The organism is Microbispora sp. NPDC049633 (genome assembly GCF_040675265.1).
GTDB lineage: Bacteria > Actinomycetota > Actinomycetes > Streptosporangiales > Streptosporangiaceae > Microbispora > Microbispora maris.
Genome location: NZ_JBFAOO010000023.1, coordinates 1 through 54,267 on the forward strand (window position 1 = coordinate 1; position 54,267 = coordinate 54,267).

Sequence of the window (54,267 nt, forward strand, 5' to 3'; positions counted from 1 at the left end):
CCGCGACCGCCGCGACCGGAGACGCCGCGGAGCCCGGCGGCCAGAACACCGCAGGGGGCGGCACGACCGGAGGTGCCGCGCAGCCCGGCGGCCAGAACACCGCGGGGAGCGCCGCGACAGGGGATGCAGCGCGGCCCGGCGGACAGGGCGCCCCCGTCACCCCGGGTGTCTTCCTGATGGGGGCCTGGGGCGTTCAGACGCCGTCCGTCATCACCCTCGACGCGTTCGGGAGAGGCACCCTCACTCTCTCGACAACCTCCGGAAAGCCCGTGAAATGGCGGATATCAGCTCCCGGCCTGGTGGTCGAGCCGTCCAGCGGAACGCTCAAGCCCGGGGATACCGACGTGCTCACCGTGCGCGCGCTGCGCGTCCGCTACTGGTGCGGGGCCCCCTCGCCCGTGACGGCGCCGCTCGAACTGCACGGCCCGAAGGGCAAGAAAGGCACCGCCACCGTGCGATGGAGCACCTGTTGATCGCCGCCCCCGTTTCCTTCCGTCCTCGGTGAAAGGACCCGACATGACAGAGATCCACACTTCGGTGCCTACTCCCGCCGAGCAGTTCCCGGAGAGCGTGCCTCTCACGGCCGAACACCTGTTGACCAACCGCCGTGTGGAGCCCACCGGCGGCTGGCGGCGGCTCGTCTACCAGCTCTCCGGCGGCCGGATCATTCCCTCGGAGTCGGCGGCGGAGATGGAGCGCCGCACGCTCATCGCGCAGGCCCAGACGCCCGTCGCCAGCGGTCACCACCGGATCGCGGTCATGAGCCTCAAGGGCGGGGTGGGGAAGACCACGACGACGGCGGCGCTGGGCAACACGCTCGCCTCGCTGCGCGGCGACCGGGTGATCGCCATCGACGCCAACCCCGACCGGGGAACGCTCGGCATCAAGGTCAAGTCGGAGACCGCGGCGACCATCCGGACCCTCCTGGCCGAGGCGCCGCACATCGTGCGGTACGCCGACGCCCGCGCGTTCACCTCGCAGTCGTCCGCGCGGCTGGAGGTGCTCGCCTCCGACACCGACCCGGCCGTCAGCGAGGCGTTCAACGCGGAGGACTACCGTACGGTCGCCAATCTGATCGAGCGCTACTACTCCATCTGCATCACCGACTGCGGCACCGGGCTCCTGCACGGCGCCATGGGCGCCACGCTGGAGCTCGCCGACCAGATCGTGCTGGTCACCATGGTCGCGGTGGACGGTGCGAGCTCGGCCGCCGCGACCCTCGACTGGCTCACCGCCCACGGGCACGGCCACCTCGTCAAGAACGCCATCGTCGTGCTGAACGCGGTCGAGCCCAAGTCGCACGTCGACGTCGACCTGCTCGAACGACACTTCTCCGGGCGTTGCCGCACGGTGGTGCGGGTGCCGTTCGACCCGCACCTGAAAGAGGGCGCGGAGGTCGACCTCGCCCGGCTGCGGCCCACGACCCGCGGGGCGTACCTGCGCCTCGCCGCGGCGGCCGGGCAGGCGTTCGGGCAGCGGCCGGACCGGAGCAAGTAATGGGACCGGTCATCCCCGATCCGGCGCTCGACTGGGACCTGGGACCACCGCGTCGGTGGGATCCCCGGCACCTGGTCGTCGCCATCGCGGGGGTCGTCACCGTGATCGCCGTGGCGGTGATCGTGCTGCAGACGCGGCAGACGGAGGCGCCGCCGTCCACGCCGATGCGTGTCGCGGCGCCGACCGTCGCGCTGGCGGCGCCCGCCGGGCACGAGGGCGACGGAGGCTATCCAGTCGGTTTCCCCCACAGCGAGATCGGGGCGGCGTCCGCGGCGGCCGCCGCGTTGGAGGCCGCCTGGACGCTCGACGTCGGCCAGGCCGAACAGGCGGCCGCGCTGTACGCCCCGCCGGACCAGCGCAAGGAGGCACGCGAGGGTGCGCGCGATGCCGTACGCGGCTGGCGGGAGACCCTCGGCCTGCCCGCCGAAGGCGACCTTCCCGCCGGGGCGGCGCTGCGGACGCAGACGATCGGCGTCCAATGGAAGGTCCGCTCCGAGGACCAGGTGCAGGTCTCCGTCCTGGTCCAGGTGACGGCGACCACGGGCGCCGGCGCCACCGGCCCCGTCTACTCCAGCCCCTACGCCATGAGCCTGCTCATGGCGTGGAGACCCGCTATGCGCGGGGCGGACAAGGGCGACTGGGTCAACATCCCCGACCCGACGCCTCCGTCCGTGCCCGCAGCCGCTCTCCCAGGGACGCCCGAGTTCGCCGCGGCGGGCTGGAAGTCCCTCATCGGTCCCCGGCCCACTCCCTAGATCGAGGAAGAGCCTCTCAATGACCCCCCGAATGTCCACCCGGCGCGCCACCCTGGTCTCCGGCCTGCTCCTGGCCGCGGTCTCCGCCACCGGCGGCGCCGTGGCCGCGCAGCCCTGGGCCGCCGTGGCCGAGCCCGGCTGGGACGCCCCTCCACCGGTAGAGGGCGCGGGTCCCATGGCCGCGCCCACCTCAAACGACTCCGCGGACGACTCCGCGGAGTCCTCGTCGTCCTCCTCGTCGTCCTCCTCGGATTCCGCGTCGGACTCCGGGTCGGACTCCGCGTCGGATTCCTCCCCGGGCGGCTCCGGGAACGCGCCGCACCAGGCCGCGCCCGACACGCAGACGGCGAACAAGGCAGGCCCCGGTTCGTCAGGTACGGTCCATCACTCGTCGGGCGACTCCGCTGGTGCGCCGGGTACGCCGCAGGACTCGTCCGGTGGTCCGGATGGTCCGTCCGGTCCGGCCCACGACCACTCCTCGGACGGCGCCGCCGACACACCCGACAGCGCTCCCGGCGGTGCTCCCGACAGCGCCGGAGACGCACCGGACGACGGCGCGAAGGCCTCGAACGACGAGGGGAACGGACCCGGCCCCGGTGCGAACGTGCCGAACGGCGCCGGGCCGGACTCCCAAGCGGCGAACAAGTCCGGCCCCGATTCCTCCGCCGGCTCGTCCGGCACCGTCCACGACTCCGCCGGTGGTCCCGGCGGCCCGTCGGGGAAGTCGCACGACTCCGGCGGATCCGCCGGAGTCCCCCTGAGCGCCGGTTCCGACGGCACCTCCACCCGGGACCGGACGGCCCACGCGTCGCACGATCGGGACGCCGGCGGCCGCAACCGCGACAGGAATGATCGGACGGCCCGCGACTCCCGTGATCGCACGCGTGACCATCACCGCACCAGAGGAGACCGGCCGGGCGGCGGTCCCCTGACGAAGGCCCAGCCGACGCCGAGCGGACAGGGAAAGCCGGGGCCGAACGGCGGGCCGGGCACCGCCACGACTCCGCAGCCGACGGCCGGCGGCGCGGCCACGGCGACTCCCGGCCAGAGCGGTCAGGGGGCGCCGCCGCCGACCGCGAGCAGCGGGCCCACCGCGACCGCGACCCCCGCATCGGCCGGGAGCGGCGCTCCCACGCCTGCGCCCAGCGGGGCCACCGCTGCGGCGACATCGCAGGCCACCCCGGCGGCGACCGTCGCGGTGAGCGTCTCGCCCGCGCCGGGCACCACGGCGAGCACTCAGCCGAGCCCCGCGGCCACCGACAAGCCGACCGACAAGCCGACCGACAAACCCACTGACAAACCCACGGGGAAGCCGACCGGCAAACCGACCGACAAACCGACGCAGAAGCCCACCGGGAAGCCGACCGACAAACCGACGGGGAAGCCCGGCGAGAAGCCGACGCAGAAGCCGACGGCCAAGTCCGCGCCGCAGCCGAAGACCACGGCCACAGCCAAGCCGACGCACAGGCCGGTGCAGCAGCCACCGCAGAAGCCGCCGCAGCCCAGGGCGAGCGCGGCCGTCACCTCGACCGCGCTCCCCACCGCCGCTCCGCCCACCAACCGGCCCACCACTCCGCCCGCCGTTCCCACGGCGTCGGGTGCGGCGCCCGGCACCGCGACATCGGCGCGGACGGCCTTCCCGGCCGTTACGCCGACGACGGATGTCACGGCCGCGCCGGCGCCTCCGGACGATTCGACGTGGGTGATCCCCGTGCCGTCGCTCACCGGCCGTGCCGTGGCGGCGCCTCCGGCGGCCGCACAGCCGCCGGCCGCACCCCTCGTGATCCCGGGATATGTGCCGTTGCCGCCGCTGGTCGCTCATGCGCAGCACCGCTGCGGGGACGACGGCACCGCCGACTGCTGGAGCCTGGCGCCCTGGCGGAGCCGTACGGCGGGGCACTCGCACGCCCTCCCCGGCGGCGAGCAGGCGGGCGGGACGGTGACGCCGCGATGGGCCTTCGCCCCGCCGAGCGTCAAGGCGGACGTGCCCGGCGGCCCGTCGGGCACGTCCGGCGCGACCAGGGCACCGTTCGCCGGATCGGTGTTCGCGGCGCAGGAACCGGCCGCGGACCGGGCCGGATGCTGGGCCTTCAGCCCTTCCGCGCACTGCGCGCGATGGGACTGACCGTTCGTAGCCGACCAGGTGTTACGCCGTCACCGTCCCGGGCACGCTGCTCCGCATGGAGCACATGGCGGAGGACCCGGCCACGGTGACGGCGGTCACCGTGACGCCCTGCGAGGACGGCCCGCTGCTGGTGCGCGGGCCGTTCACGCTGACGACGCAGGACGGGCGGCACATCGACCCGGGCAGGGCCACGGTCGCGCTGTGCCGCTGCGGCCGGTCCTCGACCAAGCCGTTCTGCGACGGCTCCCACAAGGTGGTCGGCTTCCGGGCGACGAGCGAACCCGACCCGCCCAGCTGACGGAAGCCGGAATCGAGGGAGCGGAGCGGACTTCGCGAGGACCGGAGCTTCCTTCCGGCGCAGTGACCGGGGCCCACCCAAGACTCGTAGTCGTCAGGCAGTGATGAGGATTGGCCCGTGGTGCTGAGTGATTGGGGCGGAGTGCCAAAGGCGTTGGTGGACCCGCCCAGTGCTTGTGGTCCTGGTTGATCTGCCCAAGGAATTTGAAGCCGATCAGGCCGACGTTGGTGGACCTTGCCAGGAAGGCGCGGCGGTCGGGGGTTCGGCGGTGAGTGCGCGGCGGCGGAGGCGGCGGGTCGAGTGGGCGGCGGTGCGCAGGCGGCGTCCGGCGTACGGCACGCCGCCGAGCAGGAACCTGGCGGTCAGGGCCGCCCAGCTGCAGGTGGCGCGTTCGAGGACCCAGACCGGGGCGAACAGGCTGGAGGTGGCGGGGAAGATCCGGCGGCCCCCGGCACGGCGGCGTCCGATCTCGGCCAGGCCGACCATCGCCGCGGCACCCGCTGCGATCAGCTCGGGCCGGCGCCGCCACAGAGCCACGCCCACGCAGGGAAGGACGGCGAGGAAGGCCGTCATCCGGGCGGGTTGTGCGAGGTCGTCGTACGCCTGCCGGATCCGCTGGGACCAGAACCGGCGGGCGTCGGGCGGCAGGCGCCGCACGTAGAGGTCGAGCGGGCGGACCTCGCGGCCGCCGTAAGCGCGGACGGTGCGGATGAGCTCCAGGTTCTCGAACAGCACGTCGCCGTCGTAGCCGCCCATCTTCTCGAACGTCGAACGGCGCACGCCGAAGGTCCCCGGGTAGTCCGCGCCGACGCCACGGTTGAGCAGGGTGCGGGCGCTGTCCCAGCGGGCGTGCCAGGGGAGCGGGTAAAAGTGGTTCTGCGGGCGGACGAGATCGGCGCGGCCGAGCAGGGCATGGACCCGGGCGAGCGCGTCCGCGTCGTAGCGCACGTCGTCGTCGGCGATGACGACGTGCTCGTTCCGGACGCGGCGCATGCCGCTCAGCACCCCCGCGACCTTGCCGTTCGCGACCGTCAGGTCGTCGTCGGGCCGCACGTGCTCGGCGATGCCGCGCCACTCACGCGCGTGCCGTTCGAACAGCGGAGACGGTGAACCATCGATCACCACGATCCGAGCATGCCGGGCAAGGCCGCGCAGATAACCGGTCAGCTCCGCGAGCCCCGCGTCGTCGTTCCAGCGCAGGGGCAGTACGTAGTCGATCTCCGGCGTGACCTGGCTCGGTTCTGCGGTGGCGGAGACGGACGGCGGCACGAGGCTGCCCGGTGCGGGCACGCGGGCGGGCGCGCCGGCCGGGTCGTCGCTTCGGCGGCCGAGTGTGCTCATGGGGTCGTCGCTCCGGCGGGCGGGCGCGTCGGCCGGGTCGTCGCTTCGGCGGCCGAGCGTGGTCATCGGGTCGTCACCTCGGCGTCCGCGTGCCACAGGGAGGTGCGCCCCTCCCTCCAGCGGCCCAGCAGGTGCTCCGCGAAGAGCCGGTCGAGGGTGAGCGCGCAGGCGGCGCCGTACAGGATGTCCCCGGCCAGGCCGGCATGCTCGGCGGCGAACGCGCCGCACATGTCGTGTGTGGCGATCTGCTCGTGTACGGCGTCGGCCTGCACGTGCTCGTCGTAGTAGCGGCGTACGCCGGCGTCCCCGCCCAGCCGCCGCAGGCCCTGGCTGTAGCGGCGGTTGGGGATCGACGAGGTCATCTCGAACGCCGCGAGGTGCCCGAGGAGCGCGGCCCGGTGGCGGCGGTGCAGCCCGAACAGCGACATGACGTTGCTGATCGCCAGCGTCACGCCGGGGACGCTGCCCAGGTAGGCGCCGTAGGCGTCGTCGAGGCCGAGCCCCCGCATGGTCGCGCGGAACAGTTCGGCGTGCATGCGTTCCGGCCTGCCCCCGCCGTACTCGTCGGACTGGATCTCCACGAGCGCGGCCTTCGGCCGGCCGAGCAGGCGCGGGATGCCCCAGGTGTGCGGGTCGGCCTCCTTGAGCTGGTAGATCGAGCGGTGGATCACGAACTCGCGGAACTGCTCCGCGTCGGCTCCGGCCCGCATGAACGCCGACAGCGAGGGGCCGTCGTCGGCCGCCACCAGCGCCGCCAGGGCGCGGGGCACCTCCCGCGGCGGCGGAGCGGGCGGGCGGGGCACGCGCCGGGCGAGCCAGCGCTCGAACCAGCGTTCCAGGCGCTCCCGCAGGGCCAGCACCGACGAATTCCACTCCCAACGGTCGTCGACGCCGTCGAAGCCCTGGTAGTGCAGCTCGTAAGAGGCGAACAGCGCGAGCTGGGCGTCCTCCTCGTCGAACGGGCCGCCGTACGGGACGGTGGGCGGTGGGGCGAAAGCGTGCGGCGGCCGGGCCAGCTCCGTGAAGAGCCGCTCGGTCAGCGGGCCTCGGGGCGCGGGCAACTGCATCAGCTCTCCAGCAGGCGGTAGACGGACACGTGGGCGCGGCTGTCGTCGGTGAACGGAGCGCAGGACCAGTCGGCCCAGCGGTGCTCCCGCTCCATCCCGGCGAGGCGGGCCATGAGATCCAGCTCGCACGGCCAGGCGTAGCGGTGGTCGGCCGGCAGCAGCCGCAGGCCGTCCGTGGTCATCCGCAGTTTCGTGGTGTGCATGAACTGCTCGGCCGGGCTCAGCCGGGCGGCCTCGACGACGACCTCGTCCTCGCCGAGCGACAGCAGCCGAAGCGCCGTCCGGTCCCGGAAGGCCGCCGGGTCCGGCACCCAGGTCTCGATCACGAAGCGTCCACCGGGCCGCAGGTGGGCGGCCGCGTTGCGGAAGCACCGCACCTGGGCGTCCTGGGAGGGCAGCGCGAAGACGGTGTTGAAGGCCAGCAGGACGAGCGCGAACCTTCCCTCGACGTTCACCTCGGAGAAGTCGCCCACGGTCACCGGGATGCGGTCTCCGCCGGTCTTGCCCCGCAGGACCGCCACCATGTCGGGGGACCCGTCGACACCTGCCACCGTCAGGCCGCGGGCGGCGAGGGGGAGCGCCAGCCTGCCGGTGCCGATCCCGAACTCCAGGACGGGCCCTCCCTGGGCCAGCCGGAAGACCCGCTCGACCGCCGGTCCGGTGGGCAGGTGCCCCATCATCTCGTCGTAGATGTCCGCGATGGTCCGCCCGTAAGCGGCCGCATCGAACTCCCCCATATGTTCCCCCCTGTGTCACGGGGGCCGCCCGGGCCTCCTGTCACGCCCCCAGGTCGCGGGCCACCGTGTCGAGCCGGTCCGCCAGCTCGCCGAGCCGCAGGTCGTCCACCGGTCCGTCCCCCACCAGGCTCTTCAGGTCGCGCCGGCTGGTGATCACCAGGCCCTCGGCCCGGTCCTCCGGCACGACCTCACACCGTCCGTCCACCAGCACCAGCGTCGCGTCGGGCGACGGCGACTCCAGCAGCGCACGGACCTCGTCCCGGCCGACGACACTCATGACGACTCCTCCGCTCCGATCGACTTCCTCCGCCTACCCCTGCCACCTGGCCGTACACGCCGCCGGTCACGGCGTGTCGGTGGGCAGCAGCGTGCCGAGGGGTCCCAGGTCGAGGTTGAGCTCGGACGGCGAGACGTCGAACCGCTCGCACAGCTCGGTCATGGCCTCCTCCAGGCGCATCAGCGTCACGCCCAGCGTCTCGACCTGCTCGTCCGACAGGTCGCCCTGGTCCATTCGCCGGATGGCCTGCCGTTCCACGAGCTGGCGCACCAGCTCGACGAGCGTCAGCACCAGGCGGCTCAGATCGCGCCGCACCGCGTCCGGGTCGGTGTTCAGCCGCCAGGGGCCCGCCCTCGCGGTCCCCGCGCTGTCCGTCCCGCTCGCGCTGTCCGCGCTGTCCGTCTCGGTCGGCGCGCCCACCCGCCACGGCCCCCGCGTGGTGTCCCACGCTCCGTTCCCGGTCTCACCACCGGCGCCGGTCATGCTCGCTCTCCCTCCTGGCGGGGCCGATATCGCCCGCTCTCCGGGTCCGGCTCGCCGAGCGGGTCGAACGGCTCGGTGCCGCGTACGGAGCCGAGCAGCGCCCGCAGGGAGATGCGGACGAGGTCGATGTCGGCGATCGACAGCACGATGTCACCAGTGATCACCACGCCGCCCGCGAGCAGCCGGTCGAGCAGGTCGACGAGCGCCACGCGCTCGGGCGGCAGGCGGCCTCCGGCGGTGAGGGAGGGCTCCCTCTGCCGCTCCGGCAGGTACGCCGGGGTGCCGCCGGGCGTCATCGCAGACCTCCGGCCCGGCCGGCCCCGAGGTCGATCGAGGTGAAGGAGTAGGGCGCCCACGGGCCGGTGAGTTCGACGTCCAGGAACCGGTCGCGGAAGCCGTCGAGCACGGCGGCGAACTCCTCCTCGCGGGCAGGGTCCACCAGATAGGCGCCGTTGAGCACCATCGCCTCGCTTCGCCCGGACAACTGGGGGTCCTGCGGGCGGTGGCGGAGGCTCGCCACCGCGAACCGGCCCAGCTCGGCGTGCAGGTGCTCGGCCCGCTCGGCCGCCGCGCGCCACAGGTCCTCCCGGCCACGCAGGTTCTCCTTCTTCCGGCGCAGGTACGCCATGCCGGGGCTGTCGCCGCCGGCCGTGGCGGTGGCCGTGGTCGTGGCCGTGGCTGTGGTCGTGGCGGGAGGCACCGGTGCGGGCTGCGGCGTCTGCCTGCGCAGGTACGCCTTGACGCCCCACTCCCGCCGCCCCGCGACCCGCGACAGGATCGCGGCGAAGTCGTCGTGCCGCCGGTCGAGCAGGTCGCGGACCTGCTCCTCGCCGGTGTAGACGGTCACGAGGCGCACGGGGGCCGTCGGCCCGGCCGCCGCCAGCGCCTCGACGACCCGGTGGTGGGCGCGGGCGACTCCCTCCACCCAGTCGAGGTCCTCCAGCGAGCGGCGCAGCGGTTCCTCCCCGAACCGGTCGAGGGGCACGTCGCTGACATGGGCCACGAGCCCGCCGTGGGAGACGGGCCGGACCACCCCGTCCAGCACGCCACGCAGGTCACGAGGGGGCTCCCTGCCGGGCGTCACCGCGTACAGGTAGACCCCCTGTCCGCGAGCGTCCATGTGGATCTCACTCATAACCCGGCTCCGATCCGGGGGGACGGCCGAGCCGCCTGTCGCGGGCCTCGGCCTGGCGGTCGCCCCGCCGCTCACCCGCACCACGTTCACCCGCCCGTTCACCCGCCCGTTCACCCGCACGCTCGCCCGCAGGCCCGCCCGCTTCGAGCTCCGTCCGCTCCTCCCAGGCGAGCAGGCGCTCCTCGACCGCGTTCAGGCGCTCGCGCAGCCGCCGGTTCTCCTCGACCAGTTCGCGGTCCTTGCCGCTGAGCCACGGGTCGCGCTCCCACCAGTCGATGCCGATCTCCCGCGCGGTGTCCACCGAGGCGATGACCAGCCGCAGCTTGATGGTCAGCAGTTCGATCTCCAGCAGGTTCACCCGGATGTCGCCGGCGATCACGATGCCCCGGTCGAGCACGCGCTCCAGGATGTCGCCCAGGTTGGTCGACTCCCGGCCCATCACGGGCGTCGGTGCGTACGACTCACGCAGGACGGGACGCGAGCGGGGATCGGTCATAGCCCACCGCCGTAGGCGCCCGAGCCGCGCCGGTAGGTCCGGGTGCGCCGGTAGGACGTGAGGTTGCCCTCGTCGTCCACCTGGCACTCGTAGATCGACAGCATGTCGCTGGTGGACGGGATCCTGCGGTCCTCGACGACCTCGACGTCCACCAGCCAGCCGTTCTCCACGGGTTCCACCGACGTGACACCCTCGGTTTCCTTGGAAGTCAGGTCCGCGATGTAACGCAGGCCGAGCCGGCCGGCGGACACCGCGTTCAGCGCGGCCCTGCGCCGGCGCGGCTCGGCCCCGCGCTCGTCCTCGTCGCCCGCGGACTCGTCGTACGGCCCGTCCTCCCCGGCGGGCACGCCGGAGGAGGCCCGCCGCCGGTACGGCGCGGCGTCCTCGTCATAGCGGGCTCTCCGCCGGGGAGGCATGGACGATCACCCCCTCCGCGGGCCGCTCATGAGTCTGAGGATCTCCTCCACGGCCTGGGCCTCCTCCTCTTCGGAGATCTGGCCCGAGCGCCGGGCCTCCTCAATGGCCTCCAGCCGCCGCCGGACCGCGGCGGGGTCCCTCAGCTCATGCTCGACCTGCTTCTGGATCAGCTCACCCAGCCGGATCACGCCGTGGACCGGGGCGAGCGGCCAGGTGAACAGCGCACTGATCAGTCCCACGGCGGCCTCCCCTCATGAGTCAGGTGGTGACGAAGTCGTACGGCGCCATCGGCCCGAGCAGGCGGACCTCGACCCGGTCGCCCCACTCGGAGCGCAACTCCCCGACGGCGCGTTCGAAGTCGGTCTGGCGGTCGTTCTCGACGAGGAACGCGACGTGCGCGGCGTCCCGCTCGTGACTGGGGTCGCGGACGACCACGCCGGCGGTGAAGGGCTCGAAGCGTTCGACGACGGCCTGCGTGTCGGCCTCCCGCTTCGCGGCGATGATCTGCGTGATCAGCTCGCCGAGCCGGATCCGTTCGTTGCGGGTCACCTCTTCCGGCAACTGCCTGATCCGATCGCGCAACTGTCTGGCCTCGGCGTTCTCCGTCAGCACCTCGACCAGCACCGGCTGCTCGGCGTACCGCGCCTTGAGGACGAACTGGGCGCGCCCCTCGATCTGCTTGAGGGCGGCCGCGAACGAGTCGTGGTGCGGGGCGAGCAGTTCCTCCACGACCGCCTCGGGCGTGGTCATCACCGCGCCGAACCGCAGGGGGAGCACGGGGACCTCGGCCGCGGCCTCGTCGAGCAGCTGCTCATGGGCCACCAGGTCCTGTGCGCGGCCGAGGGGACGGTCCACGTCCACGTCGCTCACCAGGGCGGCGATCTCGCCGTGGCGGATGATCGTGACCCGGCCGGGGGGCTCGCCCACGCCGACGGCGTCCTCGCTGATCTCCACGTCCTCGGGAAGGATGCCGTAGACGTAGCACGCGGTGTCGGGCCGGGCGGCTTCGGCCCGGTCGCCCGCCCCGGACTGCTTGATGGAGCCCGACATCTCAGTCATCCTCCCGTCGACGACGGCGGGTACGCGGGGCGGGTTCCTCCTCCGCGTAGCTCGCCAACATGTCCTGCAGCTTCTCCCCGGCCGCCTCCAGCACGCCCTGGGCCACGCCCTTGGACTTGCCGCGAGCGATGCTCTGGGGCGCGCTCGACAGGAGGTCGGGCAGCCCCTGCTGCTGGGATGCCAGGTCCAGCCGGTTCACCGCCTCGGCGAAACGGAGGTAGGTGTCGACGCTCGCGACGACGACGCGTACGTCGATGGTGAGAATCTCGATGCCGACCAGTGAAACCCGTACGTAGGCGTCGATCACGAGGCCCTTGTCCAGGATCGTGTCAATGACGTCGGCCAGGCCCGATCCCGATGACCGGCCCGGCAGTCCGCCGCCACCCGCTGGTGGAACGGCTACCGTCATGCGTTTCCCCTCCTCGGTTGTGTGATGTCTGCGATCATCGGCCGTCGCCGCCGCTCGTATCCGCTACTGCGAGGGCCGGCGGCGCCGGATCAGCGGACGGCGCGCCGGCTTCCGCCGCTCGCCCGTCTCCCCGGTTTCCTCGGTTTCCTCGTCCCCGCGCGTCTGCCCGCCCGGCTCCTCGGCTTCCTCGTTCCCGCGCGTCTGCTCGCCCCTGCGGGGCTCGTCGCCGCGGCCCTGCCCGGCCTCCGCTTCGCGCCGCCGGTCCGGTGCCCGCGTGCCGCGCTGCTCGCGCTCGGCCTCGCGGCTGCGGGTGGCCGACCCGCCTTGTCCGCCGGTCGCGGCGCCCGCGTAGGCGGGCCTGCGTGCCCGCCCGGGCTCCTCTTCCTCTTGCTCTTCCTCCTCCTCTTCCTCGTACGGCTCCTCCTCGTACGGCTCCTCTTCTTCGGCCTGCTCCTCGAACTCCTCGGGCTCCTCGGGCTCCTCGGGCTCCTCGTACTCCTCGGCCTCCTCGGGGCCCTCCTCGCGCTCGCGCTCCTCGCGCAGCGCCGTCTCGTGGTCCTTGACGACCTGGCTGTCGCGGATCTCGCCCCGCCAGCCCTCGATGCCGTCGGGGTTCAGCAAGGCGTTGGTCATGACGTGCCGTCTGAAGTGCTTGAACTCGAGCCGGACCCGGCGGCCCTGGGCGCGCCAGAGGTTGCCGATGCGCTCGAAGAGACCCTGCGGGTGATACTCGACGACGAGGAGCACCCGGGTCATTTCGGGGGTGACCTCGTGGAAGGTCACCGCGCCGTCCGGGAAGCCCTTCGGCCCCTGCGAGCGCCAGACGATCCTGCTGTCGGGGACCTGCTCGATGATGGTCGACTCCCACGTGCGGTGGGACCAGAAGACCTGGGCCTTCCACCCGAGCTTCTCGTCGGACTTCTGCTCGACGGTCCCGACCTTCTTCATAAAGCTCGGCCAGTCCTCGAACTGCGTCCACTGGTTGTAGACCAGGCGGATGGGCGCGCCGACGTCGAGCGACTCGACGATGTTGGTGACCTTGAGCTTCTTGCCCTTACGGCCCTTGCCCCCGCCGCCGCCGCCGAACAGGCCCTTGATCTTCTCTTTTCCGTACGCCATGAGGGCCGCGCGTACGGGGTGACCGCCCCCGCCGTCCTCGGTGAGCGCGCTGAGCAGGCCGCCCCCGCCCGTCGCGCCGAGCCGGTCGGCGACCGTCTTGAGCAGCGTGCGGGCGTCCCGGCCGCCGGTGAGGCCGCCGAGCACCCCGCCGAGCACGTTCCGTCCGCCGCCCTCCTTGCCGGTGAGCGCGCTGAACAGCCCCGAGCCGCCGTGTTCCACATAGTCGGTGAGACGGCCGGCCAGGCCGTCGATCTTGTCGGCGACCCGGGACAGGGCGCGTTCCGCGACAGCCGTGGCGAGGTTCTGGAACTCCTGCCCGAGCCGCTGGGTGGGCAGCGTCCCCTCGTCGGGCGCCCGCGTGCCCTGGTCGCGTTCCCGCGTCTGTTCGGTCATCGGTCTCACCTCCTCCGCAGCACGGGACGGGTGGGACGGATCCGGGGCCGGCGCCGCTCCTCGGGTTCGGGCTCCTCGGCCTCCTCCTCGTGGGGCTCCTCCTCGTACTCGTCTTCCTCGTCGTAGGCCTCTTCGGGTTCGGATTCGCGCTGCGGCGGGCGGCGGCGGGGTGCGCGGCGGCGGCTCTCCTCCGGCCGCTCCTGCTCTTCCTCTTCCTCCTCCGCGGCCCGGCCCTTGCCCTTGGGCTGCCGCAGCGCCTCGGCGCGCTCGTGCAGCTTGTCGCTCAGGTTGTCGATCTGCTTGCTGGTGGCGCGCATGGCCGCCGCCTTGCCGATGTCCAGCAGATCGCCGCGCACGCGCTCGGTGATCTTGCCGACGTCGGGGGCGGCTCCACCAAGGATCTTGGGAACCTGCTCCAGCAGGGCGCCCGCCGCTCCCTCACCCTTCAGGCGGGCGGCGAGGATGGCCAGCGCCAGCATCAGCGCGAAACGGAGCTTCTGGTGCCGGCCGAGGTAGTAGCCCGCGATGACCGCCAGAGCCACTTTCAGTCCGTCTTTCATGATCGCGCCTCCTACTGGCCCGCCCCCGAAGCGCCGGCCCCCGGACGATCTCCCGGCTCGCCGCGCGGCGCTGCGACCCGACTGAACGGTATGAATGCCCTAGACAGACACAGAAAAACTCGATCTCGGACATACCGGGCAGTTTTGGTTGGGCTTGATCTCCGCGTTAGGGCCGTCGGCCTCTGTCGTGCCGAGGCTCAGCCCTCTTGGGAGGTTCGAGGGTTTCCGCTGACCCAACCTCGCCCTGCCTGGTCTGGTTACTGTGCGCGAATTGGGTATCACGGGCATGTATCGGCGGGAAGCGGCACGAACCGCGCGTACGAAGCGGGGGAGTCACATGACCGAAACCAAAACGTCGACCGCGACCGTCGAGCAGGCGTCCGGACGGTCTTTCGGGGTGCAGGGCGGCTCCGGCCTGGTGACCGAGCGGGGCCGCACCACGATCGCCGACGGCGTGGTCGCCAAGATCGCAGGCATGGCGGCCCGCGAGATCGACGGGGTCCACGATTTCGGCACCGGCACGGCCCGCGCGTTCGGCGCGATCAGGGGCGCGTTCGGTGGCGAGGACGGTGTCACCCGGGGCATGGCGGTGGAGGTCGGCGAGCGGCAGGCCGCCGTGGACATCCACCTCATCGTCGAGTACGGCGTCGCGATCCCCGACCTCGCGCAGGCGGTGCGGGGCCACGTGATCCGCGCGGTGGAGCGCATGTGCGGGCTGGAGGTCACCGAGGTGAACATCGCGGTCGACGACGTCCACCTGCCGAGGCAGGAGGGGGCGCAGCAGCCCGCCGAAGGGGAGCCGCGAGTCCAGTGAACACCGTTCCCGAGAGGGCGGACGTGGAGCCGGAGGGCGAGGAACGCGAGGTGTCCGCCCGGCGGCTCGCCGACCGCGTGTTGTCGTGCCCCGACGTCGCCGGCCTGTCCCGGGGGCCGTTCGGGGTGGTCGCGACCTACCTGCCCGGTGGTCAGGTCCCGGGCGTGGCCATACGGGACGACGCGATCGAGGTCGACGTCGTCGCCCGGTACGGCAGGCCGTTGCCGGAGGTGGCCGACCTGGTCCGCGACGCGATCGGCGGCCTCGCGGGCGGCCGCAGGGTGGACGTGACGATCGCCGACGTGGTCACTGACGACAGTGGAAGGGATGGTTGATCATGCAAGGGTATCCGGTCTGGGCCCTCGTCGGACTGCTGTTCGGCGTCGTGCTGGGGGTCGTCGGGGCCTTCGGCGGCCTCAGCGCGTTCCTCATCGTCCTGGTCCTCGGGATCGTCGGGTTCTTCGTCGGCATGGTGCTCGAAGGCGGCGTACACATGCCGCAGATGCACCCGAGGCGGCAGTGAGCGAGCCGGCGGCGCGCGGGACGACGACGATTTCGGATCGCGCCTTCACGAAGATCGCTGAGAGGCTGGCGAGCGAGGACGACCACGTGACCGGCCGGCCCCACGTGTCGGCGTCGGTGAGCGGGGCGGTCGCGGCGGTCCACTGCGACCTGGCCGTGCGCTACCCGGCGCCGGTGCCGCGGCTGGCCGCCGAGATTCGCGAACACGTGCGGCGGCGGCTGCGGGAGCTCACCGGCATCGCCGTGGAGAACGTGGACATCGAGGTCGTGGAGCTGGTGCCCGAGCAGGGGCCCGGGCCGAGGAGGGGGCATGACCGAAGGACGAGGCCCGTCTGAGAGGCTTCCGCTCTTCGTCCCGACACGGGGATTCGAGGGTGCGAGAGCCACCCGGGCCTTCCGGCCCAGCCGGGGGCTGCCCGCCGCGGTCGCCGCGCTCGCGCTGCTGGCGATCGGCGGGCTGACCGCCGCCCATGTGGTCGCCGCGCTGCTGGGGCGTCCCATCGGGATCGTGCCGTACGAGCAGTGGGCGCGCTGGGCGAGCACCACGGCCTGGAACGACGACCGGGCTCTCGCGGTGGCGGCCGCGCTGGTCCTGATCGGCCTGGTGCTGATCTTGATCGCGGCGGTTCCCGGACGGGGGCGGATGGTCGCGCTGCGCACCGGGGACCCCGACCTGATGGTCGGCCTGCCGCGCCGCACGCTGGCACGGGCACTGAGAGCCAGGGCGAACGCGGTGGACGGGGTGCGCGCTGCCGGGGCGCGGATGCGCGGCTGGCACGCGGACGTGTCGGTCCGGACCGACCTGCGCGACACGGCGGCGATCGGGGAGCGCGTACGGGCGGCCGTCGGCGACGAACTGGCCCGGCTCGCCCCCGCCCACCCCGTCGCGCTGCACGTCCGGGTCCACGGTCCGTCCTGACCCGCGAGGCCGTGTGGCATATAGGCCCGCTGCGCACGCCGGCGGACAAGCGCTGGAGGAGATCGGCTGTGAGGACGAGATCGGGCAAGGGCAACCGCATCGGGCTCGCCCTGTGCGGGCTGGTGCCGCTGGTCGCGGGCGGCCTCGCACTCGCGCGGGCGCTCGGCGCCTTCGGCGGCGCCGCCGCGCGGCGCCCCGTGCTGGACGCCGGGACCAGGAGCTTCGCCGCGACGACGCCGTGGTTCTGGCCGGTCCTGGCCGCCGTGGGCGTCGTGCTCGCGCTCATCGGACTGGCCTGGCTGCTGGCGCTGCTGCGGGTCGACCGGCTGCACAGACTGCGCCTCGAGTCGGGCACCGCGGGGGTCACCGAGGTCGACGCGCATCCCGCGAGCGAGGCCCTCGCCGAGCAGGTCAGTGCCTATCCGGACGTGCGCAGGGCGCACGCCGTGCTGCGCGGCCCGTCCGAGCACCCGCGCCTCGACCTGGGTGTGTCCGCCGCGGAACCGGCCGACCTCGGGGCGCTGGTCACGCGCTTGCACGACGAGGCCGTCCCGAACCTGCGCACCACGCTCGGCCTGCACCGCCTTCCCGCGATGGTCCGGCTCCACCTCACCGGCGGCCACCGGACCCGCGCGACCCACTGAGCGAGCCCGCGGGTGGAGGGCGGCCCCCGGCTCGGGTGCCGCCCTCCGGAGCCGTCACAGGTCGTCGTTCTTGGTGCTACAGGTCACGAGGTAGGCGATCTGACTGGAACCCTGATAGGGCGACAAGATCTCCACTCTGAAGTAACCACCGCTCTCCGACACGTTCGTCCTGTACCGGGCGGTGATGGTCTGCTGCTGCGCCCCGGTCGAGCTGAAGGTGGCGCTCCCGTCACCGAAGGACACCCACTGGTTGCGGGTCTGGTTGCTCCTGCGCCACCAGCGGTAGCCGATGGTGGCAGGGCCGTCGGCCACCCTGAGCCTCGCGGTCAGCTGGAACTCGGCGGGCTGGCCGGGTCGGTGCACGGGCCAGTGTAGGAGGACGGGGTGACCTGCATATCCCAGGCGATCACCTCTGAATTCGCCGTCGCGGCGGTGTTCCGCGCCGCGGTCGCCTACTGCGCGGGCACGGCGAGCAGCAGCCCCGCCAGCAGCACACCGGCCGTTCCGAGCCTGCGGAGAAACCCTGAACGTCTCACATGACACCCCTTCTGTGATCGGAGAGCGCTCATGATCTCCGGCCGGAATGGGAGTCAACTTGCGGATCACTGCAAGGGGCGGGTCAGCCGGACAGGACCTCGGCGAGGACGGCGGCCTGGCTGTGCTCGGCGTCCCTGGTCGCGGTGAGCAGGGTCAGCGGCCCGTTCTCCATGAGCCGGCGCAGCCGGTCGAGGGCGGCGCGCCGCTCGGGGTCGCCGAGCTCGGCCAGGTAGCGGCTGCGGAACTCGGCGAACCTCTCCGGGACGTGGCCGTACCAGGAGCGCAGCTCGCCGGACGGCGCCACGTCCTTGACCCATTCGTCCAGATGAGCGGCCTCCTTGGTGAGGCCGCGCGGCCACACCCGGTCGACCAGCACCCGCGTCCCGTCCCCGGGCGCGGGGTCCTCGTACACACGACGCACCGTGACGGCCATCGCCTCACCTCCTGCGGCCATCCTCCCCAGCGGGTGACGGCGTACGCCGGGCGTCCGGCAGCCGGACAGGACGTGTAAGTGAAAGTTTCACTCACGGTAAGGGCGTTGTCGCTGGTCGGGATTTCGTCCACGATGTCGATCAAAACGTCCCATGTCGCCCGTCTTGGCCCGATGTCTATGGTCCGGAACATGAGGATGCGAATGATCACGGCGGGCCTCGCCATGCTCGGCTCCGTCGCCGCGTCGCTCGTCGTCGGTCAGGCGGCGCACGCGGACACCACGATCTGCGAGAAGTACGGATCGACCACGATCCAGGGCGGCAAGTACGTCGTCATCAACAACGTCTGGGGCAGCGACGCCCAGCAGTGCATCAACGTCACCAACACCGGCTTCACGGTGACGCAGGCGGGGCACAACAAGGCGCAGAACGGCGCGCCCGCGTCCTATCCCGCGGTCTACGCCGGCTGCCACTACAACAACTGCTCCAGCGGCAGCGGCCTGCCCCTCGCGGTCGGCAACAGCCAGTTCAACACGGTCCAGACCAGCGTCAGCATGAGCTACCCGGGCTCGGGGGTCTACGACGCCGCGTACGACATCTGGTTCGACCCCACGCCGCGCCGCGACGGCCAGAACACCGGCGCCGAGCTCATGGTCTGGCTGAACCACACCGGCTCGGTCCAGCCCGTCGGCTCGAAGGTCGGCACCGTCAACCTCGCCGGCGGGACATGGGACGTCTGGTACGGCAACACCGGCTGGAACGTCGTCTCCTACGTCCGCACCTCCCCGACGAACTCCATCAACTTCGCCGTGCGGACCTTCTACGACGACATGGTGAACAGGGGTTACGGCCAGCGGTCGTGGTACCTCACCAGCGTCCAGGCCGGATTCGAGCCCTGGGTGGGCGGCGCCGGTCTCGCGGTGAACAACTTCTCCTACAGCATCGGCGGCGTGGTCCAGAACCCCTCGCCGTCCCCCGCCGTCTCGCCGACCGGAGGCAACGGCAGCGGCGCCTGCCGGGTGAGCTACAGCAAGAACGAGTGGCAGGGCGGGTTCACCGGCAACGTGACCGTCACCAACACCTCCTCCAGCGCGGTGAACGGCTGGAATGTCGGCTTCTCCTTCCCGAACGGGCAGAGGATCACCGGCTACTGGGGCGCCGACGTCACCCAGAACGGGTCGTCGGTGACCGCGAGGAACCTGTCGTACAACGGCTCGATCCCGGCGGGCGGCAACGTCTCGTTCGGCTTCCAGGGCACCTGGAGCGGCTCGAACGGCAACCCGACCGGCTTCACCCTGAACGGCACCCGCTGTTCGTGACACGTCCCTGAGAAGCGTTCCCGGCAAGCATGCGCCGCCGGAGAGGAGCCTCTCCGGCGGCGTTTCTCATGTGATCAGGGGGTGATGTCGATGGTGAAGGTGGACGTCGTGTTCCTGACGTCCTGGTAGTTGTCGCTGAGCCTCAGGTTCTTGAATGTCACCGACCCGACCGCCGGGCCCTGGCCCGGCTCCGGCATCTCGTTCGCCCACAGGCCGAAGCCCGACTTCGCGTCGAACGCGTCGCCGCTCTTGCGCGCTCCGGAGATCGAGACGTTGGTGAAGACGGTGTCCTTGATCGGGTTGACCGGCTGGCCGCCGAGGTACTGCGTCTGGAACATGATCCCCGAGTACGTCGGGTCGACGATGTCCACGTTGCTGACCCGGATGCCCTGGAACACCTTCGAGGCGGAGAACAGCCAGATCGCCGGGAAGGTCTGCTGGCCCCAGAAGTGGCCGCCCGCGCGGACGATCGAGATGTTGTCGAACACGGTGGGCGGGCTCGCGCCGAAGCCGTTCATCGGGTAGCCGAAGTCGAGCGAGCTGATCGTGATGCCGGAGTAGGTCAGCGTGTCCGCGATGTAGATGTTCCTGAACGTGTTCGCGTACCCGCCGTAGACGGCGATCCCGGCCGCGCGCCACGGCAGGATCGCGGTCAGGTTCTCGTAGACGTTGTTCTTCTCGTCGGCGCCTCCCGCGTCGATCGCCGAGAACAGCGCGAAGCTGTCGTCGCCGGTCGTCCTCGCCTCGATGTTCGAGACCAGGTTGTCCGTGCTGCCGTTGGTCATGTTGACGCCGTCGGCGAAGGTGTCGCGGATCCGCGAGTTCTTGATCGTGATGTTGTCGGTGTTCGCGCCCCAGTACATGCAGACCTGGTGCTCGACCCAGATGTTGTCGATCGTCATGTTCGCGACGTTCTGCCAGTCGAACACCTTGCCCGGCCCGTCGATTCGGGTGGTGTAGTTGCCGAAGTAGGCGAACCCGGAGAACACCGAGCCGTTGGCCGACGACTCCGCCCGGAAGCCGACGTCGGTGTTCTCCTGCGTCGACGGGGCGTGGAACCGGGTGAACCACGGCCCGGCGCCGGCCACCTTGACCGCCTTGCCGTACACCTGGAACTTGCTCGACGTCTGGTAGTCGCCCGGCGGCAGGTAGACGCCCACGAGCTTGCCCGTGGTGTCCATCCGCACCTTGTCGAGCGCGCTCTGCACGTCCTGGTGGGTGAACCCGGCGGGCACGGCGTACGCCGCGGGGTCGGGGTTCGGGATCGCCGACACCTGCTCCAGGTTGACGAAGTCGATCGCGTACGCCGAGGTGTTGGCCGCGTCCTTCTGCAGCCGGATCTTGCTGCCCGCCGGGACGGTCGTCCCGAGCATGACGTTGGCCTCGTCGTAGATGTGCCGCGGGCCGCCCGCGCCCGGCGAGTTGCCGGGGCTCGCCTCGGCGCCGTACAACCAGGCGTACTTCGAGGTCAGGTTGACGGCCTTGAGGAAGCTGCCGTTGACGTAGACGTTCAGCGTGGCGTCGGTGCCGCCACCGCCCGGCGCGTCCGGGATCGAGAAGCGGGTGACCAGGGTGTTGGTGCTTGCCCTGGTCGTCCACTCGACGTAGCTGCCCGTCGTGGTGAGCCGCACGGCCCTGCGGCCGGACGCCTCGCCGGCCAGGTCGCCGATGGTCCGGTTGGGACCGACGACCGTCGCCCCGCCGCCGGTCACGCCGTCCTCGGCCTCGTACATGTCGTACGGCATGTTCGCGCCGCGGCCGGCGAAGAACGGCAGGCTGGAGGTGTTGTTGGCCTGCTTGACCGGCAACTCGTTCGCGTCGGCGGCGAGCACCGTCTTCACCGTGTATCTGCCGTTGACCGCCGTCCACGTGCCCAGGTTCACCGGGCTCGTCGTGGCGCCGGCCGCGATCGCGCCGCTGTAGGAGCCGGTCAGCGTCTTCACCACGGTCCCGGCGTCGTTGACGATCGTCAGCGTGATCCCGTGGGCGCCGCCCGCCGACGCGACCGTGCCCTGGTTCTTGATCGCCACGGTGAACGTCACCGTGCTGCCTCCTCCCGGGTTGCCGGGTGACCAGGTGGTGCCGGGAACCAGGTCGGAGGTGTCCACCGGGCGAATGGTGAGTGGGGACGCGGTGGTGAAGCTGTTGTTGTCCTCGTTCTGCTCGATGACCGACTTGCCCTCGTCCACCTTGGCGGTGAGCTGGAAGGTGCCCGCGTCGCGGGGACCGATGTTGGCGGAGACGTTCGCGCTGGCCCCGGCTGCGAGCGCGCCGACGTTCGCCGTGCCGACCTTGGTGGTGCCGAAGTAGAAGTTCACGTTCGTCGCGCCGGAGGCGGCGTTGCCGATGTTCTTGACGGTCGCGGTCAGCGTGACCGGATCGGTCTCCACCGGGGAGGCCGGGGACGCGCTGAGGGCGCTGATGGTCAGGTCGGGGTTGGGGGCGGGGACGCCGACAACCTGGAACTCGGCCGCCTGGCCCGCCGGGGCGCCGGAGTTGCCGGTGAACCTCAGCTGCACGTCCGCGACCCGGCCGCTCACCGGGATGGACACCGAGTTGCCGGTGGCCGGACTGAAGGAGTACTGGGTCGCGCTGGTCAGGTTGGTGAACCCGGCCGCGCTCTGCTCACGGCCCAGCACCTGGATGGTCTGCGTGCGCGGTCCCCAGGAGCTGTCGGGGTTGAGCTTGACGTTCACCTGGGAGATGTCGGCGTTGGCGCCGAGCGCCACGGTGAGGGTGTTGGGGTAGCTGCCGCTCGCGCCCTCCCAATAGGTGGCGGTGTTGTTGTCGTTGGCGTTGGTGGCCACGAAGGTGAACACAGAGCCGTTGGCCGTGATCGGCTTGCCGAGTGCCAGGTTGGTGCCGCCCGGCCCGCCGGTCCCGGTGCGGGTCACGGTGTTGGACGGACCGGACTCGTTGCCGGCGGCGTCCTTGGCGGTCACGTAGTAGGACACCGTGGCGGTGTCGGGCTGGTTGTCGGTGTAGGTGAGCACGTTGCCGGCCACCGTGCCGCGCTGCGTGCCGTTGGCGTAGACGGTGTACCCGGTCACCCCCACGTTGTCGGTGGAGGCGTTCCAGGTGAGCCGGATCTGCCCGGAGGCGGGCTGGGTGTAGGCCAGGTTGCCCGGAGCGGTCGGCTTCTGATCGTCACCGCCGGGGTTGCTCGGGCCGTAGACCTCGAACTCGGAGATCTGCGCCGCGGGCCAGCCGGTGTTGGCGGTGATGTTCAGCCGTACGTACCGCGCGGTGGTGGCGGTGAAGTTGATGGTGACGGTGTTGCCGCCGGCCGGGTTGAAGGTGTAGCCGGCGGAGGGGACCGTCGTGGTGGTCGGGTTGTCGGTGGTGCCGGTCAGCACCGACAGCGTCTGCGTGCGGGTCTGCCAGGCCGACAGGTTGGGGAGCTTCAACACCAGCTGGTCGATGCTGACGGCCGAGCCGAGGTCCACCTGGAGCCACTGCGGGAAGGCGTTGTTGGCGCTCTCCCAGTAGGTCGCCTGGTTGCCGTCGTTGGCGTTGCCCGCGCCGTACACGTCGGCGTGGGCGCTTTCCTTCATGGTCTTGCCGGCGGCGAGGTTGGGGCCGCCGGCGGCCGAGGCGGGGGAGAGGGGCGCGGCCACGGCGAGCAGACAGGCCGCGACCAGCACAGCGATCAGGCGTGATAAGGGGACGTGCGTTTTCGACATTGGCGTTCCTCTGTCCGGCAGGAACCGACCGCGGGCCATCCGATCCGCGGTCGTGGGGGGATTTGGAGACCGAGGGCGTACGAGGTCGCGGCGGCGACCGGTTGCCCACTGCCGTGGCCGACATCACCTCAGGTCCTTTCACACACGAAAGGTGACGGTGGCGGGGCGCACGGACGCAGTGCTTCCTGCCGGAACTTGCGGAGAACCGCAAAGTCTCGATTTAGAACTGCAAATTTTTTACATCAGGTTGCCCAGATGTTACATACGGCCCACGTCGCCGTCAACGGGGAAGGTAAGTCGGGCCGAAAGGCCCGTCCCCGATCCGTGTCCACCTGGGGATACTTCAATTGGGCGCCGGTGCCGGAAACGGGTCCGGCGCCCGCTCGCGGGTCCCCCAACTCGCGAAAGGAACCCGGCAGAGGAGCCCTCATGTTTCTGCCCCCCAAGCGCTCGCTCGCGGCATTGGCCGTGCCGCTGGTGAGCGCGACCACCCTGCTGGCGGTCCCGGCCACCCCGACCGCCGCCACGTCCGTCCGTCCGGCCGCCGCCGCTCATGCGGCTCCCCGCGTGGCGACCCTGGTCGACGTACGCGCCTCGCATCACCCCGGACTGGACCGGGTCGTCTTCGAGTTCAGCGGGCCGCTCCCGGCGCGGCGGAGCGCCCACTACGTGTCCCGGCTGATCGCCGACGGCTCGGGCCGCACGGTCCCGGTGGCCGGTGACGCGATCCTCGGGCTCCGCTTCGGCGGCGCGGCCGGCCACGACGGGAACGGGCGCCCCACCTATGGGCCCGCTCGCGAGACCTTCGCGCTGCCCGGCGTGATCCAGGTCGTCAACGCGGGCGACTTCGAGGCGGAGCTCACGTTCGGCGTCGGCCTGGCTCGGAAGTCGTCCTACCGCGTCTACACCCTCACCCGCCCGAGCCGGGTGGTCGTGGACGTCAAGACGCCCTACCGGACCGTGCCGGTGAGGACGTACTTCCTCGACTCCCGGGCGTACGCCGCGGGCCGGCGGCCGTACACGGTGGCGGTGTCGCGGCCGGTGACGCCGCCGTCCACCGCGCGCGGCGCGCTCCAGCGGCTGTTCGCCGGGCCGACGCAGGCCGAGTACGCCAAGGGTCTGCGTTTCGTCGCGTCGGGAGCCACGGGCGTCCGTTCGGTCGTCGTCCGGGACGGAGTCGCCCACGTGCGGCTCACCGGTTCCGTCACGAGCGGGGGGTCGGCGTTCACCGTCGCCGACGAGATCATGCCCACGCTCAAGCGGCTTCCCGGCATCCGCTGGGTGAAGATCTACGACGCCCACGGCCACACCGAGCGCCCGAAGGGCCGCTCCGACTCCATCCCGGACAGCCTCGAACCGTGACGGCATGAGGGCCGGGCTCGTCAGGGCGGGGGCGAACCCCCTCTCCGGGACCGGCCCTCGATCGGTGAACGCCGCCTGCCGCTCGCCCCCGAGTCGCATTCGAACCGGCACCCGCGAGTGGCCTTTTCGGTCGTATCGACAGGGTGAGCGCCCTGCTACGTAGGTATTTCCGTCCCGTCATCGGTCCGTAACGATCCGTGGCGATCGTCATGGGCACGAGGTCACGCAGGTGCGGGAGGAAAGCGTATGGGGTCCATTTTCGATCGGATCGGCGGTTCGGACGCGGTCGCGGCCGTGGTCGACGTGTTCTACGCGCGGGTCGTCGCCGACCCGATGCTTCGCGGCTACTTCGCGGACGCGGACATGGCCAAGCTCAAGGCGCACCAGCGCAGCTTCGTCGCCGCGGCGCTCGGCGGCCCGCAGGAGTATCGGGGCAAGTCGATGGGCGAGGCGCACGCCGGGCTCGGCATCACCGCGGAGGAGTTCGGCCAGGTGGTCCTCCATCTGGCCGGGGCGCTCGAGACGTGCGGCGTCGACGCCGAGACGATCGGATCCATCGCCGGCGCCCTGGCTCCATTGAAAGATCAGATCGTGGAGAGCGCCGTCGCCGCCTGAGGCCTGGGCGGCCCGTCCACGCGGTGAGACAGATCTTGACCCTTAACCGGTTCATGGCTGGACTGGTCGTGATGAGAATCGCGACCGAGGACATCACCACACTGGACGTGGACCCGGCGAGGGCCCGCGTGTACGCCGAGGGCTGGCAGTCCTGGAGTCTGACGGCCCCCCTCCCGCTGGCCGAGACGCCGTACCGGGTGACGCTGCCGAACTCGCTCGTCATCGACTGCCACTACTGCTCGGCCCCCGACGAGGGCGTGTTCCGGGGCGAGGGGCTGCTGGCGGTCGATCCCGGAGACGGCGGGCCGGTCCACGTGTTCGGGGCCGAGAGCGCCGCCGCTCGCGTCCCGGTCGTCGAGGCACGGCCGTACGGCCGGCAGGTCGTGATCGCCGCGGACGCCCCCGTGCGCCACACGACGGCCGACGGCGGCCTGGAGGCGGCGCTGGCCCGCTGGGGCGACGCCTTCGCCGAGCAGGCCGGCGGTGTGCGGCCGCGCCCGTCGCCCACGGTCTGGTGCTCCTGGTACCAGTACTTCTCCGGCGTCACGCAGCGGGACGTCGAAGAGAACCTCGCGGCCATGGACGACCTGGCGCTCCCCGTGGACGTGGTGCAGATCGACGACGGCTACCAGGCGGCGCCGGGCGACTGGCTGCTCTCCTCGGGCCGGTTCGACGACCTGCCCGGTCTGCTGCGCCGCATCCGCGATCACGGACGGCGGGCCGGCATCTGGATCGCCCCCATGATCGTGGCGCGCGAGAGCGGGTTGTTCTCGGCCCACCCCGAATGGCTGGTCACCGATCCGCAGAGCGGAGAACCCGTCGTCGCGGGAGACGTCCTCGGCGACTCCTGCGCCGCGCTCGACCTCACGCACCCCGGCGCGGCCGAATACCTGACGGACGTGCTGCGCACCATGCGCGGCTGGGGCGTCGACTACGTCAAAATCGACTTCGTGTACGCCGGGGCGCTGGAGGGCCGCCGCCACGAGGACGTGACGGGCGTGGAGGCCTACCGGCGCGGCCTGCGGCTCATCCGTGAGGCGATCGGGCCGGAGGCGTACCTGCTGGGCTGCGGCGCCCCGATCCTGCCCTCGGTCGGCATGGTCGACGCCATGCGGGTCGGCCCCGACATCGCCGCCTACTGGCAGAGCCCCACAGGTCATCCGACCGAGCCCAGCCAGGCCAACGCGACCAGGAACACCGTCGCCCGCGCCTGGCAGCACGGCAGGTTCTGGATCAACGACCCCGACTGCCTGATGCTCCGCCCGGAGGTCGAGCGCCGGGAGGACTGGGCGCGCACAGTGGAGCGCTACGGCGGCCTGCGCGCCTCCAGCGACCGCCTGTACGGCCTCGACGCGTGGGGCCTGGAGACCACCCGGCGCCTGCTCACCCCCGGGGACCCCGCCCCGCTCGTCTGATTCAGACGCCGCTCAGGGGACGAGTCTCAGCTCCGGGCGGTGGGCGGGCAGGCCGATCAGCTCCCGCACCCTCGGAATCGGCCAGGCGAGCTCCCGGGCGAGCGCGGGCACGGTGAGCCCGGTCTCGGCCGCCGCCATCTCGAACGCCCGGCTGAGCAGGACGGGCTGCTCGCCGGGGTAGCCCGACACCGGCTCGGTGGCGAAGCCCGGCTGGTCGCGCAGCGCGGCGAGCCGCTGGTAGGCGCGCCCGGCCGCGGAGTCGGACAACAGTCCCACCTCGCGGCACCGGTACAGCAGCGAGTCGACCGACACGCCCCAGACGCGGCGCAGCTCCGCGAGCCGCCGCAGGTCGGCCCGGGCGGGCAGCCTCGGCAGGATGCTCTCGCGCGGGGTGAGGAACTCCGCGGCGAACGAGTCCGCCTCGCGCTCCTGCTGGCTGTCCCCGGCCGCGGCGTCCCCGTGCAACACCAGGTGTCCCAGCTCGTGGGCGGCGGTGAACCGGTGCCGGTAGACGTCGTCGAACCGGTTGGGTGTCAGCACGACGATGGGCCGCGGCAGGCTGGAGGTGGAGAACGCGTCCACCGTCACCGAGTCCTCGTCGGCCTCGGGGAAGACGACGACGATCCCACGGGACTCCATGTGCCGCACCAGATGGCTGATCGGCCCGGTGCCGAGCCCCCAGTGCGCGCGCAGCGCACGGGCAGCGCCCGCCGGGTCACGCGGCAGCGCGCTGCCCGAGTCGACCTCGCCACCGGCGAACCCCGGCAGGTCGGCGTGCGGGAGCCGCACCCGCTTCTCCAGCGCGTACGTCAGCTCCCAGACCTGCTCGACGAAGGCCGCCGCCTTGGCCCGTTGATAGGCCCGGGTGGAGCGCAGGCTGCGGAAGTGCGCCATCGAGCCGTCCAGCTTGCCGTGCGGGCGGCCGGGCAGGAAGAAGGCCGCCGGGACGGCGAGCACCTCGGAGAGGAGCGGGACCAGGTCGGGACGCGGCCGGGTGACCCCGGCCTCGTACTGGCCGACCGCCGCGGGTGACACCCCGATGCGCTCGGCGACCTCCTTCTTGGTGAGCGCGGCCAGCCGCCGCGCCTGCGTGAGCCGCGTGCCGTCGAAGGCGTCCGCCACGGCCTGCGGGCTCGGTCCGGGTGGGATGCCTCCATCCCCGGCCGGGCGGAGCCGCCTACCGTCCTTCATGAACCGCGGCGTCCGGTGCGTACGGCGCCTCGCCGGTCGTGGGCAGGGCCGTCGCGCGCTCGTGGCGTGTCCGGGGGTTCAGCTCCGGAGCCGGCATCGCGCCCCCGGCGAACGGGGCCTCCTGCCCGGCCGGGGCCACTAGGGGCAGCCCGGCGGGCAGGGCCCCGGCGAGCGGGATCTCCTCGCAGTGGTGCCAGTGCAGGCTGCCGGTGCGGTCCAGCAGTTCGGCCTCGCCCCACCACACGTCCAGGAGACCGGCCCGCGCGTTGCAGGCGTACGCGATGAGGACCAGGCGGGTGTCCTCCGGCAGCCGGGTGAGCGCACGGGCGGCCGGAGTCGCGGGCTCCGGCAGGGCGGCCTCGACGCCGCCGAGCGAGAGCTGCTCGGCCCACGGCTGCGGGCCGAACCGGGTGAACAACGCCTGGACCAGCCCGGACGGCCTGCCGTCACCGATCCGGGCGTTGACCACGCTCACCGAGCGGTCCTTGGCGTAGCGGAAGGGGAACAGCAGGTTGCCGCCGAGCACGACGAGCTCGTGCTGCGAGCCGGGCGGCTTGATGATCTCCACGTCGGCCATGTCGGCGAACGTGCGGGCGAGCGCCTCGAACTTGCGCGACATCAGCGTGAAGCCGAACGGGTGGAGGTGGTCGGTCCGTGCCGTCTTCTGGGCGTCCTGGGCGTTCTCCAGCGCGAGCGCCAGCGCCTCGGCCACTCCGTGGCGGATCTGCTCGGCACGCGGGCCGAACGTCTCCAGGGCCCAGGTCGACAGCATCGCCACCTCCGGTGTGCATGCTTTAAGCGGCCGCCGGGACACCGGAGGCGCTTTATTTTCCGACATCATAGACCCGCCGGCGCTTCACGGGTCACTCCTGCCGCAGCGATCCCGCCCGGTCGGTGCGACGCGATCTCCGGCCTCGTCCCGCCGCCGCGACGGAGCCGAAGCCCGGACCGGGTGGCCCGCCGACGGGTGAACCGGGCAGGTGAAGCTTTCATTTGGTGTACATCGGCTTCTAATCGCAGCCGGGGCGCACGGACGGTGTGCGGGCCGTGACACCCACGCGTCGCCGCACGTCAGCGTCCTGCGTCAACGCAGGCCGCAGGCGTCGCGACGACCAAACGGCTGACCGTTTCCGGGTGTCCGTCATTTCCTGTAAACGAATACAGAACATCGTTGACACCTGATCGACAGGCGCATACCGTCCCCTGGGAGCGCTCCCACAGCTTGGGAGCGAAGTCGGGGAGGGGTGGATGCGCCTCAGGTTCGGCATTCTCGGTCCGGTTCAGGTGTGGCAGGGCGGAGAACCCGTCCACCTCGGTGCGGCCAAACAGCGTCTCCTCCTCACCTGCCTGCTGCTCGAACCGAACAGACCCGTCTCCATCGAGCGGCTCTTCGCCGCGCTGTGGGAGGATCGGCCGCCGAAGTCGGCGCTCGCCAACGTCCGCAGCTACGTCAACCTGCTGCGCAGGCGGCTGGACGACCACCGTCTGCGGGCCCGGCCGCCGGGCTACTCGCTCAGGGTCTGCGACGAAGAGCTCGACGTGCTGGAGTTCCGTGAGTCGCTGCGCCACGGACGGGAGGCGATGGCGAGGAGCGACCACACGGAAGGGCTGCGTCACTTCACCGCGGCGCTCGGGCTGTGGCGGGGCGGCGCGGCCGAGGACGTTCCCCGCACGGTGGGAGTCGCGGCCCAGCTCGACGCACTTGAGGAACAGCGATTCCTGGCGGTTGAGGAGGCGGCGCGGGCGAGACTGGCTCTCGGGCGACACGCCGAGGTCATCGGCGGGCTACGGGAGACTCTGGCGCTGCGTCCCACACGTGAGCGGCTCTGGGGCCATCTCATGGTCGCCCTCTACCGGACGGGAGACGTGGCGGGGGCGCTGACCGTCTACGGCGAGGCGCGGGAGGCGCTGAATCTGCACCTCGGCATCGAACCGGGGCCCGAGCTCACCGAGCTGCACCATCTCATGCTCAACCGCGACCCTCGGCTGGCCGGGCCCGCCATCGGGTGGCGGCCCAGGAAGACGGCCTGCCCTCGCCCCCGGCGCCCGAGCCGCCGCTGACCGTCGCGACCGGATCTCACGGTCCCGGCCATCCGCCCGGAAGGGATTCCACGGTCTGCTCCTGGTAACCCTGTGCCTGCAGGAGGAACAGCCGGTGGTAGAGGCCGCCGAGCCGCATGAGCTCCTCGTGCGTGCCGCGCTCGGCCACCCGCCCCTCGTCGAGCACGACGAGCAGGTCCGCCTCCCGGATCGCGCCGAGCCGGTGTGAGATCAGCAGGCTCGTGCGCCCGGCCCGGTGCGCCCGGAGCCTCGTGTGGATTTCGTGCTCCGCCTCGGCGTCCAGGCCCGAGCTCGGTTCGTCCAGGATGAGCAGGTCCTGCCGGTCGCGCAGCAGCGCACGGGCGAGCGCCAGCCGCTGCCATTGGCCGCCGGACGGCACGATCCCGCTCTCGGCGTCCGCCCCCTCGCCGGGTGGGCCGAAGAACATGCGCGTGAGCATCGTCCGGTAGCCGCGTGGCAGCGCGGCGACGGTCTCGTGCACGCCGGCGCGGCGCGCGGCCGCCTCGATGCGGCCGTCGTCGAGGTCCATCCGGCCGTCGCTCAGGTCGCCGACCGCGATGTTCTCCGCCGCCGTCAGGTCGTACTCCATGTAGTCCTGGAACACCGCGCCCACACGCCGCCGCAGCTCGGCGGGGTCGAGGTCGCGCAGGTCCACGCCGTCCCACAGGATCGAGCCCCGCACCGGGTCGTAGAACCGGCACAGCAGCTTGACGATCGTGCTCTTGCCCGCGCCGTTGCGGCCCACCAGTCCGACCGCCGTGCCCGCGGGGATGGTGAAACGAACCCCGCGCAGCGTCCACGGATGGCCGGGGGAGTAGCGGAACCAGACATCGCGGAACTCGATGCCCTGCCGCAGGTTCCCCGGCGCGATCGCCCGCTCGCGTACGGGGAGGTCCGGCCCGGCCCGGACCACGGCCAGGTAGTGGCCGAACGTCAGCACCTGCTGGTGGGCCGTCGTCACCTCGCCGACCAGCGCCGCGACGGCGGCCTGGACGCCCACGATCGAGGCGGTGAGCAGCGCGACGTCGCCCGCGGTGATGCGTCCGCCGGCGGCGGCGAACAGCGCCCAGATCAGGCCGCCCCCGGCGATCGCCGCCGACAGCAGGCCCAGCCCGCCCTCCGCGGTGAGTTCGCGGCGGTCCTGCCCTCGCCGCTCGGCGTCGGCGGCGGCGCGTTCCGCGATCATCCGCTCGCGGAAGTATCGTCCCGCGCCGAACAGGCGCATCTCCTTGGCCGCCCGCACGCTGGTCAGCAGCTGACGGTAGAACAGCTCCCGCCGCTCGACCGGTCCGATCCGCCACAGCATGGTGGCCCGCTGCCGCGACAGCCGCAGCTCGGCGAGGAACGCGGGCACCGCGGCGGCCAGGACCGCCACCGCCAGCACGGCGTTGATCACCAGCAGCGAGCCGAGGAAGCCCAGCACGGTGACCAGTCCTCGGGCGGTCGCGAGGGTTCCCCCGACCACCGCGTTCGGCGCCACGCCGCCCGACTGGTAGGCCAGGCTCAGGCGGTCGTGGAACACCGGGTCCTCGAAGCGGCCCAGGCCGGCGAACCGCTCCACGGCCGCGAACAGCCGGTCCTGGGCGAGCCGTCCGGTGCGACGGGCCAGCTCCTGACGCAGATACCCGGAGGTGTGCGGCAGCACGGTCGACGCCAGGCCGGTGGCGGCCAGCCCGGCCCCGACCGTCCAGAAGGCGCTGCCGTGCGCCCGGCTGACGAGCAGGTCGAGAGCGGACTTGGTCAGCCAGGCCGTGGCGACCGGCAGAGCCGCCTCCACCAGCACCAGCAGCCCGTACGCGAGGGTGTGCCAGGGGCCGGCCCGCCAGGCCAGGGCGAGCGCCGCGGCCAGGGCGGCGGGGGTGGCCCTGGGCGGCACAGGCGGCTCGGGCGGCTCGGGGGAGCCCGCGGGGCCGTTCTGCGGGGGCGTGTCCGACATCGGCGCTGCTCCGTGGCTGGACGGGATGGGACTCGACGGGACCGGAAAGGGAGGCGGACGCTCAGGCGGGGGCGGTGGTGAGGACCTGCTCCAGGCGCAGGCCGCTGGACATCACCCTGCCGCCGGGACCGACGAGGCCGAACGAGGGGAGGGCCCGGACGTGGAGCGCGGAGCTGACCGGACCGCCCAGCTTCTCGACCACCACACGGGCGACCGGTTCGAGCGACTCGCGCTGCTCGCCCGGCTCGCCGTTCTCGTCCAGGATGACGGCGAGCACCTGCTCGGGACCGCCGGGGAAGCGCGCGGCCAGGGCGAGGAAGTCCGGCAGCGCCTCGTGGCAGGCCGTGCATCCGGGGGAGAAGAAGCCGACCAGCGTGGGCTGCTCCAACCGGTCGCGTGAAACGACGCTGCCGTCGGTGGAAACGGCCTCGAACGGCTCCGCCACCTCCCCTTCGGGGAGGATGGCCCGCCGGTTCTGTTCCTGTGCGCTTCTGCCGGCGAGAGCTTCGCCGTGCTCGCGCAGCCGCCGGATCACGCCGACGATCAGGACGAGGTTCACCAGGCAGAGCACACCCACGAGGACGACGAGCGTGACGAGGTACGGCATCGGGCGGCCTTTCCGATCTCAGGCGACAGGGCTGAACAGGTCGATGAAGTCGTCGGCGAGGGACACGAGGAGGGCACCCGCCGCGCCGGCCGCGACGGCCGTCAGGACGCCCGCGGTGTCGGCCGATCCGTCCGCCGCGAACGCCGATCCCACGAGACCGAGCCCCGCGACGACCAGCAGGAGGAGGTTGCGCACCACGTGACCGCCCCCCAGCCGACGGCGGGAGCGGCCGAAGCAGGCGCACGGCGTCCGTTCGTCGCGCCGCAACGCGGCCAGGATCGCGAGCGTGAACGCGGTGAGAAGGACGGCGGCCAGGAGGAACCCGGCCGTGGCCGTCGCGGGCACGGCGACCAGCGCCGCGACGGCGATCTCCATGGCGACCACCGCGACCGCGGCCCAGCGGGTGGGGAGGAACCGCGGGGCGAGTCTGCCGGTGGCCGCCACGAAGTCCCGGTAGGCGCCGGCGCCGCGCAGCTTGCCCCCGGCCGAGGCCAGGAACAGCAGCGCCAGCAGGCTGCGGCAGCCCACAGTGAGATAGTCCACCGTTGCTCCTTCGGTCAGCTCATCCGCCGCAGCACGACCCCGAGGATGAGGGCCGCCGGGAGGAATCCGAACTGGCGTGAGTCGTAGCTGGCCCCCGGGTTGTCCCCCAGGACGACCAGCCGGCCGGAGGCCACCCGTGGCTGCGCGACCACGGGGAGGACCGAGCCGGGCACCGGGTCTCCCGGAAGCGCCGCCACCCGCTTGACCATCCACCGCTCCTCGACCGGCAGGAGTTCTTCGCCGGCGTAGCGGCTGGGCCGGGCGAACACGACGACGTCTCCGACCTTGAGCCGGGACGGCCCGGACCGGCGGACGAGGAGCCGGTCGCTCGCGTGGAAGGCCGGCTCCATGCTGACGCCGGACACCACGACGACGGCGAGAGTGCGCCGCAGCCACAGCAGAACCAGGCCGGCGACGACGACGAGTACGGCCGTCCACGCGAGCATCGTCACTCCGTCCGGGCTAGCAGTTCAGGATCCAGTTGCCACAGGACTCGCCGGTGCCGCAGGACGCGCCGTAGGTGCAGCACTTGCGGAAGAGACAGGCGGTGCCCTCATACCAGCAGGGGCACGCGGCCTGGGCCGAGTGCTTCGGCGCCAGCCGGGAAATCAGCCGGTCGGCCATTTTGGTGAACATGTCGAACCGCCTCTCAATGGAGAACCGTTCAGGGTCACCGAAACTGTAAAAAAGGGCCGAACAATATCGATACCGGCCGAATACGTTCTTCGTACATCGACTCCGCGTGTTCACCGGCGTACGGTGGACGCGCCTATCGTGAGATATGGGGACGATCCTGGTCGGCACCGCGTCGTGGACGGACAAGACGCTGCTGGAGTCGGGGTGGTATCCGCCCGAGGTCACGACGCCCGAGCAACGCCTGCGCCACTACGCGAGCGTGTTCCCGGTGGTGGAGGTCGACTCGACCTACTACGCGCCGCCCGCCGAGGCCACCGCACGGCTGTGGGCCGATCGCACGCCCGCGGACTTCACGTTCGACGTCAAGGCGTTCTCGCTGCTCACGCGGCACCCGACCCGGCCGGCCGCGCTGCCGAAGGACCTGCGGCCGAACGGCGCGGGCAAGAACCTGTACGCCCGCGATCTCGACCCGAAGGTCGTGGACCAGGTCTGGGAGCGGTTCGTCGGCGCCCTGCTGCCGCTGCGGGAGGCGGGCAAGCTCGGGGCGGTGCTCTTCCAGTTCCCCCGGTGGTTCCCGATCGGCAGGGCGAACAAGCAGTACATCCTGGAGTGCAAGCGGCGCTGCGAGCCGCTGCGGATCTCGGTGGAGTTCCGCAACCACACGTGGATGAGCGAGGAGAACCAGGCGGAGACCCTCGACTTCCTCCGCTCGTACGCCATTCCGTACGTCTGCGTGGACATGCCGCAGGGCTACCCGGACTCGATCCCGCCGGTCGTCGCGGCCACGTCCGACCTGGAGGTCGTCCGGTTCCACGGCCACAGCGACAAGTGGACCAGTCACGACATCCACGAGCGCTTCGGCTATCGCTACTCGCTGGAGGAGCTGAAGCGGTGGGCGCCGAGGCTGCGCGAGCTCGGCGGCCGGGCGGCCACGACCCACGTGCTGATGAACAACTGCTACCGCGACCACGCGCAGACCAACGCCCGCCAGCTCGCCGCCGTCCTGGCGGGCCTGCCGGACTGCGACGTACGCCCGAGGCCCGGCGGCACGCCGGGAGCGTGAACGCGCCCCGCCGGGGACGTCAGGCCGTGGGCGCGAAGTGCGGCCGGCGGTCGATGCGGACGCGGTCGGCGTCCGAGCCGAAGCGGTAGTCGATCTTCCGGGTCGCCTCCGCCCACTGCTCCATCGTGTGCACGGACCTCAACGTCTCGACCACGAAGGGGTCGCGCCAGCGCTCCAGCGCGCGTTCCCACAGCCGTTCCGGCGTGTGCGTCAGCAGGTTGCCGACCGTGCCCTCGTACGCCGGCATGGCCCGGACCGCTCCGTCGGGCTCGACCTGCAGCACGGGGAGGAACGGACGGTCCGGGTGCATCTGCAACGCGAGGTTGTCGGTCGCGCTCACCTGGACGGACGGCGGCGCCAGCGCGCGCAGGCGGCGTGTGAACTCGCGGCTGCCGAGCAGGGCCACCTGGGCGTCGGAGAGCAGCTCGTGCTCCACGACGCCCGTACGGCTGGCCAGCCCCTCCGGGATGACCGCGCCGAACGACACGTACTCCAGCTCGGGGAACCTCGGCGCGATGTCGGTGCAGAACTGGTCGATTTGGTCGAAGTTGCTGCGCACGACGACGCAGTCGATCCCGAAAGACAGCGGTGTGTCTCCGGCCAGGCGTCGCTCCCGCGCGGCGGCGTCGAGCAGCGCGAGGGCGTCCATCGCCCGGTCGAACGAGCCGCGGCGGCCACGGACGCGGTCGTGCACCTCGGCCGTGGCGCCGTCGAGGCTCACGCTCACCCTGGCGGCGGTCCGCACGAGGTCCCCGACCATCGGCGGGCGCAGCGTCCAGCCTCCGGTGAAGAGGGAGACCCGCACACCCGCGGCCGTCATGCGGCCGGCGACGTCGAGCACGCCCGGCACCAGGAGGGGCTCGCCGCCGGCCAGGCAGACGCCGTAGGGCCGCATCGCGATGATGGCGTCCGCCGCCCGCAGCATCTCGGCCCGCTCCAGCTGACGCGAGGGACGGCGGCCGGACTCGGAGTAGCAGTGGAAGCACCGCAGCGGGCAGGCGTACGTGATGTCCCAGATGATCTCAAGCGGACGGTCGGGCGTTTCCATGGATGCTCCAAAGAGGGATGTTCACGCGGTCACGGGGGAGGCGGCGAGGAACTGAGTGGCGGCCAGCTCGGCGTAGAGGGGGTCGGCGCCGACCAGCTCCTCGTGCGTGCCGACGGCCCGCACCACGCCCGCGTCCATCACGACGATCCGGTCGGCCAGCGTGACCGTGGACAGCCGGTGCGCCACGACCAGGACCGTCGTCGTACGCGCGATCTCGGCGATCGTGTCGCGCAGCGCCGCCTCGTTGACGGCGTCGAGCTGGGAGGTGGCCTCGTCCAGCAGCAGAAGGCGGGGGCGGCGCAGGAGCGCGCGGGCGATGGCCACGCGCTGGCGCTCACCACCGGACAGGCGGGTGCCGCGATGGCCGACCAGGGTGTCCAGGCCCTCGGGCAGCCGCGCCACCAGAGCGTCGAGGCGGGCGACGCGCAGGACGCGCTCGACCTCCTCGCCGGTGGCCTCGGGCGCGCCGAGCAGGAGGTTGTCCCGCAGGGAGCCCGACAGGACGGGAGCGTCCTGCTCGACGTAGCCGATGGCGGCCCGCAGGCGAGGGATGTCCCAGGAGGCGATGTCGCCGCCGTCGATGAGGATGCTCCCCGAGGCCGGCTCGTAGAACCGCTCGATGAGGGAGAACACCGTGGTCTTGCCCGCGCCGGAGGGCCCGACGAAGGCGGTCATGCCCCGGGCGGGCACGCGGAAGCTGATCCCGTGATGGACCGGCGGCAGTTCCGGCGCGTAGCGGAAGTGCACGTCGCGGAACTCCAGCTCCGCCGGGGCCGCGCCGGACGCGGGGAGCGTCGCGGCCGGCGCGGCCGGTTCCGCGGGCAGCCGCTCCGCCTCGGTGATGCGGGCGACCGCGGCGGCGCCGACCTGGTACTGCCCGGCCGCGCCGATGAGCTGCTGCAGCGGCGGCACCAGGAAGAAGACGTACATCAGGAACGCGATCAGCGTGCCCACGTCGATCGCCCCGGCGGCCACGCGGCTTCCTCCCACGGACAGGACGACGAAGAAGGCCACCTGGAGGGCCAGTTCGGCGGTGTGCCCGGCGATCGCCAGCCACTTGCCGGCGCGCACCGAGGCCCGCCACGACTCCTCCGCGGAGCGGTGGACGGCGGCCTCCTCCCGGTGCTCGGCGCCGGACGCCTTGATCGTGCGCAGTGCCCCGAGCGCGCGTTCGAGGGCGGCGCCCATCGCCCCGACGGACTTCTGCGCGTCCTTGCTCATCCTGCCGACGCGCGGCATGACCACCCGGATGAGCGCACCGGCGAGCACCAGCACGCCGAGCGTGACCACGAGGAGCACGGGGTCGAGCAGGCCCATCAGCGTGGCGGTCGCGAGGACCGTGAGGCTCCCGGTGACGATGCCGATCACCGAGTCGGTGGTGACCTGGCGCAGCAGGATCGTGTCGGAGGTGACCCTGGACATCAGGTCGCCGGGTTCGGCGCGGTCGAGGGCCGGCACCCGCAGCCGCAGCAGATGCGAGACCAGGCGCCGGCGGGCGGTGAGCACGATCGACTCGCCGGTACGGCGCAGCACCCACTCGCCCAGCGGGCCGACGCCCGCGGTCACGACGACGAGCAGGCCCATCAGCAGCAGCACGCCGGTCAGCGGCCGGTCGGCGCCGAGGTCGTCGATGAGCCGCCTCGCGACGAGCGGGAGCGTCAGCCCGACCGCTCCGGTCGTGAGGTTCAGCAGCCCGCCGAGGGCGAGCCAGCGCCAGGACGGGCGCATGTAGCGCAGCAGCACCCGCCACGTGGGCGGCGTCGCCGTCGGCGCGCCGGACTGGTCGCGCTGCGTGTCCACGGGTTCCTCGCAAAGACTGTGGGAGAGGGAGAGGGAGAGGGAGAGCGTAGAGTCCGGCCCCGGCCGGGCCGCGCCGGGCGCGACCGGCCGGGGCCGGTGTCTCACCGTCCGTGAGCGTTCACCGGGTGGTCACCGGCGGCGACCAGCCGGGTGCCCGCTCGACCGGCCTCGGTCAGACGCAGATGTAGCAGGCGGTGCCGTTGTACGAGGTCACGATGCTGGAGCACGGGTGCGCCTTGGCCTCGTTCGGGTTGAGGGTCTGGAGCTGCAGTACCTGAGCCATTTCCTATTTCCTTTCTGTCGTCTCGAACGCGGGGGTCCGCAGATCGAGAACCGGCATTACCGACGCGCTCTGGTCGAACGCGACGCTGAGGGCGGCCAGCACACCGGCGGAACCCGTTTCCAGGTCCATGGAGAGCCGCATGAGCTGGTTGCCGGGGAAGGCCAGGTGGCCTTCGTAGGACAGGGCGTGCCAGGAGAGCCGGCGTACGTGCTCGTCGACGAGCGGCCGGTCCTCCGGCAGGCCCATGAGGCGGAGGGTCGCGATGGTGCCCGCCCGGCCCTCCATCAGGGCCGGGTGGCGGGTGAACGGCGCGCGCAGGGCACGGCGGACGCCGCCGATCACGTCGGCGAAGCCCGGCTCCTCACGCCGGCCGAGATACTGGGACAGCACCAGGGCCAGCCCGCCGCTGCCGGTGCCGAGGTAGAGCAGGTATCGGTTGCTGTCCAGGAGGCAGAACCCGCCGTCCGGCAGCGTCTGGCCGCGGCCGATCTCGCGCCGCAGCGCCGTACGGGCCAGGTCGAGATACTCCGGCTCCCCGGTGACATCGTGCAGCCGCAGGAAGTAGGACGCGACTCCGGTCAGGCCGTGCTGCAGGCCGACCCTGCCGTCCGGGCGGAACACGCGCGACGCGTCGTCGCCGAGCTCGCGGGCGAGCCGGTCGGCGATGCGCACGGCCTCCGCGCGCAGGTCCTCGTCGCCGGTGATCGCGAAGAAGTGCAGAAGGTTGAGGCCGGCTCCGGCCAGGCCGCCGTGGAGGCCGGGGACCTCCAGGCCGTCGTGCAGTTTGCGGGCCCGGTCGAGCACGTCGAGCGCGTCGTCGCGGCGGCCGAGCGACTCGAGCGTCGCGGCCACGCCGTGCAGGCCGTTCAGCAGGCCGGGACGCGGATCGGGCGCCCGGCGCACGGCCGTGACGAGCCAGTCCACGTGCTCCTCCGGCACCGGGACGCCGGCCTGCCGCAGGGCCCACAGCACACCGGCGGCGCCGTTGGCCACGGTGAACCCGCCGGTCGCGAACTGCTGCGGGTCGCCGGGGTAGAGCCGGTCCTTCCGGTCGGGGGTCGCACCGGCCGTGATCCCCGCCGCGATCGCGTCGCGGATGGCCGGCCATTCCGGTTCGGTGAACATCCGCGCCGCGACGTCCTCGCCGAGGGGGCCCTTCACCGCCTCGAAGTTGCGGACCATGCGCGCTCCGAACCCCGGCGGGAGGGGGAAGTGCTCGGTGATGACACCGGTGAGGCTGCCCAGCTTGACCGGGTCCCGGTCCTGCAGCGGGCTGATCGGCAGGAATATCCACTGCCGCAGGCAGTTCAGCACGTAGTTGTCGGCCGCCCGGCCGCTGAGGTTCTTGGGCGCGGCGAACCCCGCCGCGGCGAGGCCGGGGGGCCGCGTGTCCGCGAGGTCGGAGGCGATCTCGAAGTCGATGAGCGCGACGCGGCCGTCGGGCCGGACGATGATGTTCTCGGGGTGCAGGTCGGCGATCCGCACGCCTCTGGCGTGGATCGACATCAGGGCGTGGTCGACCTTGGCCAGGATGTCGATCGCCCAGCGGGTGTAGGCGGCCAGCGTCTCGGGGGCCGGGTCGGGGGTGGCGAGCGGATAGCGCTCGAACACCTCGTCCAGCAGGGTCTTGCCCTCGATGTACTCCTCGACCAGGAAGTGGTGCTCCCAGATCACCATGTGGCCGAGCAGCCGGGGCACGCAGTCGAGGCCGCTCAGCCGCTCCAGGATGTCGCGCTCGTGCGCCAGCCTGGTGACCGCGTCCACGCCCCCGGCGTCCAGGCCCGCGTGGGGCCGGGCCTCCAGCAGCACCACGTACCCGCCGGACGCCTCGTCACGGGCGAGGTACACGCCGCCGCCGTTGGAGAAGTGCAGCGCCCGCTCGATCTGGTACGGGAACTCCTCTCCGTCGCCCGCCGTGTGCTTCTCGTACGACCCGCGCAGCACCTCGGGGAGGGTGACCCACTCCGGCACGGTGAACGCGGGAGTGCGCTGGTCGGGCACCAGCCGGCCGTCCGGCGTGCGGATCGCGTATCCGAGGCTGCCGTCCGACTTGGTGTACGTCATCGGCTGGAACGCGCCGTATCTGACGTAGACCGGCGAGTCCTCGTAGCGCAGGTCGCTGAGGACGTACGGCCCGGTGTATCCCCTGAGGAGCTCGGCCAGCGCGGGCAGCACCTCGGCGAACTGCTCCTCGTCCACCGGATACAGGGTGACCAGTTTGCCGCTGCTGCCCCGGTCGGCGTACTTGTTGTTCATCAGCCGCACCGCCATCCTGCTGCGCAGGAACTTGACGGCGATGCCGCGGTCCAGGCAGAAGCCGGCCACGAGGTCGCAGACGGCGGCGGCGTCGGCATCGGTCGCCGAGACGTGGATCTTCCATCCCTGCTCCGGGAGCGCGAGGTCCGGCGGGAGCAGCACGACCCACAGCTCGCTCTCGCCCCGGCGCCATCCGTCGGGCAGCGGCCGGGAGCCCGCCGGGAAGCGGTTGTCGTCGTCGGGGATGCGCCAGACCGGCTCGAAGAACAGCGGGTCGGCCTGACAGTAGGCGACTAACTGCGGAATCGTCTCTTTCATCGGATCGGCTCCTGGCTGCTGAGGGCGTGCGTGGGGAACTGTTCTGGTGAGACGGGCGCCGGCTTCTCGTCAGGCGGCGGGCTCCCCGCGGCGATCCGGCCGCAGGACGACCGGCAGGCCGAGGAGGTAACGCACGCTGCTCTGCCGGTAGTGCAGGCTCCGCGAGTCGCGGGCGAGCTCGACGTCGGGGAAGCGCCGCGCGAGCGTGCCGAAGGCGACCCGCAGTTGTGCCCTGGCCAGGTCCGCGCCGAGACAGTGGTGGTGACCGTGGCCGAACGCGAGGTGCGGGTTGTCCCGGCGCCCGACGTCCAGCAGATCCGGGTCGGGGAAGAACGACGGGTCGCGGTTGGCGGCCACGAGCGACGCGGCGAGCAGGTCGCCCTTCGGGATCGGGGTCCCTCCCACCTCGATCGGGGCCGTCACCTGACGGGCGATGGTGACGGGGAAGGGCGTGACGAGCCGCAGCAACTCCTCGACCGCGGTGGCGACCAGGGCGGGCTCGGCCACGAGCCGGGCCCACTGCTCCGGGCGCTTCAGCAGGGCGGCCAGGCCGCTCGCCAGCACCGTCGTCGGGGCGCGGTGGCCGTTCACCATGAGGAACCTGGCCGCCGACACGAGGTCGTCCTCCGCCAGGTCGTCCCCCTCGTCCGCGACGACCCAGCCGAGCAGGTCGTCCGACGGGCTCTCGCGCCGAGCCGCGATCAGGTCCCGCAGGAGCTCGTCGATGTCGTGGTGCGCCTTCGGCGGCGGAGTGACCAGCCGCTCCAGGATCCACTCGCGGATGTGGCCCCGCCGGTCCTCCGGCACGCCGAGCAGCTCGCACAGCACGAGGACCGGCAGCGGGTAGGCGAACGCGTGGAGGAAGTCCACCACCTCCCCGGCGGGGATCGCGTCGAGCAGCCCGTCGGCCGCGCGCTGGATCCGCGGGCGCAGCGCCTCGACGCGCTCGGGGGTGAGGTGCCGCTCGATGAGCCGGCGCAGCCGGGCGTGCTCCCGGCCGTCGATCGTGATGAGGTCCAGATCGCCCTTGTGGGCGAGGGCCGGGTCGTCCGACTGGAGCCGGAACCCCGCGGTGATCTCCACCTCTCCGGCGAGGCGTGGGTCGGTGAGCGTCCGGGTGGACGCCGCGTGGCCGGTCAGGATCCAGGTCGTCGCGGCGCCCTCCGCGTTGAGCCGGTGGACCGGCCCGATCTCACGGAACCGCCCGAGCAGTTCGGCGTCGTTGAGCAGCGTCGGCGTGAGCGGCCGGAGCGTGGCGGGCAGGTCCGGGGGAACCTCCGCCTGCGTGTCCAGCGCGTCCAGCGCGGCCAGGAAGGGGACGACCGCCGAGGCCACGGGCTCCCGCCCCGGGGCGGGCAGCGTCAGCGTCGGGCAGGACAGCTCCCCGGCGAGGTCGTGATCCGCCGTGCCCACGACGACCACGGCGGTGACCCGCTCCGGGTGGCGGTCGGCGATCTCCAGCGCCGCCAGGCCCGCCTCGCCGAATCCGAGGATCGCGGTGCGGTCCGGGCTGCCGGGCGCGGCCAGCAGGTCCGCCAGCCGTTCCACCAGGCCGGGAAGGTCCCCCGCGGCCAGGTCGGCCCTGCCCGTGTGCCAGCCCAGGCCGGCGAGTTCGCTCTCCAGGCGGCCCGTCCCGTCCTCGGCGTTGAGGATCAGCAGGGTCCGGCGCCCGCCGACGATCGTTGTCATCTGGTTCCCCCCGTTCCTGCCCGTCGGAACCGCTGCCGTTCCATGCCCCTTGGAACCGCTGCGACGGGGTCCATTTCTCCTGACGGCTCTTGTGGCCTGCTTGTGACCTACTTGTGAATCACGTGTTATGCGCGATGAACTGCGCGGATGCCGGCAAGACCGTGCGGCCGGGCCTTCCGGCTCCCTCCGCGACGGCTGGGGCGGATTCGCTGCCGGGTGGCCTCCGGATATGACAGGATCCGCCTGGTTGATCGACATACCGGCGGCATCGTGGGGGAGTGGAACGAATGCGGGAACGGCCGGAGCCGATCACGTGCGGCCGCCGCGCGTGACGAACCGCGTCGTGCCGCCGTACCCTCTCGACCCCGGTGATCCCGAGCGCATCGGCGATCACCGGCTGGTCGGCGTCCTCGGCGAGGGCGGCCAGGGCACCGTCTACCTCGCACGGGACGCCTCGGGAGCCCAGGTCGCGATCAAGATGCTGCACGCCAGGGCCGCCATGGACGCCACGAGCCGCCGCCGCTTCCTGCGGGAGGCGGAGACGGCCCGCAGGCTCGCCCCATTCTGCACGGCCCGCGTGCTCGACGCCGGGTCCCATCACGGGCGGCCGTACATCGTCACCGAGTACATCCCCGGGCCCTCGCTGGCGACGGCGGTCGCCGAGGACGGCCCGCGTACGGGCAGCGGGCTCCACCGCCTCGCCGTCGCCACGCTGACGTCCCTCGCCGCGATCCACCGGGCCGGGATCGTGCACCGCGACTTCAAGCCGGGCAACGTGATCCTCGGCCCCGAGGGGCCCGTGGTCATCGACTTCGGCATCGCGAGCGCCGCCGACCACACCGTCAGCGGCGGCGGCATGGCGGGCACGCCCGCCTTCATCGCCCCCGAGCAACTCGCCGGGCAGCGGCCCGGCCCGTCCTCCGACGTGTTCAGCTGGGCCGTGACGATGGCGTACGCCGCGACCGGGCGCCTGCCCTTCCCCGGGCCGACCGTCCCGGCCATCCTGATGGCCATCTCGGCCCGCGAGCCCGACCTGTCCGGTGTGCCCGCCGACCTTCGCCCGCTGCTGGAGGCATGCCTGGCGAAGGATCCCGCCGCCCGGCCCGCCGCCTCCGGCCTGCTGCGCGCCCTCACCGGCGGCGACGCCGCCACGGCCGCCACGCGCCCGGCCGACCCGGTGCGTACGCCGGTCCCCGGGACCGGCCCGCGGCGACGGTGGGCCGTTGGGCTCGCGGCGGGCGTGACGGCCGTGCTCGTCACGGGCGGGATCCTCCTGCTGTCCGCGTCCCGCGGCGGCGACGAGGCGGTTCCTCCGGGCGGGAGTCTGCTGTACGGCGACGACTTCGGCGAGCGGGGCAACTGGGACGGCTACACCTTCGATCCCGGCGCGGCCGGCGACCGGCGCACGACGCGCGGCTACGAGATCGAGCGCGGTGTCTTCACGGTCCGCGCCGACCGCTCCGGCCCGGTCAACACCGCGCTGTCGCCCGTGCCCGCCAAGACCGACGCCGTGGCCGGGCGCGACGTGCTGGTCGGCGTGACGGCCGAGCTGCGGGAGGGGGCGGGACAGGGCGGCTTCGGGCTCGTGTGCCGGTGGGACGAGGACGTCCCCAGCGGATACGCGTTCCTGCTCGGCCTGGACGGCACGGCCCGCGTCGTGCGGCAGTCCGGGGGCACGCGTCTCGACGTCGTGCCGCCGGTGAAGGCGGCCCCGCCGCGCGCCGGGCGCGCGGTGCGCCTCCAGGCCGCCTGCCGGGGCTCCCGTCTGACGTTCTGGGTCGACGGCACGCGCGCTCTCGACACCGAGGACGCCCATCCCCTGTCGCCCGGTCCGCACAACCAGGCGGGAATTCTCGCTCGCGTGCCCGAGGCCGGAAGCAGCGCGGTCACCGTCTCGTTCGACGATTTCAGCGTCCACAAGGCGGGCTGACGCGGGGGGATCACGTCCCCATTTATCGCCTAAAGTCACCTGAATGGCATCAAACAGCTCCCGGCTGGCATGGCTGGACGCCTTACGGGGGTTCGCCGCTCCGGCCGTGGCGCTGCACCACTCGGCCTGGACCTTCGTCCCGGCCGTCTGGGCGGAGGTCGACCGCAGGGTCGACGTCGGCACCTGGGGCGTCTTCGTGTTCTTCCTGGTCAGCGGCTACATCATTCCGGCCTCGCTGGAGCGGCGGGGCGACCTGCGGGCCTTCTGGACCGGCCGGGCCTTCCGGCTCCTCCCGCTGCTGCTCGCCGCGCTCGCCCTCGCGCTGCTCCTCGCGTACGCCGGGGTGTTCGAGACGTCCCCCGGCCTCGACAGCCGGCCGCCGCCGCTCGTCGCGCTGGCCAACCTCACGATGCTGCAGGAACTCCTCGGCGTCCCCTCGGTGATCGGCGTGATGTGGACGCTGTCGTACGAGATGGCGTTCTACCTGATGACGGCGGGACTGTTCGCCGTACGGCAGGCGCACAGGCCGGCGCCGATCGCCGTGGTCCTCGCGGTGGCGGCCGTGCCGCTCGGGCTGCTCATGCCGCACGCGACGATCAACGGCGGCGCGGACCTGGCCGCCGCGATCCTGGGCGTCGCGGTGGTCCTGGTCATCGCCGTGACCATGCTCGCGAACGGGCGCCTCAGGACGGCGGCCGCGGTGTTCGGCGGCCTTCTCGGCCTGGCCCTGGTCGTCCTGGGCAGCAGGATCGGCGCGGGACAAGGGCTGGTCATCGCGGCCATGATGTTCGCCGGGACGGCCGTTCACCGTGCGGAGCGGGGCGTGCTCCGGTGGAGGTGGGCCGTCGCCGCCCTGCTGACGGTCCTCGTCTGCGGCGTCCTGGTGGCGCGCGAGCCCGCCTGGGCCTCGGCGGTCCTGCTGGCGGTGGGGTTCTTCGTGCTCGTGTTCGCGCTGCGGCGCCGGTCGTTCCCCCGGTGGCTCGCCTACCTCGGGGTGATCAGTTTCTCCCTGTATCTGCTGCACCCGCTCCTGCTGCGGATCGTCCCGAACCTGCCGGTGTTCTTCCTCGCCCTGCTGGTCCTCGGCCACGCGGCGTACCGGCTCGTGGAGGTTCCCGGCCAGCGCCTCGGCCGCCGCCTGAACACCAGGTGTGGCGCCGCCGCCGGATCCGAAGCCGTGCGGGGTGAGCGGGGGCGCCTGCCGGACGGCGCGTGAGCCTCGGCGCCCGTGGTCGGGGGAGGACGGCGAGGGTGAGCCTCGGCGCCCGCGGTCAGAGGAGGACGGCGAGGGTGAGCCACGTCGCGGCGCCGCCCGCCACGGCTCCCGCGACGGTCTGGGCGGCGGTGTGATCGCGGATGACCACCCGGGACCAGGCCAGCGCCGCCACCAGCACGGCGCCGGCCGCGTAGACCGGAACCGGCGGCAGGACCCACGCGAGCATCACCACGCCGCCCGCCGCCACCGCCGTGTGGAAGCTGATCTTCCACCAGAGCGTGACCGGACCGGTCACGGCCAGCGTGGCGAGCATGGCCGTCACGCCGGCGACCATCAGGCGCGGAGCGCCGAGCAGGACCATCAGGGCCAGCGCGGTGACCACCAGGACGACGATCAGGCCGATCAGTTTCGGCCGCTGGGCACGGTCCCTGACGTGCTTGTCGCCGAAGCGGCCCGACCGGACGCCTGCCAGAAGCACCCCGAGGGGAATCCCCCCGCACAGGGCCGCGGTCAGCGCGCCCCAGGCGGCGCCCGCCCAACCACCGGTGGCCGCGCCCACCACCAGCGGCAGCCCCATGACGATGTGCGCGGGCGCGAAGACCTCGGTCAGCCCCCGGGCGAACCGGTTCTCTCTCCGAGGATCTGCGTGCATGCTGTCGCGACCCACCGAAGCCACGTCGTCTCCCCCTCGATGTCGCCGGCGAATCCCGGCCCCGGAACGATCCCCGGGGAGGCCGGCCGGAGCCGGAGCGGGCCGCCCATGTTCAGCATGGTCAGGTTGACCACTGTGACATGATCACGGTCGAGCACGCCCGCGGCCATGCCGATCGTGGACGGCGCCGTCGGCGGATCGTCGTGACCACCACGCCGCCGGCCTTGACCGCCCTGTCGAGAGCGGTCTTCCGGCGGAGCGTGACACGCAGGTTCGCGGTATTCGTCTTCAGGGCTCGCAGAAACCCCACGCGGATCCGTTCCGAATCGGGAAATTATCCTGAAGGTGAATCGTCCGCGTCGTCGGGAGGAATTCGACTGTGCCGGGTGCACCCGAGGGCCAGGTGAAAGCGAGACCGTCCGGAACGCGTATCGCGCGAATCCTGCTGGAATCATTAGCGGGCTGGATAACGCGGCGGCCGGTGCCCGGGACCTCCGGCGGAGTGCGGCTGCCTCATTCGTCGGAACTGCGGCTGATCATCGTCGTCCTGGCCGCGGTGGAAAGCGTCACGGCCCTTCTCGTCTCCGGCATGCTCCCGCCCGAAATCAAGCCGCCGCACGCGGCGTTCGAGATGCTGCTGGTGCTCACCGCCCTGGGAGCGGCGGCGGCGACCGCCCGCCATCCGCATCTGGTGTCGTCGTCGCAACTGATCCTGCGAACGGGATTCCTGGGGGAGCTCGCGGTTCCGCGGGATTGCGTCCGTTCCGCCTCGCGGGTCCTGCAGACGATAAAGGGGCGTGGACCGCGTCCTGTGCCCGGAGACCCCGACGCGATGGCGTGCTCCGTGCTGAGCACGGTCAACGTCCGCGTCGAACTCGATCCCCCCGTGCACGTCGACCTTCCCGGGACGGGGAAAAGGGCGGTGCGGAGAATCTACTTCTCGACCGACTCCCCGGACGTCGTTCCCGGCGTCGTGAGAAGGACCGGCTGACTCGGCCGCCGTGGAAAATCGCGCGAACTCTGGCGGACGTGGACGGCCCCGCCGCTCGTCTTCGGCCCGTACGAGCGGGTCAGCCGGCCTCGGTGAGCGCGTCCAGGCGGGCCATGTCCTCGTCCGTGAGGCGCAGCGCGGCGGCGGCCATGTTCTCGGCCAGGTGATCGGGGTTTCCGGTGCCCGGAATGGCCAGCACGTGCGGCCCCTGCCGGAGTGTCCAGGCCAGCCGCACCTGCGCGGGTGTCGCCCCGTGCGCTTCGGCCACGGCGCGCACCTCGTCCTGGTCCGTGCCGCTCGCTCCCGACTCGCGGCCCTCTCCGGCGATGGCGAAGAACGGCACGAACGCGATGCCCTGCTCACCACAGGCGCGCAGCAGCTCGCGGCTCCGCGTCGCGCCCACGCCGTACCGGTTCTGCACGCTCACCACGGGGGCGATCGCCTGGGCCTGGGCGAGGTGCGCGGGCCGGATGTTGGAGATCCCGAGGTGCCGGATGAGCCCGGCCTCACGCAGCTCGGCGAGCGCCCCGAAGTGCTCGGCGATCGAGTCGAGCCCCGGCTGGCGCAGGTACACCAAATCCAGGTGGTCCCGGCCGAGCTGACGCAGGTTCTCCTCGACCTGGCCGCGCAGCTGGTCCGGCCGGGCGAACGGCAGCCACTCGCCGGACGGATCCCGCCCCGGGCCCACCTTGGCGGCGATGACCAGATCGTTCGGGTACGGCGCGAGCGCCCGGTTGATCAGCTCGTTGGCGGACCGCAACCGGGAGAAGTAGAACGCGGCGGTGTCGATGTGGTTCACGCCGAGCTCGACGGCGCGTCGCAGCACCGCGAGCGACCGCTCGCGGTCGCTCGGCGTGCCGAGGTCGAAGGCCGCGCTGCCCGTCAGGCGCATGGCGCCGAACCCCATCCGGTTGACCGTCAGGTCGCCGAGCTTCCAGGTCCTCCTCGACGGCTCCGTGCCCGCCGTGGCCGCGCCGATGCTGTCTCCACCCATCCCTGCAGACTGCCACAAACCCCCGTGAACCGGCCGAAGCTGCAGGAGAGCGGTCGCGGGCGCTCGGAGCAGGTGACCTACAGATCCATCATGTCGGCGAGGCCGTCCATGCAGGCGGCGAGCAGGGTGGCGCCGTCGTGGCCCATCCCGGCGAACTGCCCCTGGACCTCCAGGCTCACCACGCCCTGGAGCTGGGCCCAGGCCAGCACGGTTCCGGCGAGAGCGGTCGCGGGGTCTCCCTGCGGGGCGAACGCCCGCACCCATCCGGCCACCGCCGGGGTCTCCTCCACCCACCGCCGCATCTGGTCGCGCAGCCCTTCGGCCCCCGGACGGCAGCGTCCCCCGGCGAACACCGGGAGGAAGGGCCCGAGCACGTCGCGGGCCCGCAGCACGCTCTCCGGGGGCGCCTGGTGGCCGGGCGAGGGGGCGCCGGCCAGCAACTGGAACAGGTGCGGGTTGGCCACGGCCCAGTCGCGGAAGGCCCGGGCCAGCGCGTGCAGCCGCTCCCGCGGCGCTCCCTCGCGTACGGCGGTGCGTACGGCCGCGCCGACCTCGTCGAAGCCCTGCAGGATCAGCTCGGTCAGCAGCTCGTCGCGGCTGCGGAAGTACTTGTAGATCGCCGGGCCGGTGACGCCGAGCTGCTTCGCCACCGCGTTCAGGCTGAGCGCCGCGGCCCCGCCCTCGCCGATCTGGACGAGCGCGATCTGCTTGATCTCCGAACGGACCTGGTCCCGGTAGCGCTGCCGCGGCGTTGACATCCCCTCATTATGGTGAGTGCCTCTCATCGGCGCCGCCCGAGGCGGATCAGACCGGCCGTGATCGGCGGGCCGGTCAGGGGGTGTAGATCTCCTGGACCTTGACGATCCTGCCGCGGTAGACGGTGATGAGCGCCGGGCGATGGCCGTCCTTCATCCGGGAGACCAGCACACTCCGGGAGCACCGCTTCGACCCGAGGCTGTCGTTCTCGACCGTCACCGTGGTGCCCTTGCACCCGGTGGCGCTGTAGAACACGACGTTCTTCGCCAGGGGAGAGGCGTAGGCCATGGCGTCACCCTCGGCGGGACCCGTGAAATACCCCTCCGTGTGGCCGCTCGTGTCCTTCACCCACTTGATCGGCTCGTACTCCGCCGTCCCGGACCGGTAGTACGTGACCCAGCCCCGCAGGATGCCGTCATGCCGGGGCGAGATGTGCCTGGTGAAGTCGTGACGGGGATCGGCCTGGAACGAGGTGCCGAAGACCTTGGGCTTGGCGAACTTCGGCATGGCGGCCGCGCCGGCGGGCAGCGCCGCGGCGGAGACCAACGCGGCGGCCCCGGTGGCGGCCACGGTGGCGGCCACGGTGGCGGCCACGGTGGCGGGGAGGACGACACGGAACGAGGTCGTGAGCTTCATGTCCTGTTGGAGTCCGTGCCCGGCGGAGAAGTTCGCGGCCCGATGTCGGCGACGGCCGGAATCCCCTCCCTCAGGGAGGGGAGAGGTCAAGACATGGGCAAGATCTTGGTCGGTACGGCCTCCTGGACGGACAAGTCGCTGCTCGCGTCGGGCTGGTATCCCGCCGAGGCCTCCACTCCCGAGAAGAGGCTCGGCTACTACGCCGGCCGGTTCCCCCTGGTCGAGGTGGACGCCACCTACTACAACCCGCCGGCCCGGCGTACGGCCGAGTTGTGGCGGGACCGCACGCCGAAGGATTTCACCTTCAACGTCAAGGCGTTCTCCCTGCTCACCGGGCACCCGACCCGGCCTGCCGCGCTGTACAAGGACCTGCGAACCGTGCTGGGGGAGCCCACGCGGACGCTGTACCGGCGCGACCTCCCCCCGGAGGTCGTCGAGGAGGTGTGGCGCCGGTTCCTCGGCGCGCTGGAGCCGTTGCACGAATCGGGGAAGCTCGGCGCGGTGCTGTTCCAGTTCCCGCAGTGGTTCCCGCCGGGCGAGGCGAACCGCCGATACATCCTGCGATGCCGTGACCGCTGCCTGCCGATGCGCATGTGCGTCGAGTTCCGCAACGCGGCCTGGATGGACGACGCCACCCGGAGCGGCACCCTCGGCTTCCTGACCGCCAACGACGTGCCGTACGTCGGTGTGGACATGCCGCAGGGACATCCCTCGTCGGTCCCGCCGGTGCTGGCGGCCACCTCCGACCTCGCCGTCGTCCGCCTCCACGGTCACTCGGAGAAGTGGACGAGCCGCGTGATCGAGGAGCGGTTCGGCTACCTCTACTCGGAGGAGGAGCTCCGGCTTTGGGCCGGCAGGATCGCCGATCTGGCCGCCCGTACGACCACCACACACGTCCTGACCAACAACTGCTGCGCCGACAACTCCCAGCGCAACGCGGCACGCCTGACCGAACTGCTCGACGAACGAGGCGCCGACGTCGTCAGGCCTCCCGGCGCAGTGGCCTGAGGCGCTGGTACTCCGCGGCGGGCGGCGCGACGAAGCGCGCCGCCCGGACGTGCGACGATGCGGGCCGCCCGGACGGTTCCGGGCGGCCCGCGAGGAGCGTCAGGCGGGGTTCAGGTACCAGATCTGGTCACCCGCGACGATGCCGAGGTTGCCGTCGGTGTTGCCGGTGATGGTCTGCTGCTCCAGGGTGGTGCCGCCGCCCGGCGGGCTGTCGACCACCTTCCCGCTGAAGCGGTTGACCAGGTAGAACGTGCCGTCGGCGACCCGTCGCAGCGTCCACTGCTGGCTGGTGGCCGTGCCGCAGGTCACCTGTCTGATCTGCGTGCCGTTCGAGGTGCTCGCCGAGACCAGGTCCAGGCACTTGGAGCTGTTCACGTTCACCAGGTTCCAGTACGACCCGGTGGCCTGCAGCCGCCACCGCTGGCTGGTCGCCCCCGACGGGGTGTTGTGGGTGACCAGCGCGCCGGAGGCGGTCGAGCCGCCGGCCGGCTCGGCGTTGTCGCGGCTGCCCAGGCCCTGCAGGTAGTAGACGCTGTTGTTGACCGGCGCGATGCCGGTGACCTGGTTGAACACCCACTGCTGGTTGGTGGCGCCGGTGTAGGTCTGCTGGGTGACCGGCGAGGGATAGGAACCGGTCGCGGTCAGCGCCAGGCCTGACAGCCAGTCGAAGATGGCGTACGTGTTGGTGCCGACCGGCAGGTAGGCGAAGCGCATGCCGTCCTGGCCGTTGCAGATGTACTGCAGCAGCGTCGTGCCGGGCGTGGTGCCGCTGTAGGAGCTGTCGGCGCACAGGCGGCTGCCGACGTTGATGAACTGCAGCCCGGTGGTGTAGCCCATCAGCCACTTCTGGCTGGGAGTGTCGACGCGGGTGCGCTGGCTCAGCTCCGTCAGGGCGCCGGTGGACCCGCCGATGGGCTCCAGCGCCCCGCCGGTGGCCACGTTGGTGACGACATAGGTGTTGCCGACCTTGGGATGGGGGTCGCTGTCGGCCGTGTTCCCGGCGATGAGGTAGGCGCTGTTGGCGGTGTTCCAGTGCGTGGCCAGGTAACTCCCGGCGGCCGGGGCGGCGTTGTAGTAGTCGTCCCGGTTGCAGTCGGGCAGGCGGTAGTCGTTCCACTGGAGGCAGTTCCACGACGGGGTGCCGCCGTAGCACATGAGGTCCCACTGATCCAGGCAGTGCCAACTGCCGTCGGAGTGCGGCGCGCTCATCTGTACGGCGCCGAACGTGTGCCCGAGTTCGTGGGCGATGGCGTTGGCGCCGAAACATCCGGGGATGGCGTCCACCCGGGCGTAGGCCAGGCCGTTGTTGAGGTTGGCGGACCCGGTCGTCAGGTCGTCGCCCTTGATCTCACCCATGCCGCAGATGACGGTGGCCTCGGTGAGCATGAGGTAGTGCCGGTCCGTGCTGGTGTAGCCGAGGGCCTTCACGGCGTTGACCCCCGAGTCGAAGTCGACCAGCGACCCGGCCGGGACCACGAGGTTGCGTACGACGGGGGCGCAGCCGCCGGACACGGCTGTGGTCGCGTAGCGGATGTGCCGGCTGCGGTTGGAGGTCGCCGCGGCGTCGTTGAACTGGTCGTCCGCGTCGGCCAGCCAGGCCCGGATCATGGGCAGCAGTTGCGCGTACCGGTCGGGCATCGACGGCTCGCGCACATACAGCACCTCCACCCGCTTGCCGCTGGTGCCGTCGCCGTCGCAGGCCACCAGTTGCGGGGTCACCTGAGCCCTGGCCGCCGGGGCGGACGGAAGCACGGCGGGTCCGGCCCGCTCGCCGATCTTGGCGCCGGGGAAGACGTCGGACGCGACGCGGGTGGGGCCGTCATCCGGCGGCGTGGCGGCGGACACGTGCGACGGTAAGACGATCAGGGCGGTCGCGAGCGCCCACATCGCCGCCAGGGAGAGGGTTCGCCTGAACTGCATTCCGATGAACTCCCATCGGTACGGATACGCCCTCATGGGGCGATTCACGAGAATGATCACATCGGGCAGGCGAACATTTCGATCTTTGTAAGATATCTCTCAATGTGTTGACAGAAATGGTCAAGTGACAGATCAAATGTCTGTTCCGGCGTTTCGGTCTGTTTCGGTGACGCGGTGCTGCCTGGGAAGACGCATCGCGCGGGAAGAGAGTGAATACAGGACCGGGAAAGACTCACGGTGTCAAGACGCGGAACTGCCGGAGAAGTTTCGGACGGCAAGCCGGGGACGATCGCGTCCACGGATCCCCCGGGCCGCCGATTCCACCGGGGTCGTCGCAAATCGAAGCCGGCCGGCGTGAGAGGCCCGATCTGAACGGCCCTGAAAGGCCGGCCGAAAACAGGGCCGAATGTCCCCGGATATCCGCCGGAGGGGGCACGGCCCCGACGGCGCGGCGAGCTCCGGCTGTCGGGCGCTGCATCACCGCATCCGCGGCTTCCGAAGATGCCGGCACCGATGACGCTGAAACTTTCGTGTACGAGAACGAAAATTCGGCGCGCACGGTCGAGGTGACGGCCCCGAACAGCGCTGTTCCCGTGGGACGGTGACGATCATCACCTCGCACGATTTGGGCCTTGTGGAGGTCGGAAGTTTTCGGCAATTCTCCGAAAATACCCACCTATTCGCCTGTGGTCATCACGGCACCTGATGACAGGGCCGGGATCCTCGGGAGGAAGGACGAGCCACCATGAAACGTCTCACGGTCTCGCCTGCACCAGTGGAGAGTCCGCTGCGGGCCGGACGCATGCCCGCCACCGGCGCAGACCGGTCCTGCCCGGGGAGCACCCGGTGATCGGCACCGTCGGCTCGGACGGCGGGAGCCGAACCCCGGGCGTACGCCGCGCGCTCGTCATCGGCGCCGTCGCGGCGCTCTCGCTGGGCCTCGCGATAACAGAGATCCCAAGGGCGGACGCCACCACCGCGACGCTCGTCGCGGCGGCCGCGGCCGGCGTCGAGGACGAGGGCGCCGACTGCCCGGTGCCCGACCTGGGGTCGCCGACGTCCAGCTCCCGGCTTCCCGATCCGTTCAAGAAGATCAACGGGCAGCGCATCACGTCCAAGTCGGAGTGGCGGTGCCGCCGCGAGGAAATCAAGAAGCTGGCCGAACGCTATGTCTACGGCGAGAAGCCCGGCAAGCCGGCGAGCGTCACGGGCACGGTCTCGCGGACCGGAATAACCGTGAACGTGTCCGCCAACGGCAGGAACGCCGGCTTCTCCGCGACGGTGGACCTGCCGAGCGGCACCGGGCCGTTCCCGGCCGTCATCGTGTACGGCGGATTCGGCGCGGACACCGCCACCATCAAGGCGAGCGGTGCCGCGGTGATCAGCTACGACCCGTTCACGGTCGGCAAGGAAGGCACGGCGCGCAACAACAAACAGGGTGCTTTCTACAGCATCTACGGCTCTTCGAGCAGCACCGGGCTGCTCGCCGCCTGGGCCTGGGGCGTGAGCCGCATCATCGACGTCATCGAGCAGTCGGGCGGGAGCATCCTCAAGGCGGACGCGACCGGCGTCACCGGATGCTCGCGGTACGGCAAGGGCGCCTTCACGGCCGGAGTGTTCGACCAGCGCATCGCGCTGACCATGCCGATCGAGTCCGGTAGCGCCGGTGTTCCCATCCTGCGCGGCGTCGCCCAGGAAAGCGGCGCGCAGCCGCTGAGCAGCGCCTACTCCGAGCAGCCGTGGCTGGGTGACGCGTTCGGCTCCTTCACCGGCAACCCGAGCCAGCTGCCGGTCGACACGCACGAGATGGTGGGGATGATCGCCCCACGCGGGCTGTTCATCATGGAGAACCCCCACGTCGACTGGCTGGGCGCCCAGTCGGGCAGCGTGTCGGCCCTGGCCGGCGCGGAGGTCTACAAGGCGCTCGGCGCGGGGGACAACATCAGCTACTGGTCCGACGTGCAGGACGGCACCCACTGCGCCACGAGGTCGGAATGGCGGACGCCTCTGCAGCAGAACATCCAGAAGTTCCTGGTGAAGTCGGGCAACGCCGCCGGGGTGTTCCGGATCTCGTCCAGGAAGTCCGGCAACCTGTCGCAGTGGAGGGACTGGACCACCCCTGTCCTGACCGACAACAGCCCGTCTCCGAGCCCGAGTCCGAGCCCTTCCCCGAGCCCTTCCCCGACTCCTTCGCCCAGCGGGAGTCCCAACACCAGCCCGAGCCCGTCCCCGTCTCCGTCTCCGAGCCCGAGCCCCTCGCCGTCCGGCGGAGTGATCGGCGCGTGCTCGGCGACGATGCGCGTG

General features: G+C 71.9%; 57 protein-coding genes and 1 pseudogene (1 of these 58 only partly in view). 23 read left to right on the top strand and 35 right to left on the bottom strand.

The features are described from left to right. The 3 genes from AB0J39_RS08785 to AB0J39_RS08795 form a co-directional block, all read left to right on the top strand. The coding region (locus AB0J39_RS08785; RefSeq protein ID WP_363462820.1) for a hypothetical protein at positions 1–473 on the top strand (473 nt) is incomplete at its 5' end. Positions 474–516: 43 nt separating this feature from the next. Further along, positions 517–1,497, top strand: coding sequence for a MinD/ParA family protein (locus AB0J39_RS08790; protein WP_363462821.1), 981 nt, complete (start codon positions 517–519; stop codon positions 1,495–1,497). Continuing rightward, a complete protein-coding gene (locus AB0J39_RS08795; protein ID WP_363462822.1) occupies positions 1,497–2,252 on the top strand; it encodes a hypothetical protein in 756 nt (251 codons plus the stop codon). The genes AB0J39_RS08790 and AB0J39_RS08795 overlap by 1 nt, the downstream gene beginning before the upstream one ends. An 891-nt stretch (positions 2,253–3,143) precedes the next feature. Here the strand turns inward: AB0J39_RS08795 and AB0J39_RS08800 are convergent. Continuing rightward, on the bottom strand, positions 3,144–3,284 hold the full coding sequence (locus tag AB0J39_RS08800) for a hypothetical protein (RefSeq protein ID WP_363462876.1): 141 nt from the start codon (positions 3,282–3,284) through the stop codon (positions 3,144–3,146). A gap of 21 nt (positions 3,285–3,305) precedes the next feature. Next, a complete protein-coding gene (locus AB0J39_RS08805; protein ID WP_363462877.1) occupies positions 3,306–3,488 on the bottom strand; it encodes a hypothetical protein in 183 nt (60 codons plus the stop codon). Between AB0J39_RS08805 and AB0J39_RS08810 the strand changes: the two are divergent. From AB0J39_RS08810 to AB0J39_RS08820, 3 genes and pseudogenes are all read left to right on the top strand, one after another. After that, positions 3,451–3,621, top strand: a pseudogene (locus tag AB0J39_RS08810) (PT domain-containing protein); the annotation flags it as partial. The gene AB0J39_RS08805 and the pseudogene AB0J39_RS08810 sit on opposite strands and share 38 nt — an antisense overlap. A 342-nt stretch (positions 3,622–3,963) precedes the next feature. Then, a complete protein-coding gene (locus AB0J39_RS08815; protein WP_363462878.1) occupies positions 3,964–4,377 on the top strand; it encodes a hypothetical protein in 414 nt (137 codons plus the stop codon). Between the two features lie 55 nt (positions 4,378–4,432). Continuing rightward, positions 4,433–4,675, top strand: a complete 243-nt coding sequence (locus tag AB0J39_RS08820) for a CDGSH iron-sulfur domain-containing protein (protein ID WP_363462823.1) — start codon at positions 4,433–4,435, stop codon at positions 4,673–4,675. Positions 4,676–4,888: 213 nt separating this feature from the next. Here the strand turns inward: AB0J39_RS08820 and AB0J39_RS08825 are convergent, their stop codons facing one another. From AB0J39_RS08825 to AB0J39_RS08890, 14 genes are all read right to left on the bottom strand, one after another. Continuing rightward, on the bottom strand, positions 4,889–6,082 hold the full coding sequence (locus AB0J39_RS08825; RefSeq protein WP_363462824.1) for a glycosyltransferase family 2 protein: 1,194 nt from the start codon (positions 6,080–6,082) through the stop codon (positions 4,889–4,891). Then, positions 6,079–7,083 carry an iron-containing redox enzyme family protein gene (locus AB0J39_RS08830; RefSeq protein WP_363462825.1) on the bottom strand — a complete coding sequence of 335 codons (1,005 nt, stop codon included), beginning with the start codon at positions 7,081–7,083 and terminating at the stop codon, positions 6,079–6,081. Before AB0J39_RS08830 ends, AB0J39_RS08825 begins: the two co-directional genes overlap by 4 nt. Then, positions 7,083–7,820 (bottom strand): class I SAM-dependent methyltransferase, encoded by a 738-nt coding sequence (locus AB0J39_RS08835; protein WP_363462826.1) that lies wholly within the window; start codon positions 7,818–7,820, stop codon positions 7,083–7,085. Before AB0J39_RS08835 ends, AB0J39_RS08830 begins: the two co-directional genes overlap by 1 nt. Before the next feature lie 40 nt (positions 7,821–7,860). Continuing rightward, positions 7,861–8,097: a hypothetical protein gene (locus tag AB0J39_RS08840; RefSeq protein ID WP_363462827.1), complete on the bottom strand. Its 237-nt coding sequence runs from the start codon at positions 8,095–8,097 to the stop codon at positions 7,861–7,863. Positions 8,098–8,163: 66 nt separating this feature from the next. Further along, the gene (locus AB0J39_RS08845) at positions 8,164–8,580 is read right to left on the bottom strand and encodes a gas vesicle protein K (RefSeq protein WP_363462828.1); all 417 of its coding nucleotides are present in this window, start codon (positions 8,578–8,580) and stop codon (positions 8,164–8,166) included. After that, positions 8,577–8,876 carry a gas vesicle protein gene (locus AB0J39_RS08850; RefSeq protein WP_363462829.1) on the bottom strand — a complete coding sequence of 100 codons (300 nt, stop codon included), beginning with the start codon at positions 8,874–8,876 and terminating at the stop codon, positions 8,577–8,579. The genes AB0J39_RS08845 and AB0J39_RS08850 overlap by 4 nt, the downstream gene beginning before the upstream one ends. Next, positions 8,873–9,700 (bottom strand): GvpL/GvpF family gas vesicle protein, encoded by an 828-nt coding sequence (locus AB0J39_RS08855; RefSeq protein WP_363462830.1) that lies wholly within the window; start codon positions 9,698–9,700, stop codon positions 8,873–8,875. Before AB0J39_RS08855 ends, AB0J39_RS08850 begins: the two co-directional genes overlap by 4 nt. A gap of 7 nt (positions 9,701–9,707) precedes the next feature. Continuing rightward, entirely contained in the window at positions 9,708–10,211 is a 504-nt protein-coding gene (locus tag AB0J39_RS08860) for a gas vesicle protein (protein ID WP_363462831.1), read from the bottom strand. Then, positions 10,208–10,627: a gas vesicle protein GvpO gene (gvpO, locus tag AB0J39_RS08865; RefSeq protein ID WP_363462832.1), complete on the bottom strand. Its 420-nt coding sequence runs from the start codon at positions 10,625–10,627 to the stop codon at positions 10,208–10,210. Before gvpO ends, AB0J39_RS08860 begins: the two co-directional genes overlap by 4 nt. A 6-nt stretch (positions 10,628–10,633) precedes the next feature. Continuing rightward, positions 10,634–10,867: a gas vesicle protein GvpG gene (locus tag AB0J39_RS08870; protein ID WP_169981626.1), complete on the bottom strand. Its 234-nt coding sequence runs from the start codon at positions 10,865–10,867 to the stop codon at positions 10,634–10,636. Positions 10,868–10,886: 19 nt separating this feature from the next. Then, positions 10,887–11,678 carry a GvpL/GvpF family gas vesicle protein gene (locus AB0J39_RS08875; RefSeq protein WP_363462833.1) on the bottom strand — a complete coding sequence of 264 codons (792 nt, stop codon included), beginning with the start codon at positions 11,676–11,678 and terminating at the stop codon, positions 10,887–10,889. Between the two features lies 1 nt (position 11,679). After that, positions 11,680–12,096, bottom strand: a complete 417-nt coding sequence (gene gvpJ / locus AB0J39_RS08880) for a gas vesicle protein GvpJ (RefSeq protein ID WP_346225314.1) — start codon at positions 12,094–12,096, stop codon at positions 11,680–11,682. 63 nt (positions 12,097–12,159) lie between these two features. After that, a complete protein-coding gene (locus tag AB0J39_RS08885; protein ID WP_363462834.1) occupies positions 12,160–13,608 on the bottom strand; it encodes an SRPBCC family protein in 1,449 nt (482 codons plus the stop codon). 5 nt (positions 13,609–13,613) lie between these two features. Continuing rightward, positions 13,614–14,168: a hypothetical protein gene (locus AB0J39_RS08890; RefSeq protein WP_363462835.1), complete on the bottom strand. Its 555-nt coding sequence runs from the start codon at positions 14,166–14,168 to the stop codon at positions 13,614–13,616. A 337-nt stretch (positions 14,169–14,505) separates the two neighbouring features. On the opposite strand from AB0J39_RS08890, the gene AB0J39_RS08895 reads away from it, so the two are divergent. From AB0J39_RS08895 to AB0J39_RS08920, 6 genes are all read left to right on the top strand, one after another. Further along, complete coding sequence (locus tag AB0J39_RS08895; RefSeq protein ID WP_363462836.1) at positions 14,506–14,982, top strand: Asp23/Gls24 family envelope stress response protein; 477 nt, start codon at positions 14,506–14,508, stop codon at positions 14,980–14,982. Beyond that, positions 14,979–15,317, top strand: coding sequence for a hypothetical protein (locus AB0J39_RS08900; RefSeq protein ID WP_363462837.1), 339 nt, complete (start codon positions 14,979–14,981; stop codon positions 15,315–15,317). Before AB0J39_RS08895 ends, AB0J39_RS08900 begins: the two co-directional genes overlap by 4 nt. Before the next feature lie 2 nt (positions 15,318–15,319). Further along, entirely contained in the window at positions 15,320–15,505 is a 186-nt protein-coding gene (locus tag AB0J39_RS08905) for a hypothetical protein (RefSeq protein WP_363462838.1), read from the top strand. Next, the gene (locus AB0J39_RS08910) at positions 15,502–15,840 is read left to right on the top strand and encodes an Asp23/Gls24 family envelope stress response protein (protein ID WP_363462839.1); all 339 of its coding nucleotides are present in this window, start codon (positions 15,502–15,504) and stop codon (positions 15,838–15,840) included. The genes AB0J39_RS08905 and AB0J39_RS08910 overlap by 4 nt, the downstream gene beginning before the upstream one ends. Then, positions 15,815–16,423 carry a DUF6286 domain-containing protein gene (locus AB0J39_RS08915; protein WP_363462840.1) on the top strand — a complete coding sequence of 203 codons (609 nt, stop codon included), beginning with the start codon at positions 15,815–15,817 and terminating at the stop codon, positions 16,421–16,423. The genes AB0J39_RS08910 and AB0J39_RS08915 overlap by 26 nt, the downstream gene beginning before the upstream one ends. 68 nt (positions 16,424–16,491) lie before the next feature. Then, complete coding sequence (locus tag AB0J39_RS08920) at positions 16,492–17,067, top strand: alkaline shock response membrane anchor protein AmaP (RefSeq protein ID WP_363462841.1); 576 nt, start codon at positions 16,492–16,494, stop codon at positions 17,065–17,067. Between the two features lie 54 nt (positions 17,068–17,121). Here the strand turns inward: AB0J39_RS08920 and AB0J39_RS08925 are convergent, their stop codons facing one another. Both AB0J39_RS08925 and AB0J39_RS08930 read right to left on the bottom strand, forming a co-directional pair. Then, a complete protein-coding gene (locus tag AB0J39_RS08925) occupies positions 17,122–17,430 on the bottom strand; it encodes a hypothetical protein (RefSeq protein ID WP_363462842.1) in 309 nt (102 codons plus the stop codon). 256 nt (positions 17,431–17,686) lie between these two features. Next, a complete protein-coding gene (locus AB0J39_RS08930; protein ID WP_363462843.1) occupies positions 17,687–18,037 on the bottom strand; it encodes a DUF488 family protein in 351 nt (116 codons plus the stop codon). Positions 18,038–18,226: 189 nt separating this feature from the next. Between AB0J39_RS08930 and AB0J39_RS08935 the strand changes: the two genes are divergently transcribed. Beyond that, the gene (locus tag AB0J39_RS08935) at positions 18,227–19,354 is read left to right on the top strand and encodes a cellulose binding domain-containing protein (RefSeq protein WP_363462844.1); all 1,128 of its coding nucleotides are present in this window, start codon (positions 18,227–18,229) and stop codon (positions 19,352–19,354) included. Between the two features lie 74 nt (positions 19,355–19,428). Here AB0J39_RS08935 and AB0J39_RS08940 read toward each other — a convergent pair whose 3' ends face one another. After that, entirely contained in the window at positions 19,429–23,037 is a 3,609-nt protein-coding gene (locus AB0J39_RS08940; RefSeq protein ID WP_363462845.1) for a discoidin domain-containing protein, read from the bottom strand. Positions 23,038–23,466: 429 nt separating this feature from the next. Here AB0J39_RS08940 and AB0J39_RS08945 point away from each other — a divergent pair, with 429 nt between their 5' ends. From AB0J39_RS08945 to AB0J39_RS08955, 3 genes are all read left to right on the top strand, one after another. After that, positions 23,467–24,399 carry a GerMN domain-containing protein gene (locus AB0J39_RS08945; protein WP_363462846.1) on the top strand — a complete coding sequence of 311 codons (933 nt, stop codon included), beginning with the start codon at positions 23,467–23,469 and terminating at the stop codon, positions 24,397–24,399. 246 nt (positions 24,400–24,645) lie between these two features. Beyond that, a complete protein-coding gene (locus tag AB0J39_RS08950; RefSeq protein WP_363462847.1) occupies positions 24,646–25,014 on the top strand; it encodes a group 1 truncated hemoglobin in 369 nt (122 codons plus the stop codon). Between the two features lie 71 nt (positions 25,015–25,085). Then, the gene (locus tag AB0J39_RS08955) at positions 25,086–26,429 is read left to right on the top strand and encodes a glycoside hydrolase family 36 protein (protein ID WP_363462848.1); all 1,344 of its coding nucleotides are present in this window, start codon (positions 25,086–25,088) and stop codon (positions 26,427–26,429) included. A gap of 12 nt (positions 26,430–26,441) precedes the next feature. Here AB0J39_RS08955 and AB0J39_RS08960 read toward each other — a convergent pair whose 3' ends face one another. Together AB0J39_RS08960 and AB0J39_RS08965 are read right to left on the bottom strand one after the other, a co-directional pair. Further along, positions 26,442–27,551, bottom strand: coding sequence for an XRE family transcriptional regulator (locus tag AB0J39_RS08960; protein WP_363462849.1), 1,110 nt, complete (start codon positions 27,549–27,551; stop codon positions 26,442–26,444). A 55-nt stretch (positions 27,552–27,606) separates the two neighbouring features. Then, complete coding sequence (locus AB0J39_RS08965) at positions 27,607–28,392, bottom strand: hypothetical protein (RefSeq protein WP_363462850.1); 786 nt, start codon at positions 28,390–28,392, stop codon at positions 27,607–27,609. 476 nt (positions 28,393–28,868) lie between these two features. On the opposite strand from AB0J39_RS08965, the gene AB0J39_RS08970 reads away from it, so the two are divergent. Further along, complete coding sequence (locus AB0J39_RS08970) at positions 28,869–29,681, top strand: AfsR/SARP family transcriptional regulator (RefSeq protein WP_363462851.1); 813 nt, start codon at positions 28,869–28,871, stop codon at positions 29,679–29,681. Between the two features lie 16 nt (positions 29,682–29,697). Here the strand turns inward: AB0J39_RS08970 and AB0J39_RS08975 are convergent, their stop codons facing one another. The 5 genes from AB0J39_RS08975 to AB0J39_RS08995 all read right to left on the bottom strand — a co-directional run bounded on the left by AB0J39_RS08975 (position 29,698) and on the right by AB0J39_RS08995 (position 33,403). Then, on the bottom strand, positions 29,698–31,617 hold the full coding sequence (locus tag AB0J39_RS08975; RefSeq protein ID WP_363462852.1) for an ABC transporter ATP-binding protein: 1,920 nt from the start codon (positions 31,615–31,617) through the stop codon (positions 29,698–29,700). A 61-nt stretch (positions 31,618–31,678) separates the two neighbouring features. Continuing rightward, complete coding sequence (locus AB0J39_RS08980) at positions 31,679–32,224, bottom strand: hypothetical protein (RefSeq protein ID WP_363462853.1); 546 nt, start codon at positions 32,222–32,224, stop codon at positions 31,679–31,681. 18 nt (positions 32,225–32,242) lie between these two features. Next, positions 32,243–32,767, bottom strand: a complete 525-nt coding sequence (locus AB0J39_RS08985; protein ID WP_363462854.1) for a MauE/DoxX family redox-associated membrane protein — start codon at positions 32,765–32,767, stop codon at positions 32,243–32,245. A gap of 14 nt (positions 32,768–32,781) precedes the next feature. Further along, positions 32,782–33,213, bottom strand: a complete 432-nt coding sequence (gene lepB / locus AB0J39_RS08990) for a signal peptidase I (RefSeq protein WP_363462855.1) — start codon at positions 33,211–33,213, stop codon at positions 32,782–32,784. A gap of 16 nt (positions 33,214–33,229) precedes the next feature. Continuing rightward, positions 33,230–33,403 (bottom strand): hypothetical protein, encoded by a 174-nt coding sequence (locus tag AB0J39_RS08995; protein WP_346225289.1) that lies wholly within the window; start codon positions 33,401–33,403, stop codon positions 33,230–33,232. A 145-nt stretch (positions 33,404–33,548) separates the two neighbouring features. On the opposite strand from AB0J39_RS08995, the gene AB0J39_RS09000 reads away from it, so the two are divergent. Next, a complete protein-coding gene (locus tag AB0J39_RS09000; RefSeq protein ID WP_363462856.1) occupies positions 33,549–34,466 on the top strand; it encodes a DUF72 domain-containing protein in 918 nt (305 codons plus the stop codon). A gap of 19 nt (positions 34,467–34,485) precedes the next feature. Here the strand turns inward: AB0J39_RS09000 and AB0J39_RS09005 are convergent, their stop codons facing one another. The 4 genes from AB0J39_RS09005 to AB0J39_RS09020 form a co-directional block, all read right to left on the bottom strand. Further along, positions 34,486–35,514 (bottom strand): radical SAM protein, encoded by a 1,029-nt coding sequence (locus tag AB0J39_RS09005; protein ID WP_363462857.1) that lies wholly within the window; start codon positions 35,512–35,514, stop codon positions 34,486–34,488. Positions 35,515–35,535: 21 nt separating this feature from the next. Then, complete coding sequence (locus AB0J39_RS09010; protein WP_363462858.1) at positions 35,536–37,314, bottom strand: ABC transporter ATP-binding protein; 1,779 nt, start codon at positions 37,312–37,314, stop codon at positions 35,536–35,538. Between the two features lie 286 nt (positions 37,315–37,600). Continuing rightward, positions 37,601–40,171 carry a class III lanthionine synthetase LanKC gene (gene lanKC / locus AB0J39_RS09015; RefSeq protein WP_363462859.1) on the bottom strand — a complete coding sequence of 857 codons (2,571 nt, stop codon included), beginning with the start codon at positions 40,169–40,171 and terminating at the stop codon, positions 37,601–37,603. Positions 40,172–40,240: 69 nt separating this feature from the next. Beyond that, positions 40,241–41,860 (bottom strand): cytochrome P450, encoded by a 1,620-nt coding sequence (locus AB0J39_RS09020; protein ID WP_363462860.1) that lies wholly within the window; start codon positions 41,858–41,860, stop codon positions 40,241–40,243. A gap of 313 nt (positions 41,861–42,173) precedes the next feature. Here AB0J39_RS09020 and AB0J39_RS09025 point away from each other — a divergent pair, with 313 nt between their 5' ends. Together AB0J39_RS09025 and AB0J39_RS09030 are read left to right on the top strand one after the other, a co-directional pair. Beyond that, positions 42,174–43,790: a serine/threonine-protein kinase gene (locus tag AB0J39_RS09025; protein WP_363462861.1), complete on the top strand. Its 1,617-nt coding sequence runs from the start codon at positions 42,174–42,176 to the stop codon at positions 43,788–43,790. A gap of 43 nt (positions 43,791–43,833) precedes the next feature. Further along, on the top strand, positions 43,834–45,006 hold the full coding sequence (locus AB0J39_RS09030; RefSeq protein ID WP_363462862.1) for an acyltransferase: 1,173 nt from the start codon (positions 43,834–43,836) through the stop codon (positions 45,004–45,006). Positions 45,007–45,061: 55 nt separating this feature from the next. Here the strand turns inward: AB0J39_RS09030 and AB0J39_RS09035 are convergent, their stop codons facing one another. Then, positions 45,062–45,682, bottom strand: a complete 621-nt coding sequence (locus AB0J39_RS09035) for a hypothetical protein (protein WP_363462863.1) — start codon at positions 45,680–45,682, stop codon at positions 45,062–45,064. A 355-nt stretch (positions 45,683–46,037) separates the two neighbouring features. On the opposite strand from AB0J39_RS09035, the gene AB0J39_RS09040 reads away from it, so the two are divergent. Next, complete coding sequence (locus AB0J39_RS09040; protein ID WP_363462864.1) at positions 46,038–46,649, top strand: hypothetical protein; 612 nt, start codon at positions 46,038–46,040, stop codon at positions 46,647–46,649. A gap of 79 nt (positions 46,650–46,728) precedes the next feature. On the opposite strand, the gene AB0J39_RS09045 is transcribed toward AB0J39_RS09040, so the two are convergent. From AB0J39_RS09045 to AB0J39_RS09055, 3 genes are all read right to left on the bottom strand, one after another. Next, positions 46,729–47,643 (bottom strand): oxidoreductase, encoded by a 915-nt coding sequence (locus tag AB0J39_RS09045; protein WP_363462865.1) that lies wholly within the window; start codon positions 47,641–47,643, stop codon positions 46,729–46,731. A gap of 77 nt (positions 47,644–47,720) precedes the next feature. Beyond that, complete coding sequence (locus tag AB0J39_RS09050; RefSeq protein ID WP_363462866.1) at positions 47,721–48,401, bottom strand: TetR/AcrR family transcriptional regulator; 681 nt, start codon at positions 48,399–48,401, stop codon at positions 47,721–47,723. Between the two features lie 73 nt (positions 48,402–48,474). Beyond that, complete coding sequence (locus AB0J39_RS09055; RefSeq protein WP_363462867.1) at positions 48,475–49,035, bottom strand: hypothetical protein; 561 nt, start codon at positions 49,033–49,035, stop codon at positions 48,475–48,477. 93 nt (positions 49,036–49,128) lie between these two features. Between AB0J39_RS09055 and AB0J39_RS09060 the strand changes: the two genes are divergently transcribed. Continuing rightward, on the top strand, positions 49,129–50,043 hold the full coding sequence (locus tag AB0J39_RS09060) for a DUF72 domain-containing protein (protein ID WP_363462868.1): 915 nt from the start codon (positions 49,129–49,131) through the stop codon (positions 50,041–50,043). Between the two features lie 99 nt (positions 50,044–50,142). Here the strand turns inward: AB0J39_RS09060 and AB0J39_RS09065 are convergent, their stop codons facing one another. After that, positions 50,143–51,963, bottom strand: coding sequence for an RICIN domain-containing protein (locus AB0J39_RS09065; protein ID WP_363462869.1), 1,821 nt, complete (start codon positions 51,961–51,963; stop codon positions 50,143–50,145). Positions 51,964–52,809: 846 nt separating this feature from the next. On the opposite strand from AB0J39_RS09065, the gene AB0J39_RS09070 reads away from it, so the two are divergent. Continuing rightward, positions 52,810–54,267 carry the 5' portion of a cellulose binding domain-containing protein gene (locus AB0J39_RS09070; RefSeq protein ID WP_363462870.1) on the top strand. The gene runs 267 nt beyond the window's last position, so only the first 1,458 of its 1,725 coding nucleotides appear in the window; it begins with the start codon at positions 52,810–52,812; its stop codon lies beyond the right edge, outside the window.

Excerpts from the sequence above, each read along its gene's own strand:
- AB0J39_RS08790 (WP_363462821.1), top strand. The coding sequence starts at position 517 with ATGACAGAGATCCACACTTCGGTGCCTACTCCCGCCGAGCAGTTCCCG.
- AB0J39_RS08795 (WP_363462822.1), top strand. The coding sequence starts at position 1,497 with ATGGGACCGGTCATCCCCGATCCGGCGCTCGACTGGGACCTGGGACCA.
- AB0J39_RS08820 (WP_363462823.1), top strand. The coding sequence starts at position 4,433 with ATGGAGCACATGGCGGAGGACCCGGCCACGGTGACGGCGGTCACCGTG.
- AB0J39_RS08825 (WP_363462824.1), bottom strand. The coding sequence starts at position 6,082 with ATGACCACGCTCGGCCGCCGAAGCGACGACCCGGCCGACGCGCCCGCC.
- AB0J39_RS08830 (WP_363462825.1), bottom strand. The coding sequence starts at position 7,083 with ATGCAGTTGCCCGCGCCCCGAGGCCCGCTGACCGAGCGGCTCTTCACG.
- AB0J39_RS08835 (WP_363462826.1), bottom strand. The coding sequence starts at position 7,820 with ATGGGGGAGTTCGATGCGGCCGCTTACGGGCGGACCATCGCGGACATC.
- AB0J39_RS08840 (WP_363462827.1), bottom strand. The coding sequence starts at position 8,097 with ATGAGTGTCGTCGGCCGGGACGAGGTCCGTGCGCTGCTGGAGTCGCCG.
- AB0J39_RS08845 (WP_363462828.1), bottom strand. The coding sequence starts at position 8,580 with ATGACCGGCGCCGGTGGTGAGACCGGGAACGGAGCGTGGGACACCACG.
- AB0J39_RS08850 (WP_363462829.1), bottom strand. The coding sequence starts at position 8,876 with ATGACGCCCGGCGGCACCCCGGCGTACCTGCCGGAGCGGCAGAGGGAG.
- AB0J39_RS08855 (WP_363462830.1), bottom strand. The coding sequence starts at position 9,700 with ATGGACGCTCGCGGACAGGGGGTCTACCTGTACGCGGTGACGCCCGGC.
- AB0J39_RS08860 (WP_363462831.1), bottom strand. The coding sequence starts at position 10,211 with ATGACCGATCCCCGCTCGCGTCCCGTCCTGCGTGAGTCGTACGCACCG.
- gvpO (WP_363462832.1), bottom strand. The coding sequence starts at position 10,627 with ATGCCTCCCCGGCGGAGAGCCCGCTATGACGAGGACGCCGCGCCGTAC.
- AB0J39_RS08875 (WP_363462833.1), bottom strand. The coding sequence starts at position 11,678 with ATGTCGGGCTCCATCAAGCAGTCCGGGGCGGGCGACCGGGCCGAAGCC.
- gvpJ (WP_346225314.1), bottom strand. The coding sequence starts at position 12,096 with ATGACGGTAGCCGTTCCACCAGCGGGTGGCGGCGGACTGCCGGGCCGG.
- AB0J39_RS08885 (WP_363462834.1), bottom strand. The coding sequence starts at position 13,608 with ATGACCGAACAGACGCGGGAACGCGACCAGGGCACGCGGGCGCCCGAC.
- AB0J39_RS08890 (WP_363462835.1), bottom strand. The coding sequence starts at position 14,168 with ATGAAAGACGGACTGAAAGTGGCTCTGGCGGTCATCGCGGGCTACTAC.
- AB0J39_RS08895 (WP_363462836.1), top strand. The coding sequence starts at position 14,506 with ATGACCGAAACCAAAACGTCGACCGCGACCGTCGAGCAGGCGTCCGGA.
- AB0J39_RS08905 (WP_363462838.1), top strand. The coding sequence starts at position 15,320 with ATGCAAGGGTATCCGGTCTGGGCCCTCGTCGGACTGCTGTTCGGCGTC.
- AB0J39_RS08915 (WP_363462840.1), top strand. The coding sequence starts at position 15,815 with ATGACCGAAGGACGAGGCCCGTCTGAGAGGCTTCCGCTCTTCGTCCCG.
- AB0J39_RS08930 (WP_363462843.1), bottom strand. The coding sequence starts at position 18,037 with ATGGCCGTCACGGTGCGTCGTGTGTACGAGGACCCCGCGCCCGGGGAC.
- AB0J39_RS08935 (WP_363462844.1), top strand. The coding sequence starts at position 18,227 with ATGAGGATGCGAATGATCACGGCGGGCCTCGCCATGCTCGGCTCCGTC.
- AB0J39_RS08940 (WP_363462845.1), bottom strand. The coding sequence starts at position 23,037 with ATGTCGAAAACGCACGTCCCCTTATCACGCCTGATCGCTGTGCTGGTC.
- AB0J39_RS08945 (WP_363462846.1), top strand. The coding sequence starts at position 23,467 with ATGTTTCTGCCCCCCAAGCGCTCGCTCGCGGCATTGGCCGTGCCGCTG.
- AB0J39_RS08950 (WP_363462847.1), top strand. The coding sequence starts at position 24,646 with ATGGGGTCCATTTTCGATCGGATCGGCGGTTCGGACGCGGTCGCGGCC.
- AB0J39_RS08955 (WP_363462848.1), top strand. The coding sequence starts at position 25,086 with ATGAGAATCGCGACCGAGGACATCACCACACTGGACGTGGACCCGGCG.
- AB0J39_RS08965 (WP_363462850.1), bottom strand. The coding sequence starts at position 28,392 with ATGCTGTCGACCTGGGCCCTGGAGACGTTCGGCCCGCGTGCCGAGCAG.
- AB0J39_RS08970 (WP_363462851.1), top strand. The coding sequence starts at position 28,869 with ATGCGCCTCAGGTTCGGCATTCTCGGTCCGGTTCAGGTGTGGCAGGGC.
- AB0J39_RS08975 (WP_363462852.1), bottom strand. The coding sequence starts at position 31,617 with ATGTCGGACACGCCCCCGCAGAACGGCCCCGCGGGCTCCCCCGAGCCG.
- AB0J39_RS08980 (WP_363462853.1), bottom strand. The coding sequence starts at position 32,224 with ATGCCGTACCTCGTCACGCTCGTCGTCCTCGTGGGTGTGCTCTGCCTG.
- lepB (WP_363462855.1), bottom strand. The coding sequence starts at position 33,213 with ATGCTCGCGTGGACGGCCGTACTCGTCGTCGTCGCCGGCCTGGTTCTG.
- AB0J39_RS08995 (WP_346225289.1), bottom strand. The coding sequence starts at position 33,403 with ATGTTCACCAAAATGGCCGACCGGCTGATTTCCCGGCTGGCGCCGAAG.
- AB0J39_RS09000 (WP_363462856.1), top strand. The coding sequence starts at position 33,549 with ATGGGGACGATCCTGGTCGGCACCGCGTCGTGGACGGACAAGACGCTG.
- AB0J39_RS09005 (WP_363462857.1), bottom strand. The coding sequence starts at position 35,514 with ATGGAAACGCCCGACCGTCCGCTTGAGATCATCTGGGACATCACGTAC.
- lanKC (WP_363462859.1), bottom strand. The coding sequence starts at position 40,171 with ATGAAAGAGACGATTCCGCAGTTAGTCGCCTACTGTCAGGCCGACCCG.
- AB0J39_RS09020 (WP_363462860.1), bottom strand. The coding sequence starts at position 41,860 with ATGACAACGATCGTCGGCGGGCGCCGGACCCTGCTGATCCTCAACGCC.
- AB0J39_RS09030 (WP_363462862.1), top strand. The coding sequence starts at position 43,834 with ATGGCATCAAACAGCTCCCGGCTGGCATGGCTGGACGCCTTACGGGGG.
- AB0J39_RS09045 (WP_363462865.1), bottom strand. The coding sequence starts at position 47,643 with ATGGGTGGAGACAGCATCGGCGCGGCCACGGCGGGCACGGAGCCGTCG.
- AB0J39_RS09050 (WP_363462866.1), bottom strand. The coding sequence starts at position 48,401 with ATGTCAACGCCGCGGCAGCGCTACCGGGACCAGGTCCGTTCGGAGATC.
- AB0J39_RS09055 (WP_363462867.1), bottom strand. The coding sequence starts at position 49,035 with ATGAAGCTCACGACCTCGTTCCGTGTCGTCCTCCCCGCCACCGTGGCC.
- AB0J39_RS09060 (WP_363462868.1), top strand. The coding sequence starts at position 49,129 with ATGGGCAAGATCTTGGTCGGTACGGCCTCCTGGACGGACAAGTCGCTG.
- AB0J39_RS09065 (WP_363462869.1), bottom strand. The coding sequence starts at position 51,963 with ATGCAGTTCAGGCGAACCCTCTCCCTGGCGGCGATGTGGGCGCTCGCG.